The organism is Streptomyces sp. NPDC058240, assembly GCF_042882135.1.
GTDB lineage: Bacteria > Actinomycetota > Actinomycetes > Streptomycetales > Streptomycetaceae > Streptomyces.
The window spans coordinates 1-46,100 of the sequence record NZ_JBHVWT010000010.1 but is presented as its reverse complement, the minus strand read 5'-3'; the positions used below and the strand labels follow the sequence as shown (position 1 = coordinate 46,100).

Genomic DNA, 46,100 nt, shown 5'->3' with positions numbered 1-46,100 from the left:
GGCCTGTGGTGGGGAGATTCTCTTTTCGCCTTTTGTCACCCCCCAGGGGGAGAAAAAAAAGAAAGTTTTTTCCAGGAAGGAGGGGGGAGGGGGGGCCCCCCCCCCCCCCCGGCGGGGGGGTTTTTCCCCGCCTCAAGAGCGAAGCTCAGCAGGTCACTTCAGGCCGAAGGCCCGGATGATCTCCTGGTCGACTCCCAGCCCGTCGGCCGCCTCGGCGTGCGCCTTGAGCGAAACGAAGGAGCCGGCCTTCTTCGGAGTCTTGAACCGGGCGGTCCAGGAACCGGCCGCGTCCTTGCGGAGCTGCACCGCGTCCCAGGTCTTCCCGTCGTCGTAGCTGACCGACAGCGAGGCCCCGGTGGCCTTCACGGCACCCTTCAGCCACTCCTGCGTACCGGAGGCGAGACCGACCTCGGTCCACTTGCCCGCCTTCACGTCACCGGCCAGGCCGGTGCCGACCCGGTAGTCCAGCTGAAGCATCGGGATGTCGGCCTGGAACGGTCCGTTCTCGTCCATGGCACCCGAGACGAAGTTCCACTCGGTGTGGGTGCGGGTGGACGTCTTCCACACGTCGCCGTCCCGGGCGGAGTCGAGGACGAAGCGGTACGGCAGCTTCTCGGGCGAGACGTCCCAGGCGAAGCCCGCCCGGCCCGCGGCCTTCTTGATCAGGGTGTCGCCCTGGTAGAAGGCCGTGGTGGTGGTGTCGTACTCGTCCTCCGGCATGGCGCCCGAGTGGCCCGCGCCCGAGTCCGTCCATGGGGTGAAGTTGTACTGGATGTCGTTGTAGACGGACCGGAACGGACCCCAGTAGCCGGTACCCAGACGCGGGCGGGCGATCGGTGCGAACCATTCGGCCGGGTAGGTGCGGCCGGCCGTGTAGTCCAGCTCGCCGCTGCGCATCTCCTGGGCGGAGTCCGTCCCCGTGGCGTTGAGGACCGAGTGGTTCTCGTACCAGAAGGAGGCTCCGGGAAGCGGGGTGACCCATTCGTCGCGGGTGCCGGGGAACTTCTCGTACTCCTCGAAGCCGATCCCCGGACCGTAGTCGGGGATGTCGTAGCGGTAGCCGCCGCCGAGCATGTCCTTGTGGCCGTAGAAGGTGTTCTCCACCTTCGCCAGCTGACGGACCGACGGGGCGTACTCCAGCGAGCGGTCCGGGACGACACCGTCGTGGCGGTCGACCAGGTCGTAGACGTAGCGGGCGAACTTCCGCTGGGCGATCGTCACCTTCGAGCCGCGCCGGGCCACGTCGATCAGCTTCTCGCCCGCGAGGCGCTGGACCGAGGCGACCGGGACGGCGGTCTCGGTTCCATAGGGGGCGTACGACTCCATCGCGACGCCGTCGCCGTCGTTGACGACAAAAAGCGCCTTGGCGCCCACGGCCACCGCGTTGGCGGCCCGGTCCTCGGGAGCGACCGCGTCACTGCGGCGGATGACGACCGCCTTGCCCTTGACGTCCAGGCCCTTGTAGTCGGCCACGGCACCGTTGCCCGCGAAGACGGCGGCGAGCTTCTGCGTGCTGTTCTCCGCGACCGGCGAACCGCCCTGCGCGGTCACCGGGACATCACAGCCGCCGGCCGTCAGGTCGATCAGCTTCTCGCCCTGCCGCCAGCGGGTCAGGAAGGAGAAGCTGCCCTGGGTGACCTTCTTGGTGGGGCTCGCCCACAACTGGTCGTACATCAGCGGGATCTGGTAGGCGTCGCGCTGGACGGTGCCGTCCGGTGCGGTACGTGCCATGTCATATCGCAGCTGCCTGGTCTCGGTCTCCTTCGGCGTCCGCACGGAGACCTTGCGGGCCTTGGACGCGTCGAGGGTGACCGTGGTCGCCTTGTCGAGGATGACCTCGGGGGCCGCGAGGAAGGCCAGGGCCTTCGAGTCGGCGCGGTCACCGGCGATGTCCGCCGCCGCCCAGGCGGTGTAGTTGCCCGGCGGCAGCCGCAGCGTGGTCTCGCCCGGGACCGCGACGGGTTGCAACTGCGGGTCGCCCAGCGCGCCGAGGACGACGGTGCCGTCCATCGGCTTGCCGTCGCGGTCGCGGAGCTTGAGCGTCAGGTCGTACAGCTCCTGCTCCTTGTTCAGGGCGAAGCCGGTGTGGGCGACGGTGGTGCCCGCCGCGTCCTTGGCAATGACCTGTCCGGAGAACTGGGTGTTGTTCGCGACCTTCGACGGGTCCAGCGAGAGCACGGCCTCGGCGGTGGAGCCGGCCGGGACGGTCAGCTGCTTCGTCGAGAGGGTGTAGGCATCGGCGTCCGTGTCCGTGGCCAGGTCGAGCGTGACGTCCTTCGCACCCGTGTTGCGGTAGGTGATCGTCCGCTCGGCGACCGGGTCGGACGGGGAGTGCGGCCAGTCGTACGAGGCGACCGCGACGGAGCCGGTGGCCTCGATCGTGGTGTCGACCGCCGCCTTCACATCGAGCCGGCCGGTGCCCTGCTGGTACGGGGTGTAGTCCGGGAGCTCCTTGGACGAGCTCATCAGCGTGTCCTTGATCCGCTGACCGGACCAGTCGGGGTGACGCTGCTTCAGAATTGCTGCGGCGCCCGCGACATGCGGGGTCGCCATCGACGTACCGGACATCGACTGGTACATCCCGTCGATGCCCGGCACCGACTGCGAGGCGGCCGCGTTGATGTCCACGCCCGGTGCGGAGAGGTCGGGCTTCAGACCGTAGGACCTGACCAGCGGGCCCATGGACGAGAAGTCCGCGCGGTTGTCCTTCTTGTCGACGGCGGCGATGGTGAGCGCCTTCTCCGCCGACCCGGGCGAGCCGATGGTGCCCGCTCCGTAGGCGTTGCCCGCGGCGATCACGAACAGCGGACCGCCGTCGGCGGAAAGGGCGTCGACGGCCTGGGACATGGGGTCGGAGCCGTCGTCCGGGATGCTGGAGCCGAGGCTCATCGAGACGACGTCGGCGCCTTCGGCCTTCGCCCACTCCATGGCTTCGATGATGCCGGAGTCGGCACCGGAGCCCTCGTCGCTGAGCACCTTGCCGATGATCAGGTCCGCGCCCGGGGCGACGCCCTTGTTGACGCCTTCGGAGGCAGCGCCGGAGCCCGCGATCGTGGAGGCGACGTGCGTGCCGTGGCCGTTCCGGTCGACGACCTCCTCGCCCGGCACGAAGCTCTTGGTCTCGAGGATGCGGTCCTTGACGTCCGGGTGCGTGGCGTCGATGCCGGTGTCCAGGACGGCGACCTTGGAGCCCTTGCCGTCGTATCCCTCGGCCCACGCCTGCGGGGCGTTGACCTGCGGCACGGAGTCCTTGAGTGCCGCCTCCGCACGGCCGTCGAGCCAGAGCTTGGCGATGCCGCCGTCCAGCGAACGGGCCGCGGGGGCACCGGCTATGCCGTTCCAGAAGGTGCGGGCGGTGTCCTTGCCGGTCTTCAGCGCGGCGCCGTGGATGCTCTCCAGGGTGCGGACCTTCTTGGCGCCACGCGGGGCGGCGGGCAGCGAACGGCCCTTGCCGGCCGGGTAGGTGGCGATCAGCGGAATGCCGCCCGACCTCTTGTCGTCGTACCCCATCTTCGCGAGGGCGGAGACATTGAACAGCCTGCGGTCCAGTTTCCCGGCCGCGAGCAGCCCGGTGGCCTCGTCGGGCAGTACATAGATGTCGTCGCCGGCCTGCTGGACATGCACCCCGCCGGTCGCGCCGTCGGGGCGGTCCACGGTGACGGTGTCCTGCTTGCCGACGCCGTCCATGTAGTGCACGACATCGCCCGTGAGCAGGGTGATGTCGTACTCCTTGACAGGGGCGGCGGCCTGGCGGTCGGCGGGCGGACGGAGCCCGCCCGAGGCGGCGGAAGCGAGGCCGGCTGCGGGAACCAGCGCACCGCTCACGAGGGCGACCGCGGTCGCCAACAGCAGTGCTCTGCGTCCCGCACGGGCGGATCTCGCCCGGCCGGAAGCGGAGGAAGGAGTAGAAGTCATGCTGCTGATCTACCGGCAAATGCATGGCTACGGTTGAGTTCACACCTGGCGTGAAGCCGCCGTGGCGGCAACCCGCCCGCAGCGGTCGGGGTCCGGAGGCCGGTTCAGGCCACAGATGTGATCACTCCGGTCGGGGTCGTTCAGGCCACGGATGTGATCACTCCGGTCGGCGGCCGGCCGGCCTCGTGATGGATCGGGGTGTGCGCACCCTTGAGCGGAACGCCGCTGCCGCCGCGCCGGTCGGCGACGATCTCCGCGGCGATCGACAGTGCGGTCTCCTCGGGGGTACGTGCTCCGAGGTCGAGGCCGATCGGCGAGTGGAGCCTGGCCAGTTCCAGCTCCGTGACGCCGACCTCGCGCAGCCGGTCGTTGCGCTCCAGGTGGGTGCGGCGCGACCCCATCGCCCCGACGTACGCGACCGGCAGCTTCAACGCCAGTTCCAGCAGCGGGACATCGAACTTGGCGTCGTGGGTGAGGACGCACAGGACGGTGCGCGTGTCGACGTCGGTCGCCGCGAGGTAGCGGTGCGGCCAGTCGACGACCAGCTCGTCGGCCTCGGGGAAGCGGGCCTTCGTGGCGAAGACCGGGCGAGCGTCGCACAATGTCACGTGGTACCCGAGGAACTTGCCCGCCCGGACAAGTGCCGAGGCGAAGTCGATGGCCCCGAAGACGATCATCCGGGGCGGTGGGACGCTCGATTCGACGAGCAGGGTGAGCGGTTGTCCGCAGCGCGAGCCGTCGGCGCCGATGACGACACCACCGGTGCGGCCCGCGTCGAGCATGGCGCGGGCGTCGGCGGCCGCGGTGCGGTCCAGTTCCGGATGTCCGCCGAGCCCGCCCTCGTACGAGCCGTCGGGGTGGACGAGCAGGGGGCGCCCGAGGAGTTCCACCGGCCCGTGGGTGATCCTGGCGAGGGCCGCTGCCGTCCCCCGTGCGGCGGCGGCGAACGCGGCGGCGAACACCGCCCGTGCGGGGTCGTCCGCACGGACCGGTGTCACCAGGATGTCGATGACGCCGCCACAGGTCAGTCCGACCGCGAAGGCGTCCTCGTCGCTGTAGCCGAACCGTTCGAGTACCGCGGTGCCGTCGTCCAGCGCCTGCCCGCACAGCTCGTACACCGCGCCCTCCACACACCCGCCGGATACGGATCCGATCGCCGTGCCGTCACGGTCGACGGCGAGCGCGGCTCCGGGCTGCCGGGGCGCGCTGCCGCCGACCGCCACGACGGTGGCCACGGCGAAGTCGCGTCCCTGCTCGACCCACCGGTTGAGCTCTTCGGCGATGTCCAGCATGGCGTTTCTCCTTCTACGGATGTGCGGAGGGGCGGGAGGGGCGGGAGGGGCGGGAGGGGCGGCTGCGGGAGGGTCCGGTGCGGACCGGCTGCGGTGCGGACCGGTTCCGGTGCTACTTGGCGCCGATCCAGCTCTCGATCGGGCTGAGCGCGAAGTACACGACGAACACGCCGGTCAGCACCCACATGAAGACGCCCACTTCACGGAACTTGCCCTGCGCCGCCTTGATCGCGGCGAAGGAGATCACCCCGGCGCCGACACCGGCGGTGATCGAGTAGGTGAACGGCATCAGCGCCACGGTCAGGAAGACCGGCACGGCGACGGAGCGGTCGCTCCAGTCGACATGACGGGCGTTCTGCATCATCATCGCGCCGATGACGACCAGTGCGGCGGCCGCGATCGGCCCCGGCACGATCTGGGCGAGCGGGGTGAAGAACAGTCCGGCGGCGAAGAGCACACCGGTGACGGCGGAGGACAGGCCGGTGCGGGCGCCCTCGCCGACGCCGGTCGCCGACTCTATGAAGACAGTCTGCCCGGACGCCCCTGAGACGCCGCCGATCGCGCCGCCCGCACCGTCGATGAACAGTGCCTTGGAGAGACCCGGCATCCGGCCCTTGCTGTCGGCGAGACCGGCCTCGGTACCGACACCGATGATGGTCGCCATCGCGTCGAAGAAGCCGGCCAGCACCAGGGTGAAGACGATCATGCCGACGGTCATGACACCGATGTCGCCCCAGCCGCCGAACTCGACATGGCCGAAGAGCCCGAAGTCGGGCATCGAGACCGCGCTGCCCTGCAGTTCGGGCGCGCTGCCGCCCCATGCCTTGGGGCTGATGTCGCCGACCGCGTTGACGATGACGGCGAGGACCGTGCCGACGACGATGCCGATCAGGATCGCGCCGGGCACATTGCGGGCCTGGAGCATGAAGATGAGCAGCAGGGTGACGCAGAAGAGCAGTACGGGCCAGCCGGCGAGCTGCCCGCCGACGCCGAGCGTGACGGGGGCGCCCTTGCCGACGAAACCGGCGTTGACCAGGCCGATCAGCGCGATGAACAGGCCGATGCCGATGGTGATGCCGTGCTTCAGGGCCAGTGGTATGGCGTTCATGATGATCTCGCGCAGCCCGGTGACGACCAGCAGCACGATCACGGCGCCGTACATCACGCACATGCCCATGGCCTGCGGCCAGGTCATGTGGGGTGCCACCTGGGTGGCGAGCACGCCGGAGACGGAGAGTCCCGCGGCGAGGGCGAGGGGCACCTTGCCGATGAAGCCCATCAGCAGGGTGGACACGGCGGCGGCCAGGGCGGTCGCCGTGATCAGCCCGGCGTGGCTGAGCCGGTGGCCCGCCGCGTCCGGCCCGGACAGCAGGAGCGGGTTGAGCAGAAGGATGTAACACATCGCCATGAAGGTGGTGATACCGCCGCGCACTTCGCGTGCGACGGTGGAGCCACGGTCGGAGATGTGGAAGTACCGGTCGAGCCAGGATCTTCCGGCGGGGACGCGCGAGCCTTGACCCGCGTCCTCCGCACTGGTCCTGGGCTCCACTGACTGCTGGGTCATGATGCCTGACTCCCAAGGTTCACAGGGGCACCCGCGATGAAGAATCGATATGCGGGATTTGGGATGACTGCGCTGGCGGCACGACCCGGGGGACGGCCCGAGGCGAACTGTTCATGCAGAGTGGAATGTGACGTGTGACGTGGTACATGTGCGGCGTCACCCGCACTACTGGTGCTGCGGTACTGCGGATGACGCGGTACTGCGGGTGCTGCGGTACTGCGGGTGCTGCGGTACTGCGGGTGCTGCGGTTCTCCGGGCGGTGCGGGCAGCGGAAGTGTGACGTTCCTGGGAGGCACGCACCGCCCGGAGAGATCGTGTGGAGCCGAGGCTCAGGTGCCGGTGAGGTGCTCGGGGCGTACCGGCGTCCTGTTGAGCTCCAGGCCCGTCGCGTTCCGGATCGCCGCGAGGACGGCCGGGGTCGACGACAGGGTGGGGGCCTCCCCGATGCCACGGAGCCCGTACGGGGCGTGGTCGTCGGCGAGTTCGAGCACGTCGACCGGGATGGTCGGGGTGTCGAGGATGGTGGGGATCAGGTAGTCCGTGAAGGACGGGTTGCGCACCTTCGCGGTCTTCGGGTCGACGATGATCTCCTCCATGACGGCGACACCCAGCCCCTGGGTGGTGCCGCCCTGGATCTGGCCGACGACGGAGAGCGGGTTGAGCGCCTTGCCGACGTCCTGGGCACAGGCCAGTTCGATGACCTTGACCAGGCCGAGTTCGGTGTCGACCTCGACGACCGCGCGGTGGGCGGCGAAGGAGTACTGGACGTGGCCGTTGCCCTGTCCGGTGCGGAGGTCGAACGCCTCGGTGGGCCGGTGGCGCCACTCCAGCTCGAAGTCGACCGCCTCGTCCTCCAGTACGTCGACCAGGTCGGCCAGCACCTCGCCGTCGTCGGTGACGACCTTGCCGCCCTCCAGCAGCAGTTCGGCGGTGGCCCACGCGGGGTGGTACGTACCGAACTTGCGGCGGCCCATCTCCAGGACCTTCTCGCGGACGGCCTCGCAGGAGTGCTTCACGGCGCCGCCGGTGACGTAGGTCTGCCGGGACGCGGAGGTGGAGCCGGCCGAGCCGACCTGGGTGTCGGCCGGGTGGATGGTGACCTGGGCGACGCCGAGTTCGGTACGGGCGATCTGGGCGTGGACGGTGACGCCGCCCTGCCCGACCTCCGCCATGGCCGTGTGCACGGTCGCGACCGGCTCACCGGCGATGACCTCCATGCGCACCCGGGCGGTGGAGTAGTCGTCGAAGCCCTCGGAGAAGCCGACGTTCTTGAGGCCGACCGCGTAGCCGATGCCGCGTACGACGCCTTCGCCGTGGGTGGTGTTGGACAGTCCACCCGGCAGGGCCCGTACATCGGCCTGCCGGCCGGCCACCTCCCACTGGCGCTCGGGCGGCAGCGGCCTGGCCTTGACCCGGCGCAGCAGTTCGGCGACCGGGGCGGGCGAGTCGACGACCTGTCCGGTCGGCAGAAGGGTGCCCTGCTCCATGGCGTTGAGCTGCCTGAACTCGACCGGGTCCATGCCCAGTTCGGCGGCGACCTTGTCCATCTGGGCCTCGTAGGCGAAGCAGGCCTGCACCGCGCCGAAGCCGCGCATGGCGCCGCAGGGCGGGTTGTTGGTGTAGAGCGCGATGGCCTCGATGTCGACGTGGTCGATGACGTACGGGCCGACGGAGAGCGAGGAGGCGTTGCCGACCACGGCCGGGGAAGCGGACGCGTAGGCTCCGCCGTCCAGCACGATGCGGCATCTCATATGGGTCAGCTTGCCGTCGCGGGTGGCGCCGTGCTCGTACCAGAGCTTCGCCGGGTGCCGGTGGACGTGTCCGAAGAAGGACTCGAACCGGTTGTAGACGATCTTGACCGGCTTGCCGGTGCGCAGGGCGAGCAGGCAGGCGTGGATCTGCATGGACAGGTCCTCGCGGCCGCCGAAGGCCCCGCCGACGCCGGAGAGCGTCATGCGGACCTTGTCCTCGGGCAGGCCCAGGACCGGTGCGATCTGGCGGAGGTCGGAGTGGAGCCACTGGGTGGCGACGTACAGGTCGACGCCGCCGTCCTCGGCGGGCACGGCGAGGCCGGACTCGGGGCCGAGGAACGCCTGGTCCTGCATGCCGAAGACGTATTCACCGCTCACCACGACATCGGCGCGGGCCGCCGCCGCGTCCGCGTCGCCGCGGACGATGGGCTGGCGGTGGACGATGTTGGGGTGCGGTACGTGCCCTGCGTGGTGGTCGTCGCGTCCCTCGTGGACGAGGATCGCGTCGGGGGCGGTGGCGGAGGCCTCGTCGGTGATGACGGGCAGTTCGCGGTAGTCGATCCTGATCTTCGCGGCGGCGCGGCGAGCCGTCTCCGGGTGGTCGGCGGCGACGAGCGCCACCGGTTCGCCGTGGTGGCGGACCTTGCCGTGGGCGAGCACGGGAGTGTCCTGGATCTCCAGGCCGTAGTTCTTCACCGAGGTCGGCAGGTCGTCGTAGGTGAGTACGGCGTAGACACCGGACGTGGCGAGCGCCTCCGAGGTGTCGATGGAGACGATCTCGGCGTGCGCGACCGTGGAGCGCAGTGTGTGGCCCCAGAGCATGTCCTCGTGCCACATGTCGGAGGAGTACGCGAACTCGCCGGTGACCTTGAGGATGCCGTCGGGGCGGAGCGTGGACTCGCCGATGCCGCCCTTGGTGCGGGTGCCCTGGTTGATGCTGGTGGGGTTGCCGGTTACGCCCATCGTCAGACCGTTTCTTCCGCGCGGGCGGCCGCGAGGCGGACCGCGTCGAGGATCTTCTCGTAGCCGGTGCAGCGGCAGAGGTTGCCGGAGAGCGCCTCGCGGATGTCCGCGTCGGACGGTTCCGGGTTGCGTTCCAGCAGCTCGTCGGCGGCGACCAGCAGGCCGGGGGTGCAGAAGCCGCACTGGACGGCTCCGGCGTCGATGAACGCCTGCTGGATCGGGGAGAGTTCACCGCCTTCCCGGGTCTCCTCGCCGGCCGGCCTGGCCTGCCACTGCCGGGCCTCGTCGAGCGCCGTGCCGCACGCGCCGGAGGCGCAGCCGCTGCCCGGGTGCTGCTCGGAGCGGTGGGCGGCGAAGTCGGCGAGGCCCTCCACCGTGACGACCTCGCGCCCCTCCACCTGTCCCGCCGCGACCAGGCAGGAACAGACCGGCACACCGTCCAGGCGGACCGTGCAGGAGCCGCACTCGCCCTGCTCGCAGGCGTTCTTGGAGCCGGGCAGGCCCATCCGTTCGCGCAGCACGTAGAGGAGGGACTCGCCCTCCCAGACGTCGTCCGCCTCGTGCCTGCGGCCGTTGACCGTGAAATTGACGCGCATGATCAGGCAGCTCCTTCGGTGCTGCGGCCGTTGCCGCGGTACGACTCCCAGGTCCAGCCGAGGGTGCGGCGGGCCATGATCCCGACCGCGTGCCGGCGATAGCTCGCGGTGCCGCGCACATCGTCGATCGGGTTGCAGGCGCCGGCGGCGAGCATGGCGAACTGCTTGGCGATGGACGGGGTGATGATCGTTCGGCTGTCCCAGAACCCGCCCTCTTCGAGCGCGGCGTTCAGGAATTCCTCGGCCGCCTTCGCCCGTACGGGCGTGGGGGCGGCCGAGCCGATGCCGGTGCGCACCGTGCGGGTCTCGGGGTGCAGGGCCAGGCCGAAGGCGCAGACGGCGATGACCATCGCGTTGCGGGTGCCGACCTTGGAGTACTGCTGCGGCCCGTCGGCCTTCCTGATGCGCACGGCCCGGATCAGCTCGTCCGGTTCGAGGGCATTGCGCTTGACGCCGGTGTAGAAGGCGTCGATCGGGATCATCCTGGTCCCGCGTACGGATTCGGCCTCGACCTCGGCGCCCGCGGCGAGCAGCGCCGGGTGGGCGTCCCCGGCGGGCGAGGCGGTGCCCAGGTTGCCGCCGACGCCGCCGCGGTTGCGGATCTGGGGCGAGGCGACGGTGTGCGAGGCGAGCGCCAGTCCGGGCAGCTCGGCCCGCAGGTGCTCCATGATGTGGCTGTACGGGACGGAGGCGCCGAGCCGTACGTTCTCCTGGCCCACCTCCCACTCGGTCAGCTCTCCGATGCGGTTCAGGTCCAGGAGGTACTCGGGCCGCCGGTGGTCGAAGTTGATCTCGACCATCACATCGGTGCCACCCGCGATGGGCACAGCCGTCGGGTGCTCGGCCTTGGCGGCGAGCGCCTCCTCCCAGCTGGCGGGGCGAAGGAAGTCCATGAGTGGCTCTCTTCTTCTCAATCGGGTCGTTCACTGGGACCGACGACAGGCCCCGGATGCGGCCGGCCCTCGACTGGTCGTTCATGTGTTGTTAACGCGGTGTGGGGCCAAGTACACAAGCCGTGCTCCACCCGGTGCAGTCACCGAAACCATGAAGGAGTTGGCTGGTCGATCTCCTCGTCTTGTAGATTCGAACGAATGGCGGGGATCAGTAGCCTCACCGCAATACCCAGTTTTCACCCGCACCAACGAAAGAGATCGGCGGCGACGAGATGCGGCTGCGCGCACTGCTGGAGACCGACGCGCTGGGCCTGCGGCTGCTCGGCGGCGAGGACGAGCTGGACCGTTCGGTCCGCGGCGTGATGACCACCGACCTGCGGGATCCCAGCCGCTACCTGTCGGGCGGCGAGCTGGTCCTCACGGGCCTGGCCTGGCGCCGGGACGCGGCGGACTCGGAGCCGTTCGTACGGATCCTGGCGGGTGCCGGCGTGGCCGGGCTCGCGGCGGGCGAGGCGGAGCTCGGCGACATCCCCGGCGATCTGGTGGAGGCGTGCGCGCGGCACCGGCTGCCGCTCTTCGCCGTCCATGAGACCGTCGCGTTCGCAACGATCACCGAGCATGTGGTGCGCCAGGTGTCCGGTGAGCGGGCGGGCGATCTGGCGGCGGTCGTGGACCGGCACCGCAGGCTCATGACCTCGGGTCCGGCGGGCGGCGGGCCCGAGGTGGTCCTGGATCTGCTCGGATCCGACCTCGACCTGCATGCCTGGGTGCTCTCCCCCACCGGCCGGCAGATCGCGGGCGCCGGCGAAACGTCACTGCCCGGACCGGTCGGCGCCGCGCTGGCCGGCCACCATCTGGCCGCCACCCGCACCGGCCGCCGCGCCCCGCACCGGGCCACGGTCGACGGCACCGCGTATTCGCTCTTCCCGATCCGGAACACCGGCCGCGGCGCCGTCCCGGCCTCCCGCGACGTCCGTGAGTCGGTGCTCTCGGACTGGCTGCTCGCGGTCGAGACGGACGCGAGCGACTGGCCGCCGGCCCGGCTGGATCTGCTCCAGGGCGTCACCCAGCTGATCGCCGTCGAACGGGACCGGCGCGACGCGGCCCGTACGGTACGCCGCAGGCTCGCCCAGGAAGTCCTGGAGCTGGTCCAGACGGGTGCCCCGCCGGCCGAGATCGCCGCCAGGCTGCGGGTCGCGGCCCCGGTGCTGCTGCCGGGGCTCGGGTCCGCGCCGCACTGGCAGGTCGTGGTGGCGCGGGTCGAGTGGGGCGGCGCGGAGGGCCAGTCCGCCGCCGGCGCCCCGGCGGGGTCCGGTTCCGCCGTCGCGGGCGGCCCGGTCTCCCAGGCGCTGCTGGAGGAGATCCTGGTCGACCCCGCGGTCACCGGCCCCGAGTCGGCGGACCGGATCGCGGTCGCCCATACGGGCGAGGAGGCCGTCGCCCTTGTGCCGCTGCCCGCCGTCACCGCGCCCGCGCCGGACCGGGACGCCGCGCACACCGAGGCGGGCGTGGATCCCGCGCTCCATGCCGATGTGCTGCTCGCCGCCGTCCGCGAACCGCTCTCCGCGGGCCTCGCCGACGACGGCCGGCTGACCCTGGGTGTCAGCGCGGCCGTCCATTCGCCCGAGGGACTGCGCGGTGCCCTGGAGGAGGCCCGGCACGCCCGCCGGGTGGCGGCGGCCCGCCCCGGCCGGGTCTGCGCGGCCGGACACCACGAGCTGGCCTCGCACGTGCTGCTGCTGCCGTTCGTCCCCGACGACGTGCGCCGCGCGTTCACCGCACGCCTGCTCGACCCGCTGCGCGACTACGACCGGCGCCACCGCGCGGAGCTGATCCCGACGCTGGAGGCGTTCCTGGACTGCGACGGATCGTGGACCCGCTGCGCGGCCCGGCTCCACCTGCACGTCAACACGTTGCGCTACCGGGTGGGGCGAATCGAGCAGTTGACGGGACGTGACCTTTCGCGGCTGGAGGACAAGCTCGATTTCTTCCTCGCCCTGCGTATGAGCTGATTTCCCGGCCCTGTCACGGCTGTTGGCGGCTCCGTTCGTTTGTGAAATCTTTCACCTGAGATTGAACGACCCCTTGGCCCGGCGTGCCGATCCGTGCTGAGATGCGGCCAGACTCACAGCTCAATGGCGCGCTAGGGGAGGGCAATGTGGCGCATACCGCCATGTCTGGTTCCGGAACGACAGCAGATGACGATCCGCCGCTCCAGACAGCGGTATGGCGGCTGCGGTCACGCGCCTGCTGGACGGACGCCGCAGCGCTGCTCGAGCCCGGCGCCGGCACCGATCCGGCCGCCGCGCTCCAGCGGACCGCCCTGCTGACCGAACGGTGCCTGTACACCGGAAAGGGCTGGACCGACGCCGAGGACGCCTTGCGTACCGCGGAGGCGCTGGCCCACGACGACGACGAACGCGGCGCGGCCGCGTGCGAACGCGGCCATCTGGCGTACGCGTCGACACTCCTGGGGGTACGCGACCGGGCTGACGAGGCCAGTGTCGCGCTGAGCCGGGCCGCCGCGCTGCTCGCCCCGTCCGCGCCGGGCCGTCCGCTGCTGGACTTCCGGCGGGGTCTGATCGCGCAGAACATCGCCGACTCGCCGGAGGCCGCGCGCGCCGCGTACCGCAGGGCCCACGCCGGGGCCACCGCCCAGGGGGACGCGCTGCTGCTCTCCTCGACCTGGCGCCATCTCGCCCTGCTGGCCCTGCGCGAGGGCGAACTGGCGGAGGCCCGGCACGGCTTCGCGGAGTCCCTGCGGATAAGGGAGGAGCTGGGCTATCTGATCGGTACGGCTCCGGCCCTCATCGCCCTCGCGGACTCCGAGCCGGAGCCCGAGCTGGCGACCCGGCTGCGCGCCGAGGCGGGCCGGCTGTTCCGGCTGCTCGGGGGCGTGCCGACGTGGCTGGCGCCCCATCTGGACCCGCCTCCCGCGGAGACGGCCGAGGCGAACTGAGGCCGGGCGTCGGTCGGCAGCCAGGACGGGCCCCGGGTCCGGGGTGCCTCGCCCGGTCAGCCCTCGACGCCGGTGAAGTGCTCCCGTACCAGCGACTGCACGACGGCCAGGTCCTGGGCGATCAGTGCGTCGAGCAGAGCGGTGTGCTCGGCCGCGTCGGCGAGGAGGTCGGCGCGGCGGGTGATGGGGTTGCTCTCCAGCGGCCACTGGGAGCGGCGGTGCAGGTCGTCGGCGACCTGCACCAGCTGCTCGTTGCCGCAGAGCGCGAGGACCGCGCCGTGGAAGGCCCGGTCGGACTCGGCATAGCCGGCCCGGTCGCCCACGGCCGCGGCGGCCACCGTGGCCTCGGCCAGCGGGCGCAGGGCGCACCAGGCCCCGGGCGGGACGGTCCGGGCCAGCCGCAGCATCACGGGGACCTCGATCAGGGCGCGCACCTCGGCCAGTTCGGCGAGCTCGCGCGGGCCGCGCTCGGACACCCGGAACCCTCGGTTCGGTACGACCTCGACGGCGCCCTCGATGGCCAGCTGCTGCATCGCCTCGCGCACCGGTGTGGCGGAGACCCCGAACCGGGCACCGAGAGCCGGGGCCGAATAGACCTGCCCCGGAACCAGTCGGCCGTCGACCAGGGCGGCGCGCAGCGCCTCCAGGATCTGGCCGCGTACGGAGTGCCGCTGCACCACCGCGCGCGGGGCGGGCGGCTCGCTGTGGGTGTGTTCGCCACGCGCCTGCTCGCCACGCACCTGCTCGCCACGCGTCTGTTCGGGCACCCGGACGACCGCCGGGACGGTCGCGGGCGCGGCGGTCCCGTACGCCTCACGCGCTCTGCCCTGCTCCACTCGGAACCTCCTCGGCCGGACGCGGGCGCGGCTCGCGTGCGCCATGCCTCTTGTGCACGATAGGCGCAGGACGCCGCAGTTCAAACATCGATCCGGTCGGGTAAGGTAAGGCTAACCTGCAAACGGTCGCGATTCGGTGGTCCCTGCATGACACTCCCCGCCCTGCTCCCCGGCACCACGGCGTCCGCCGTGACGGACGCCTACGCGCGCCTGGCCGAGGTCTTTCCCGGGCTGCGCGCGCAGGTGCTGGCGGATGACGAGACCGCCCCTCGCGGCACCGGCTGGGTGGGTGCCGACGAGCTGGCGGCGGGGGGTGCCGCGCTCGACGCCTTCCTCGCCTGGGACCACGCCCAGGTGGTGCGGGACTACGGGCAGCAGCCCCGCCCCGACGTGGTCGCCAGCTTCGGGCTGCACCGCTACGCCTGGCCCGCCTGCCTGTTGGTGACGGTGCCCTGGTTCCTGCATCGGCGGGTGCCCCGGATTCCCGTCGGGGACGTGGCGTTCCAGCGGGCGCTGGGTCATCTGACCCTCCGGGTGAGGGAGTTCGCCTGCCTGCCGGACGATCCGGCCGCCGCGTTGCCGGGCGCCCGCGTGGTATCCGACGAGGCGGCGCTGCGGGCCGAGGTGCTCGCGGCGGTGGCCGACCACATCGGCCCGGTGCTCGACGGCTTCGGACCTCGGATGCGGCGTGGCAGGCGCGCGCTGTGGGGCATGGCGACGGACGAGATCGTCGAGGGGCTCTGGTACATCGCCCATCTGCTCGGCGAGGAACGACGGGCGATGGCCGAGCTGGAGGCACTCCTGCCGGGCACCACGAAGCCGTACGTCGGCTCCGCGGGCTTCCGTGATCTGACCGGGCCGGGCGGCGAATCGCTGCCCACCCGCGACCGGGCGAGCTGCTGCCTGTTCTACACGCTGCGCCCCGAGGACACCTGCGTCACCTGCCCGCGTACCTGTGACGCCGACCGGGTGCGGAAGCTGACGCCCGCTCACTGATCAACACCACTCGCGCGAGTAGTACAATTCGAACGCAACTCATCGGTCGCGTGCGGGCATTCGAGCCGACCCCGGTCTTCCGTACGCCGTGCCGACCCAATGGCGTTCTCTTGCCCCGAAACCCCCTGTGCATGATGGGGTTTCGGCAATCATGGCGCCCGAAATGCCCTACGCAATGCAAGGGACCGCGCATGAGACTGACCGACATATCGCTGAATTGGCTGCTTCCGGGCGCCGTGCTGCTCGTGGGAGTCCTGGCGGCGGTGGCGGTGGTCGCGCGCGGCAAGCGCGCCGCTGACACATCCGCGGCCGAGGACAGCTGGGAACGCAGCGAGGAGCGTCGCAGACGCAAGGAGGCCTTGTACGCCACCGCCTCGTACGTACTGCTGTTCTGCTGTGCGGCGGTCGCCGCCGCGCTCTCCTTCCACGGGCTCGTCGGCTTCGGCGAGCAGAACCTCGGCCTCTCCGGGGGCTGGGAGTACCTCGTACCCTTCGGCCTCGACGGCGCGGCCATGTTCTGTTCCGTACTCGCGGTGCGCGAGGCCAGCCACGGTGACGCGGCGCTCGGCTCGCGCCTGCTCGTGTGGACGTTCGCCGGCGCCGCCGCCTGGTTCAACTGGGTGCACGCGCCGCGCGGGATCGACCACGCGGGCGCCCCGCACTTCTTCGCGGGGATGTCGCTCTCGGCGGCCGTGCTCTTCGACCGGGCACTGAAGCAGACCCGCCGGGCCGCGCTGCGCGAGCAGGGCCTGGTGCCCCGTCCGCTGCCGCAGATCCGGATCGTCCGGTGGCTGCGCGCCCCCCGGGAGACCTTCGGCGCCTGGTCGCTGATGCTGCTGGAAGGCGTACGCACGCTGGACGAGGCGGTCGACGAGGTACGCGAGGACAGGCGGGAGAAGGAACAGAACCGCCTCCGCAGGAAGGACCAGGAGAAGCTGGACCGGGCCCACATCAAGGCGCTGAACCGGCAGAACCGGGCCTGGCGCCGGGTCGGCCGTGGCGGCACCCAGGTGGACGTCCAGGCCATCGCCCCCACGGCGGGCTCCGCGTCCGTCGTGGAGCCCGCCATATCCGAGCCGGGACAACTGCCGTTGCGCCCCCGGCCATCCCTGCAAGCCGTGACGGGTCCGAGCGCCACCGCTCCGGGCCGGAGCCCGAATGATCCGGTCACCGTCGACCTCACCGCCGAGGACGACACCCAGGCACTGCCCCGGCTCGATTCGCTGGAGCGGAAACTGAAGGATCTGGAGCAGCAGTTCGGCTGATCCGCAGTCACAGGCCCTGACGGCCCGGTTCCCTTCCGGTCCGTCAGGGCCTTTCGCCGTCCAGCTCGAACCAGACGACCTTGCCCAGCGCATGGGCGCTGACTCCCCAGGCGTCCGCGAGGCTCCGCACCAGGAAGAGCCCTCGGCCATGCGTACCGTCGTCGGCGTTCGGTACGTACGACAGGGGCAGCCCGGACACGAAGTCCCGTACCTCCACCCGTAATTTGGCGGGCGCCACGCTCACCGTGACGACCGCGCCGTGTCCCGTGTGGATCAGCGCATTGGTCACCAGCTCGCTGAGCAGGAGCTCCGCCACCTGGGCCGGTTCGGTACCCCACCGGTAGCGCAGGAACTCGCGTAACGCATGGCGCACTTCACCCACGGCCGCCAGATCGGTGTGGACCAGTCTGCGATGCAGTCGGACCGGCTGCCGCTCCTTCGCCCCCGGCTCGTGCGAGGCCTCACCCTCCATGGAATCGGCATCTCCCTGACGTTCCATCATTTCCCCCGCCCGCACAGTGAATCGCCCCCTTCTCGTGGTCCCGGTCTCCCGTGTCGGATGCTTCTCGTAGAACTCCTTCGCGGAACACGTTCACGGGATGCATGCCCCGCTGACGGGCCGCCACGCTTGTCGACTCATCAATAAGTGAACGGAGAACCGGAACCGGCCGGAGGGCTGCCGGAGGACTGCCGGACATCTGCGCGACACATTTCCCCCCTCGGGTTAACTTCCAAAAAATTCACATCGGTTGGCGTTGACGGGACCGTGTCTACGCGCGTCATCATGGTGCCTATGCGAATCCCCCCACGGATCACCACGCTCGGTGGCGCAGCCGCCCTCCTGTCCGTCATCCTCGTCGGCACCCCGGCCACCACGGCCACCGCCTCCACCGCCTCCTCCACCTCCGTCTCCATCACGTCGGTCGGCAGCATCTGTTACTCGGCGCTGCCCGCCCAGGCGCACGACACCCTCGACCTGATCGACGCGGGCGGCCCGTTCCCGTACTCGCAGGACGGCTCCGTCTTCCAGAACCGTGAAGGCGTCCTGCCCGGCCAGAGCACCGGCTACTACCACGAGTACACGGTCGTCACCCCCGGCTCCCCGACCCGCGGTGCGCGCCGGATCGTCACCGGCGAGAAGGCGCAGGAGGACTACTACACCGGCGACCACTACGCCACTTTCGACCTGATCGACCAGGGCTGCTGAAGCCCGGCCCCTCCGGACCGATCCGCGCCGTAGACCCCCACCTGCGGCGCGGATCACGTTCCGGGGCCGGCAAACGGACCCGTACGCTCCACGACTTGTACCCTCCCCCCATGACCGTGACCTATGTGATCGACGGCTCCCGGGTCACCGGCCTGGAGCAGTTCTGGGAAGTGATCGGCGAGGCCGTGAACGGCCCGGGTGGATATTTCGGCCGCAATTTCGACGCCCTCGCGGACTGCCTGCACGGCGGGATGGGCACCCCGGACGACGGCGACTTCGTATTCGAGTGGCGGGACCACGCGCTCTCCGCACGGGCCCTGGGCCACGAGGAGACGGCCCGGCAGCTGCGGCGGAGCCTGGACCGGGCCCACCCCAGCAACCGGGCGGCGCTCCGCCACCGGCTCGACGAGGCACTCGCGGGGCGCGGACCGACGCTCTTCGACCAGCTCGTGGAGATCCTGCGGAACGACGGGCCGGGCATCCTGCGGCTGTTGTGAGCTCCGGGCCGTGTTCGGCGGACGCGCCCCGGAGAGGAACAGCACCGGTCGGCCGAGCGGGATCACCACTCGGCCGACCGATACCGTGGGGGTCGTAGGGATCAGAACTCGGTGGTGACCTTGGCTCCGTCGAACGCCTCGGTGCCGTAGAGGCTGATGTAGTGGTAGCCCGGCGCCGGGTTGTTGACGGTCAGGGTGTGCTCGTTACCTGCGCCGACGGACTTGTCGGTGTAGGCCTTGGTGGTCGCCCACTCCTGCGAGCTGTAGTAGAGATCGGCGTCACCCGTGCCGCCGGAGGCGGTGATCTTCAGCTGGGTGGTGCCGGCCGGGATGACGACGGCCAGGTAGGCGTAGTCGCCCTTGACGGCCTTCAGCCCGCTGCGCATGCAGTTCTGGCCCAGCAGCCTGGTGTCGGCGTCCTTGCACTCGGTGATCTCACCGGGCGGGTTGGTGGACCCGCCGCCGCAGGCACCGGCCGCGCAGGCGGCCAGCCAGGTGTTCCAGTCGGCGTCGTAACGGCTGCCGATGGTCGACGTGAGCAGGGTGCGGGCGCCGTCCCAGTCGCCCTTGCGGTAGAGGCCGAGCAGGGTGTCGACGTCGGAGCGGTGGGATTCAAGCATGTAACGGACGGCCAAGTAGCCCCAGTTGTAGACGCGGGTCTGGTCGGCGTTGTCGTAGGTGGTGTCGAACAGGGTCCGCAGGGTGTAGGTGCGGTTGGCGGCCTGGGCGACGGCGTCGTCGTAGGTGACCTTGCGGTACGAGTACGAGACGAACTCCGCGAAGCCCTCCACCCACCAGACGGTCGGGGTGGTCATTCCGGCGGCGAAGTCGCCGTACATGTTGAAGCGGCCGTCGAGGTAGTGGGTGTACTCGTGGTTGAGGTTCCAGATCTGGAAGTCGGGGCGGGCCCACTCGGCCTCGTAGGCGATGAACCGGGGCTGGTTGCCCTCGGCCTTGGGGTCGCCCTCCAGGTACATGCCACCGTTGTTGGTGTCGATGCCGAAGATCACTCCGGCGTAGGTCTGGTAGTCAGTGCTGGAGTTGAAGGCCACGACCTCGATGGTCTTGTTGTTGTCGTCGGCGACCGCGCCGTTGTCCCGGGCCACCTCGTGGAAGTAGGCGTCCTGGTCGCGCAGGCTGGTGCAGCTGGCTTCGAGCTCCTCCGCGGTCATGTCCTGCGCCCGGATGGTGATGCTGTCGCTACAGGTGTGCTTCACCGGCAGGACGGCCTTCTCCAGACGCTCCGCGAGGTCACAGGCGCCGTAGGCCGCGCAGTTGTCCTTGTCGTAGGCGTCGACCATCTTGGCCAGATTGACCCAGAGCGGGGCGGTGGGGCCGTCGATGGAGCTCTTGCCCATCAGGTCGACCGCGAGCGGGCTCGCCTTGGCGCGCAGCGAGTCCTCCTTGAGGAAGCGGCCGAGCTCAAGTCCCGCGTTGGAGACAAGGAACGACTGCTTGGTGTCCAGCAGGTCGAGGTGGTTCGCGGCGAAGTCGTGCAGGGAGTTCAGCACGCTGGAATCGGCCTCGATGGCGCTGATGAACTCCGGCACCTGGTGGCCCCGGAACATGACCGTGTACACGCTGTTCACGGCGTTGACCATGTACCAGGAGCTGTTGTACGAGGAGTCGTAGTCGGCCAGCATCCGCTTGACGATGTTCAGGTAACGGGCGTTCTCCCCGGCGCTGTCGACCAGGATGATCGCCTCGGACAGGCTCTCGCCGTTGGCGTCGGTGACGTCGAAGGCGTGCGAGGAGCCGAAGAAGCCGTCGAGCGCGCCCTGGATGGCCGTGCGCAGGCGCGGCCCGTACTCTCCGACGGTGTCGGGGTCGTAGTACTGCACGTAGTAGCCGGCCCGGAGGAAGAGGACCAGCTGGGGCATGCCGGTGCTGCTGTCACCGGGGTAGGAGGCCGACGCGTCGCGCATGGCATCGGCGATGGTGACCATCTGGTCCTCGCGGAAGGCGTTGTAGCCGTCCTGGCCCTTGAGACGGAACAGCGTGTTGACGCAGTCGGTGGCCGCCGCCTTGACCTTCTCGACCAGGGCGCTTCCGGTGTTGTTGGTGAAATCGGTGGTGTTGCACTCGGCCGCGGCCTTGCCGAGCTTCTTGGCGCGGCGCTTCTCGGCCTTCATCGAAGGTGCCGGGTGGCTCGGAAGCGCGGTGGCCTGGTCGTCGTAGTCCCGCTTGAGCGCGTCCTTGGACGCGGACAGTGGCGGCCGGTCGGCGGCCTTGAGCGACTTGCGTTCGACGTGAGCGGCATCGTCGGCGGGTGCCGTCAGCGCCTCGGCGGTGGGGCCGCCGGGGTCCTCGGTCCGGGTTTCCGCCCGTCCCTGAGCGGCGCCCGAGGAGTGGGGCGCCGCGGCCGACGCGGCGGGGCGTTGCTCGACGGCCTGGCTCGGTGCCGTGAACAGGCCCACGCCCAGGCATGCTGCCAGGACCACAGTGGACAATCCGGTTATTCTCTGTCGAACCATAAGGTTCTTCACGTGCCGCCTCCCAGCGGAGTGGTGACCGCGCGACAGGGCGCGGTTGTGGGGGAATGCAAGAGGCCGGTGGCGGACCGGGTCTGAACTGCACTCACGTTGTGACATGAGCACGGCCCCTTTCCTCTTGCGCGCTGTACAATGGCACATGTCACATGTTCTTTGGAACCCCTCTCGCGCACATTCATCCGCGCGACAACTTCTCGTCGCAGCACGGGATATGACACGCGGCCCCGAACGCGTCGGCCGCCACCGCCGGTTTCCCGACCACCGCACCACCGTGTCGCCGGAGAGCCGGAATTCCGGCCCCGCCCCCGGTCCCACAGAGCCCCCGAGGAGCAATGCCCGTGTCCCGTTCCTTCTCCGCGCCCCGCACCGGCAGCCACGACCTGCCGGTGCCACCCGCCCTGGACGCCTTCATGGGCACCGGGTGGGCCAAGTCCCCGCTGCCGACGGACCTTCGCGTCCCCTCCATCGACGCCACCCCCGCCCGCCGGGCCCGGCTGGCCGCCCGCTTCCCGGGCGAGCGCCTGGTCATCCCGGCCGGCGCGCTCGCCGTTCGCTCCAACGACACCGACCATCGCTTCCGGCCGCACACCGGCTACGCCTGGCTCACCGCCCTCACCGGCGAGGACCAGGCCGGTCACGTCCTCGTCCTGGAACCGGACGGCGACGAGCGGCACGAAGCGGTGCTGTATCTGCGGCCCCGGTCACCACGCACCGGCCAGGAGTTCTACCGTGACCGCAGATACGGGGAGTTCTGGGTCGGGCGCAGGCCCGACCTGGCGGAGGCCGCCCGGCTGACCGGCATCCGCTGCGCGCATCTCGATGCCTGGGAGAAGCTGCTCACCGGGCCGCAGCCACCGGTGCGAGTGCTGGGCGGCGTGGACCCGTCCGTCGACGAACTGCTGCGTTCCTGCCGCGCGTTCCCGCACGGACGCTCGGCTCCGGCCGGGCTCGAAGCGGTGCTCAGTGAGCTCCGCCTCGTCAAGGACCCCTATGAGACCGGCCAGTTGCAGCAGGCCGTCGACGCGACGGTGGCGGGGTTCGAGGACGTGGTGCGAAGCCTGCCGCAGGCGCTGCGGCACCCGCGCGGCGAGCGCTGGATCGAGGGCGTCTTCGATCTGCGGGCCCGGCTGGAGGGGAATGGTCCGGGCTACTCCACGATCGCCGCCGCCGGGGCGCACGCCTGCGTCCTGCACTGGATCCGCAACGACGGACCGCTGGAACGCGACCAGTTGCTGCTCCTGGACGCCGGGGTGGAGACCGACTCGCTCTACACGGCCGACATCACCCGCACCCTGCCGCTGTCCGGCCGGTTCTCCCCCGTGCAGCGCACTGTCTACGAGCTGGTGCTCGCCGCCCAGGACGCGGGCATCGCGGCCCTGCGCCCGGGAGCGCGATTCCGTGACTTCCATCTGGCGGCCATGCGGGTCATTGCCGAAGGGCTGCACGCGTGGGGCGTGCTGCCGATGTCCGCGGACGAGGCGCTCGATCCGGACAACGGCTTCTACCGCCGGTACACGCTCTGCAGCAGCGGCCACATGCTCGGCATGGACGTGCACGACTGCGCGCAGGCGCGGGCCGACACCTATCTGGACGGGCGCCTGGAGGCCGGTCAGGTACTGACCGTGGAACCCGGGCTCTACCTCCAGCCCGACGACGAGACACTGCCGCGGTCACTGCGCGGGATCGGGGTGCGGATCGAGGACGACCTCGTGATCACCGCCGACGGCGCTCGCCTCATGTCGTCCGCGCTGCCGCGCACCGCCGACGCCATCGAGGAGTGGATGGCCTCGCTGCTGGAGACCCGGGCCTGAGACCTGCCCCCAACGGCCGCCCAGCGACGGCCGTTGGGGGCAGGGGTGTGTGGCCGTCGGAGGGCGGTGACAGGTGGAGGGCCGGGGGTGGATCAGGCCTCTGCGACCGGCAGTTTCACGCTTCTGATCCGCATGCCTCCCGCGCCCGTTTCATTGGGTTCCTCCTCGGCCCAGAGATTCCTGACATGTGACATATGAGCCAGCATGCACCTCTCGGCGCGCTCCGCGTTACCGGCGATCAAGAGGTCGAGCAGTTGGCCATGTTCCTCGGCCGACTGGACCAACAGCCCGGTTTCATCGAGCCGGTTCAGCCCGAAGAGGCGTGATCGCTTACGCAGATTGCCGACCTCCTCCACCAAGCGGCGGTTTCCCGCCAGCCCGAGCAGTTCGAGGTGGAAGCGGCGGTCCGCCTCCAGATAGCCGAGGATGTCGTGCTCGGCAGCGGCTGCGACGATTGCCTGGGCGAGTGGCCGCAGCGCCTCCAGCTCCCTGGTCCTGCCCATCCGGGCGATGCGTCCGACGGTGGGAACCTCGATCATGACCCGCAGCTCGGTGAAGTCGTCGAGATCCTGTTCGGTCAACTCCGTTATCCGGAAGCCCTTGTTGCGTACGGCTTCGACCAGGCCCTCGCGAGCCAGGTCGAGCATGGCCTCGCGGACCGGGGTGGCGGACACCCCGAAGTCCGCGGCGAGCGCGGGAGCGGAGTAGATCACCCCCGGACGGAGTTCCCCCGCGATGAGGGCCGCCCTGAGGGCGTTTGCCACCCGGTCACGCAAGTGCTCCTGCGCGGAGATGGCGTTGAGCGTCGTCAGGCGGGCCATATGTGTTCCTCCAGCACCGTGCGGGGCCTCAGAATACAATGTCACGTTTCCGCCAGGGCCCGTCGTTCCGGAGCTGTGGACAACTCGTTCAAGGCGCCGAATTCCGGTGCACCGCCGCGGCGACAGCGAGGTCCTCCCAGCCCATCCCGACGCTCTTGAAGAACCGGGGACCCTCGAAGTCGGCCGGCATTTCCTCAAGGTTGCGACCGGTCACCAGCTCGGCGAGGTTGGCGACGATGTCCTCGGCCCCGAAGGCGCCCTCCGCCAGCGGGATCAGCAGATCGCCCGCCTCCGACAACGCCGCCGACCGCGATTCGACGATGACGGCGGCGCGTGACACCAGCGCGGTGTCGACCTCCCGGGCATCGGGGGTGTGCGAGCCGACCGCGACGACCGTCGCCCCGTCCGGCACGAGGGAACCGTCGAACAGCGGGGTGGCGGAGGTGGTGCAGCAGAGCACCAGATCGGCCGTGGCGACCTCACCGGCTCCGTGCCCCTGCCCCGCGCGGGCGTCCACCCCGAGTCGGCGGGCGTGCTCGGCCAGTGCCTCGGCCCGGTGCGGATTGCGGCCGACCACGGTGACCCGTTCGACCCGGCGTTCCGCGAGCACCGCGGCGAGGTGCCCGTACGCCTGGGGGCCGGTTCCGAAGAGCACCAGATGGCGCACGACGGGCCCGGTGAGGTGGCGGATCGCCAGTGCGGACACGGCCGGTGTACGCAGGGTGGTGAGCGCGGCCCCGTCCAGCAGGGCGAGCGGCAGCAGCGTGGGGGCGTCGAGCAGCAGATAGCTTCCGGTGATCCGGGGCAGGCCGCGCGCCGGGTTGTCCGGCGCGACCCCGGCAATCTTCACTCCGGTCACCTGCCGGGTGGTCGCGGGCATGATCAGCAGCTCCCCGCCGGGCACTGTGACATGGTGCCGGGCCGGCGCCGTCTCCGGATCCAGTCCCCCGCTCAGCGCCGCCTCCAGTGCATCCACGGCTCCGGTCGGTCCCAGGGCCTCGATGTCGTCGGCGCCGAGCAGGGGAAGATTCACAGCAGGAATCCTTCGGGAAAGGGGTCGGACGGGTTCAGGAAGAATTGTGCGGTACCGGTGATCCAGGCGCGGCCGGTGACGGTGGGGACAACGGCCGGCAGCCCGCCCACCGTGGTCTCCTGGACAAGACGTCCGGTGAACGAGGTACCGATGAACGACTCGTTCACGAAGTCGGTGTCCAGGGGGAGTTCACCGCGTGCGTGCAGCTGGGCCATGCGGGCCGAGGTGCCGGTCCCGCAGGGTGATCGGTCGAACCAGCCGGGGTGGATGGCCATCGCGTGCCGGGAGTGGCGGGCGTCGGAACCGGGTGCGATGCACTGCACGTGCTTGAGGCCGTGAATGTGCGGGTCCTCGGGGTGGACGGGCCGGTCGGTGGCGTTGACCGCGTCCATCAGAGCGAGCCCGGCGGCCAGGATGTCGTCCTTGCGCGCCCGGTCGAAGGGCAGCCCGAGGTCGGACAGCTGAAGCATCGCGTAGAAGTTCCCGCCGTAGGCGAGGTCGTAGCGCAACGTTCCGTAGCCGGGTACGTCCACCGTCCGGTCGAGCGCGACGCTGAAGGCCGGAACGTTGGTGAAGGTCGCCGCGGTGGCCGCGCCGTCCTTCACCTGCACGTCGACGCTGACGAGCCCGGCCGGGGTGTCCAGTCGCACGGTGGTGACGGGTTCGGTGACCTCCACCATGCCGGTCTCCACCAGTACGGTCGCCACCCCGATGGTGCCGTGCCCGCACATCGGCAGGAGGCCGGAGACCTCTATGTAGAGGACACCGAAGTCCGCGTCCGGCCGGGTGGGCGGCTGGAGGATCGCGCCACTCATGGCCGCGTGACCGCGCGGTTCGTACATGAGCAGGGTGCGCACGGCATCCCGGTGCTCCTGGAAGTGGTTGCGCCGTTCGGCCATCGTGGCACCGGGGATGGTGCCGATGCCGCCGGTGATGACGCGGGTGGGCATGCCCTCGGTGTGTGAGTCGACGGCATGGAAAATGTGACGTGTCTGCAAGGCTCCCCCTGATGGGTCACGGCGTAGACGATGAACGCGGGAACGGGACGGAACCGGCCGGTCCGGGCAGGGCCTGGCGCGGCTCCGCCCGGACGTACGGGCCGGGCGCCGTTCTCAGTGGAGACCCCCGGCGAGCGCCTTCTCCGTCGCGGCGCGTACGGCGGCGGCGTCGTCGGCGGGGAGGGGGAACCGCGGCGGACGGGTGCGGCCGCCGTGGCGTCCGGCGACGTCCATGGATGCCTTGATGGCCTGGACGAACTCCGGCTTCGAGTCCCACCTCAGCAGCTCGTGCAGCTCCCGGTACAGCGGCAGAGCGGTTGCCATGTCACCGGTGACAGCGGCCCGGTACAGATCGACGCAGCAGGACGGCAACATGTTCGGGCAACCCGCGATCCACCCGACGGCGCCGGCGAGCGCCAGCTCCAGCAGTACGTCGTCGGCGCCCACGAGCACATCGAGACCGGGCGCCTGCTCGGCGATCTCGTACGCTCTGCGGACGTCGCCGCTGAACTCCTTGACGGCCACGATGCTGCCGTCCTGGTGGAGGCGGGCGAGCAGGTCCGGTGTCAGATCCACCTTGGTGTCGTACGGGTTGTTGTACGCGACGACCGGCACCCCGGCCTCGGCCACCTCGGCGTAGTGGGCGCGCACCGCCTCGTCCTCGCAGCGGTATCCGTTGGGCGGCAGGAGCAGTACGGAACCGGCGCCCGCCTCGGCGGCCTGTTCCGCCCAGCGCCGTGATTCCGCGCTGCCGTAGGCGGAGACGCCCGGCATGACGCGGCTGCCGTCGCCCGCGGCCTCGACGGCGACCCGGACCACCTGCTCGCGTTCGCTGTCGGTCAGGGTCTGGTACTCCCCCAGTGAGCCGTTGGGCACCACTCCGTCGCAGCCCGCCTCGATGAGCTGCCGCACATGGGTGGCGTAGGCGTCGTAGTCGATGGTGCAGTCGTCGCGCAGGGTGACCGGGGTGGCGACCATGACGCCGTGCCAGGGGCGGGTGCGCGGGTGGGTGTTCGTCTGCATCGTGGCTCCTTGAGAGGTGTGACATGTCACGGTGTGGCGATACGCGGACGACGGTTGGCGAACGCGGCGTTCCGGTGTGCGGGAACCCGAACGGGCGGGCCGTCGGGCTCCGGGGGCAGGACTGGCTGTGAGGGGGCGGGGGAGGCCCGGCCTTGGGGGCTGGTGGCCGGGCTACCCGGGCCCGGCCAGGTCGGCGAGCGTGGAGAGCTTCACGGGGCAGGCCAACGGGCGCCGGTCGGGTCCGCCCGGCTGCGGCCCGGCGCCGTGCGCGGCGGCGAGTTCACGGACGGCGAATCCGCACGTCCGGCCCTGGCACCACCCCATTCCGGCCCGGGTGAGCAGTTTGACGGTCCTGGCGTCACCGGCTCCCAACTCCTCGCACGCCGTGTGGATCCGGCCCGCGGTGACCTCTTCGCAACGGCAGACCTCCGTATCGCCGGTCAGCCACTCGCTCCACCCGGACCCCGGCCGGTGCACGGTCCCCATCAGCGCGGCGAAGGCCCGCAGTCGGCGCCGGGAGCGCCGCAGTGCGCCCGCTCTGCGCGCTTCCTTCCTCAGCGCCCCGCCCCGCACCTCGCGAATGACGGAGAGTGCCGCCAACTCACCTTCGCAGAGGGCGAGTTCGACGCCGCCGACGCCACCGGACTCGCCGGCCGCCCAGACCCCGGGGACGGTGGTCCTGAGCTGCTCGTCGAGGGTGACCGCGTGTGTGCCGTCGAGGCCCGGACGCGTGGCGCAGCCGGCTGCCACGGCGAGTTCCAGCTGTGGCACGAGCCCGTGTCCCACGGCGAGCGCGTCGCAGTCGATCCGCCGGCCGGTCCCTGCGACGGGGCGCCATCGGCGGTCCAACCTGCTGACGGTCACCGCCTCCACCCGCTCGTCGCCGTGCACCTCGGTGACCGCCCGGTGGGCCAGTACCCGGACCCGGGCGCGCGCCAGCGCCGCCCCGAACCTGGCACCTTCCGCCGCCTTGCCGGGGTTGGCGGCCAGTACCCGGGGAGCACGGACGTACGCTCCGTAGCCGGCGGCTTCGACCAGCGCCGGGACGCGCGCCCCCGCACGCGTCAGCGACAGGGCGACGGCCTGCAGGAGCGGCCCGCTGCCCGCGACGACGATCCGGCGCCCCGGCAGCACCAGCCCCGACTTCAGCATGGCCTGGGCGCCCGCCGCGCTCACCACTCCCGGAAGTGTCCAGCCGGGGAAGGGCAGTTGACGCTCGTGGGCCCCCGTGGCCAGGAGCACTCGGCGGGCCCGGACGGCGGTGCGCGTCTCCTCGTCGCCCCCGGTGACCGCGTGCAGGATCCAGTCCCCGTCGCCGGTTCGTTCGACCGTCCACACCTGGTGGTCGGTGAGATGGCGGATCCCGCCGGTGTCGCGGTGCGCGGCGAGTCGCGTGGAGAGTTCCGCGAAGGCGCGCCAGTTGTGGTGAAGGGCCTCGGGCCGGGTGGCGCCGAGTCCGTCGGCCGGGCTGCGGTAGTACTGCCCGCCGGGCGCGGCGGCCGCGTCCAGCAGCACCACGTCGAGGCCGTGGTCGGCGGCGGTGACGGCTGCGGCCAGGCCTGCCGGTCCCGCCCCCACCACGGCGATGGCGGCGCGATCGGTCTCCCGCACCCGGCGGTCATCCGTCGAGTGCGGCATGCCCGTCGCCCTCCTGCGTAGTGATGGTGTCGCCCGGCCCGGCGGGCAGCAGGCAGGCACGCTGGTTGGGCCGCCCGTTGACGGTGGCCAGGCAGTCGTAGCAGGCGCCGATGCCGCAGAAGGCGCCCCGCGGCCGGCCGTGGACCCGGGTGGTGCGCCAGGTCAGGATGCCCGCCGACCAGAGTGCGGCAGCGATGGTCTGGCCCGGTAGTGCGCGGATCGGGCGACCGTCGAAGGACAGCCGGAACTCCGGTTCGGGCTCGGCCCCGACGAGCTCGGCGGGGGTACGTGCACGGGTGCGTCTCACTGGGTCCTCTCCTGGGGCACGGGCGCCCCGCTCTCCGCCGTCATGTGACATGGCAGGTGGCATCGAACCGGTCGGGGGCGAACGGTCCGAGATCGAGTACGGGCCGCTTCCCCCGGATCGCGTCGGCGATCAGCAGTCCGGTGGCGGGCGCCAGCCCGATCCCGGCACCCTCATGACCGCAGGCGTGGAAGAGCCCCGGCACCCAGGAGTCCGGACCGATCGCGGGCAGATGGTCGGGCAGGTAGGGACGGAACCCGTGGTAGGCGCGCAGCACCCGCACATCGGCGAGCACGGGGAAGAGGGCGGCGGCCTGGGCCGCCAGCCGGGAGACCACCGGAACGGACAACGTCCGGTCGAAGCCGACCCGTTCACGGCTCGCCCCGATGAGTACCGGACCCGAGGGCGTCCCCTCCACCACGGGCGAGGTCTGCAACGCCGCCGACCCGCTCGACACGTCGGCCACGTACTCCGCCGCGTAGACCTTGTGCCGGATCAGTCGAGGCAGTGGTTCGGTGACGAGTACGAACCCCCTGCGCGGCAGGACCGGGAGGTTCGCCCCGGCCAGTGCGGCGAGGTCGCCGCCCCAGGCGCCCGCCGCGTTGACGACGGCGGGGGCCCGCAGTTCGCCCCGTGTCGTGCGTACCCCGCGTACGGCGCCCTTCCGGTCCCTGAGTATTCCGACCACCTCCTCCCCCGGGCACATGAGCGCGCCGGCGCGAGTGGCCGAACGCAGCAACTCGGCTGCTGCCAGTGCCGGTTGGACCTGCGCATCCTGCGGATAGTGGCAGCCGCCGGTCAGGTGCGGTGCGAGCTGGGGTTCGAGGTCGCGGAGCCGGTCGGATGTGACGTGGTACGCCTCGACGCCCGCCTCCCGCTGACCGGCGGCCGTCGAGGACAGGGCGGTCAGGGAGTCCTCGGTCGCCGCGACGACCACACCGCCCTTGAGCTCGTACTCGATGTCCGGGGGCAGTTCCTCGGACAGTTGCTGCCACAACGTGGCGGAGAACAGGGCCAGTTCCAGCTCCGGTCCCGGCACTTTGTCGGAGACCAGGAGGTTGCCCTCGCCGGCTCCGGTGGTGCCGCCGGCCACCGGCCCGCGGTCGACGACGGCTACGGACAGTCCGGACCGGGAGATGTAGTAGGCGCAGGCGGCACCGACCACTCCGGCCCCGACGATGACGACATCCAAGGGGTGTCTCGTGAGCACGCCAGTAATATGTCACATTGCTCAAGGGTCGCCAAGGGTGCGTGCAGGGCCAGTTGATCAACCGTCATCCCGTCGCGCGGCTCACAGGGGTGCCGGGTCGGCCGCCGGGGAAGTGGAGCCATGGACACCCGCAGGCACCGACCCCGAGGAGCCGTGATGCACGACGACCGCACCCTGGTGGAGGACCGTCTCGGACGTGCCCTTCACCAGTTCATCCGCCCCGCCCAGTACCCGGACCGGACCCCGCTCTGGCACCGGGCGGCGGGATCACGGACTCGGTACGGGAGGGGCTCGCGCTCAATCTGCCGTTGCGTGCGGCCGCGGCACCCGTGCTGCCGTCGCTGGTCGACACGGGGCATCCGGCGGTCACGGTGGAGTCGGTGAAACTCGCCGAGGACCGGAGCGGCGATGTGATCGTGCGGCTGTACGAGTCGGCGGGCGGCCGCGCCGGCACCACGCTGCGGGTCGGTTTCCCCGTCGTACGGGCCCAGGTCACCGATCTGCTGGAACGGCCGCTGCACCAGGCGGACACCGACGAGCACGGTCTCGTACTGTCACTGCGGCCGTTCCAGATCCTGACACTGCGACTGACCCCGGCGTGACGGCCCGGCGCGTGGCCCGGTGTCACATATCACCGTGCACCGCCCCGCCCCAGGCCCTGCCCGGGGCACCCCTCAGGGGCGGGGCACGTTCCGCAGATTGGAGCGGGCCATCTGGACCATCCGGCCCACTCCCCCGTCCAGCACGATCTTGCTCGCGGAGAGCGCGAAGCCGGTCACCATGTCGGCGCTGATCTTCGGTGGGATGGAGAGAGCATTGGGGTCGGTGACGACATCGACGAGCGCCGGGCCCTTGTGCTTAAAGGCGTCCTTGAGCGCGCTTTCGAGCTGCTTGGGCTTCTCCACCCGCACGCCGTACGCCCCGCAGGCGCGGGCGACCGCGGCGAAGTCCGGGTTCTTGTTGGACGTACCGAATGACGGCAGACCCGCGACCAGCATCTCCAACTCGACCATGCTCAGCGAGGAGTTGTTGAACAGCACGACCTTCACCGGCAGGTCGTACTGTACCAGCGTCAGGAAGTCGCCCATCAGCATGGTGAATCCGCCGTCGCCGGACATCGAGACCACTTGCCGGTTCCGGTCGGTGAACTGGGCTCCGATGGCCTGCGGGAGCGCGTTGGCCATCGAGCCGTGGCTGAACGATCCGATGACGCGGCGCTTGCCGTTGGGGGAGAGATAGCGCGCGGCCCACACGTTGCACATACCGGTGTCGACGGTGAACACGGCGTCGTCGTCGGCCAGTTCGTCCAGCACCGAGGCGACGTACTCCGGATGGATCGGAACGTGCTTCTCGACCTTGCGGGTGTACGCCTTGACCACGCCCTCCAGCGCTTCGGCGTGCTTCTTCAGCATCCGGTCGAGGAACTTGCGGTCGTTCTTGGCCTTCACCCGCGGGGTCAGACAGCGCAGGGTCTCGCGGACATCGCCCCAGACCGCCAGGTCCAGCTTGGAACGACGGCCCAGGTGCTCGGGACGCACATCGACCTGGACGATCTTCACATCGGTCGGGAGGAAGGCGTTGTACGGGAAGTCGGTGCCGAGCAGGATGAGGAGATCGCACTCGTTGGTCGCCTCGTACGCGGCGCCGTAGCCGAGCAGGCCGCTCATCCCGACGTCGTACGGGTTGTCGTACTGGATCCATTCCTTGCCGCGCAGCGCGTGCCCCACCGGGGCCTTCACCCGTTCGGCGAACTCCATCACCTCTGCGTGGGCGCCCGCCGTGCCGCTGCCGCAGAACAATGTCACACGTTTCGCCTCGTCGGCCATCCGGCAGAGTTTGTCGATCTCCTCGTCACCTGGCCGGACCGTCGGCCGCGAGGTGACCAGCGCGTGCTCGATGGACTTCTCCGGGGCGGGCTGCGAGGCGATGTCGCCCGGCATCGTGACGACGCTGACCCCGCCCCGGCCGATCGCGTGCTGAATGGCCGTCTGGAGCAGCCGCGGCATCTGCTGCGGATTGGAGATCATCTCGTTGTAGTGGCTGCACTCCTGGAAGAGCAGCTCCGGGTGGGTCTCCTGGAAGTAGCCGAGACCGATCTCGCTCGACGGGATGTGCGAGGCGAGGGCGAGCACGGGGGCCATGGAACGGTGGGCGTCGTAGAGACCGTTGATGAGGTGCAGATTGCCGGGGCCGCACGATCCGGCGCAGGCCGCCAGTGAGCCCGTGATCTGGGCCTCCGCGCCCGCGGCGAAAGCGGCGGTCTCCTCGTGCCGGACCTGGATCCAGTCGATGTCCCGGTTGCGGCGGATGGCGTCGACGACCGGGTTGAGGCTGTCGCCGACGACACCGTACATACGCTTGACGCCCGCCCGGACGAGGATGTCGACGAACTGCTCCGACACGTTCTGCTTGGCCATGGGTGCGTACCCTTTCCGCGCTTCGGCTTCCGGACTCCGCATCCATCAACCCATGGCGCGCGCGGTTACGCCTCCCAGACGCCCACGCCCGTCCGGTCGTCGGCGTACCCCTTCACCCGCAGTTGGGTGTCCGCGAGGAAGGCGACAAGACCGGGCGCCGTGTCGGGGGCCCAGCGTCCGGCGAGCTCCCGGGCCAGGGCGGGCTCGCCGCGCAGCGGTTCGGCCAGTCCGGGGCTGCACAGCAGCAGGGTGTCCCCCGGCCGGGCCACCGAGCCCCGGAACCGGAACGGTTCTGCTGGTGGGTCGAGCGGGGTCTCGGCGTACGACGACACGGGTGTGGTGACGGCCGGATCCATGGTGAGGCGGTCACTGTCGGGGCCGTTCCCGGGGGACGCGGGGCCGGATCCGGCCCCGGGGTCCGCGCCGGTGTCACCGGCTGCCGGAACCTCCGGTTCGAGGTCCTGCCAGATGCCGTCGCGCAGCCGGAGGAGTCCACCGGCGCCGATGCCGAAGAAGATCCTCGTACGGCATTCGGGGTCCGCCGGCAGCAGGAGGCAGCGCAGGCCCGCGGTGTACTGCCGCGGTTCCCTCCCCAGCTCGGCGGCGCGGGCACGCAGCTTGCCGTACGTGCGGTCGGTGAGGCGGTTCAGGCCGGACTTGAGGTCTCCGCGGCGGCCCGCCCTTATGTCCTCGGAGAGCCGGGCATGGCTGCGGCCGACCGCTGCGCCGATCCAGCGGCAGGCATCGGCCGCCGCCAGATGCGCCGACTCGGTGGCGCGGGCCCCGGTCGCGACGGCGACCAGGACCAGTGCGTGCTCGTCGGTACCGAAGCGCGCGGTGAGCAGCGCGTCACGGCGGGGCTCGCCGCGAAACCGTGCGGAGTCCCCGCGCACGGAGGCGGCGCGCAGGGTGTACGTGCCGTAGCGGGCGCCGTCGAGCACGGTGTCGGAGACGAGACCGTCCAGCTCCTGCGGGAGGGTGGCGGGCAGCGCGGTGGGCTCGGCGTCGTAGGTGGGCGGTCGGTCACCCACATGGCCGATCACGGAACGGGGGACGGACGCGGTCTCGCGCTCGGCCTCCGGTGCGGGTGCGGCGGGTGCGGCGGGTACGGCGGCCTTGGTGTCAGGGGCGGACGGGGCGACAAGCAGGGCCGGGGCGGCGGGCCCCTCGGCGACCGGCCGTCTGGGCAGTGGCGGCACGGACGGGACCGGCGGCAACGGCGGCACGGACACCGCGTCGCTGGTCGACGGCTCGATCGGCGGCTCGATCGGCGGCTCCGGGGCCGACGGCCGGTCGGGGGCGGGCGGGGGATCGGCAGGAACCGGGGGTGCGGCGAAGGTACGCGGCTGCGACGGGCCGGCCGGGGACGCCCCCGACGCCCGTACGGTCGCGGCGGGCGGCTCCCACGGCGCACGCTCCCCCGCCGGTCTGGGCACGGCCACCGCACTCCCGCCCTCCCCCCTCGGAGGCGCGGCCTCCCCCGCAGGCGTCGTCCCCGTCTCCCCGCCGGATCCCCCGCGCCCGCCCGGACCGACCGCGTCCGACGCCGAGTCGAAGCGGTCGTCGAGACTGTCGGCCGCGCTGCTCGTCCCGGTGTCCCGGGCGTTCTCGTCGTACAGCCTGCGCCACCAGTCGTCCTCGTGGGCGGCGGACCTCTCCCCCTGCTGACTCATGACCTTATTGTCGACCGCGGGGGCCGTACGAAAACGGGTCATCCGGAAAAAGTGGCCGCGAACACGGGTCCGCCGGGCGGCCCCACCCCCCACGGGAAGGACGCCCGGCGGACCGGTCGGGTCGTGTTCAGCGCACGGCGTACGCGTCGTTCACGGTCTGGATGACGGAGTTGCCGTTGGCGTCCGTCAGTTCGGTCTTCAGGGTGACCGGCTTGCTGGCCGCGCCCGCGTGGTTCACGGTCGCGGTCCAACGGCCGCCCTGCTGTGCGGTGGTCGCGTTCGTCCAGGTCTCCCCGCCGTCGTAGGAGTACGAGACCTTGGCCGCGGTCAGCTTGCCGGGCGTGTAGCCGGCGTGACCGGTGACGCTGAGGCCGATCGTCTGACCGTCCTTCGCCGCGAGGGTCTTGAGCCCGTCGGCTGACAGGTCGTAGCCCGGGAAGAGCAGCGGAAGGCCCTGGGAGTAGGCGTTCTCGTCGCGCTTCGAACGGAACTTCCACGTGGTCTCGGTGCTGGTCGACCGCTTCCAAACGGCGGTGGGCTGACCGAACCTGGTGGTCTGCATGGTGAGTTCGTACGCGGCGTCCTCCGCCGGGACGGTGAACACCCCGGACGGCCAGCCGGACTCGCCGATCACCTTGCCACCGCTGCTCAGGCGCATGTTGCCCATGTCACCGAAGGAGCCCTGGAGACCGGCGTGCTCGCTGTCGCTCCAGAAGCCCGGGGCGACGCCGATCAGGTTGTCCTGGCGCTCGCCGGCGAGCTGGAGCCTGCCAGCGGCGTCGCGCGGGGCGGCGGGGGCGGGGATGCCCCGGTACCAGTTCTCCGTACGCTTCGAGCCCGCCGTGTAGGTGCGCGGCTGGTCGACCATCATCTCGCCCCAGGGGAAGCTGGAGGAGAGGTACCGCACCCACGCGGTGTCGCCCGCCGAGTAGTACTCGGTGCGCTTGCCGGGGACCGCGACGGAGTCGGTGACTGCGGAGAACGTCCCGCCGTACGGCCGGTTGATGATCATCGTGTCGACGTAGTCCGCCGCAACGCCCATCGCCTCGTAGTTGGCGGTGACCTTGCCGAGCTTGGTGTCGCGGACCTTGTAGGTGCGGTCCGAGGTGACCGGTCCGGTCTCGGGGAACGCGAGGTTGTAGACGAACGGGCTGACCGCGGTGGCCTTCCAGCGCAGCTTGACCGGGCCGTCGGCCAGGGCGGCCTTCAGCGCGTCGGCCTCGCTCGCCTCGACGCCGAGCGCGGGCAGCGCCGACGGGGCGTAGCCGACGGACGGCTGCCAGGGCCCCGCCGAGGGGCGGTGGGCGATGACGGCCTTGGCGCCGGCGGCCTTGGCGTCGCGCGCCTGGGCGTACATGGAACCCTCGTCACCGACCTCGACCAGGGCGATCTTCCCGGCGACACCCGCGGCCTTCAGCTCGTCGGGGGTACCCGTACCGGCGTCGACGAGTGCGGCCTCGCCCGTGCCGTCGAGGTTGGCGGAACCGGTGCTCGCCGTCTTCGGGTGCAGCTCGACACCGCCGACGACCGACAGCTTCTCGATCTGCGGGGCGTACGCGCGCCAGAAGCTGGCGAACTCGAAGTCGCCGTCACTCGCCCTGCCCTGCACATCGGCCAGGTAGTTCCTGACCGCGGAGCCGCCGGTGATGGAGCCCGAGTGCAGCCAGGCATCGTCCCAGCTGCGGCCGAACGCGAGCGTCGTGGAGCGGTTCTCGGAGGCGCGGTCCTCGGTCTTCACCTGGATCCGGTGGGCCTTGCGGGCGTCCAGGACGAGGGTGGTGTCCTTGGTGACGTTCAGCTGGGGCCGCGCGAGGTAGGCGACGGACTCGTCCAGGTTGCCGGTGGCATCCTTCGGGTCGGGCGTGGTGACGAAGCCGGACACGAAGTACGCGCCGGGGCGCACCTGGTAGACCTGGTCGGTGGCGCCCTCGTTGAAGCGGCGCTCACCGCTGGAGGTGTCGGTGCCGATCACGTCGAGCGAGGAGAAGCCCGCGGCGGCCTTGCCGGCACCGTCCACGAGCTTGACCCGCAGCGTGACGGTCTCGGCCCCGACGTACAGCGAGAACGGGGTGGAGACCTTGACGCCGCCGGGGCCGGTGGCCAGCACGCGTCCGGTGACGTCGCCGTACTGGGCGGCCTTCAGCTTCGCCGTCGGGTCGATCTTCAGCGGGACCTTGACGGTGGCTCCGGCCGGGACGGTGACGGTGCTCGCGTCGAGCTTCGCGACGGAGGAACGGACGGCCGAGCCGTCGTTTCCGGTGACGCCCTGGACGCTCAGCGACAGCTTCACCGGCTTGGTGCCGGAGTTGGTGTACGGGACGTCGACCGTGGTGCGATCGGTCCGGTCCTGCGGCCAGTTGAAGGTGCCGCCCTGGACGGCGGGGGCGCCGACGAGGGTGGTGTCGATGGCGGCCTTGACGTCGAGGCGGCCGCCGCCGGTCTCGCGTACGTCGCCGGGGATGTCGCTCTTCGCGGACGAGACGAGCGCCGCCTTGATCTGCTGGGCGGTCCAGTCGGGGTGACGCTGCTTCACGATGGCTGCGGCGCCCGCGACATGCGGGGTGGCCATCGATGTACCCGACATCGTCTGGTACGCGTAGATGCCGCGGCCACCGGCCGCCGCGGCCGAGATGGCGACGCCGGGGGCGGCGATCTCGGGCTTGAGGGTGTGCGATCCGATCACGGGTCCGCGGCTGGAGAACTGGGCCGTGGTGTCGTCGCGGTCGACGGCGCCGACGGTCAGCACGCTCGGGGCGCAGCCGGGCGAGGAGACGGTGTTCAGCGTCGGGCCCGAGTTGCCGGCCGCGATCACGAACAGGGTGCCCTTGTTCTGCGCGAGTTCCTCGGCGGCGACGCTCATCGGGTCGGTGCAGTCGGTCGGCTCCGGGCTGCCGAGGCTCATGGAGACGACGTCGGCCTTCTGGTCGACGGCCCACTGCATGCCGGCGATGATCCAGGACTCGGCGCCGGAGCCGCTGTCGTTGAGGACCTTGCCCGCGAGCAGGTCGGCGCCGGGGGCGACGCCCTTCTTCTTGCCGCCGCTGGCCGCGCCGGAGCCGCCGACGGTGGAGATGGTGTGTGTGCCGTGGCCCTGCCGGTCGTCGGTGCTGTCGGAGTCGGTGAAGTTCTCCGAGGCGGTGACCCGGCCCTTGAGGTCGGGGTGTTCGGCGTCGACACCGGTGTCGAGGACGGCGACCTTGGTGCCCTTGCCGTCATATCCGGCGGCCCAGGCGAGGTCGGCGCCGATCTGCTTGGTGGACCGGTCGAGGGTGGCCTGAACCTTGCGGTCGAGCCAGAGCTTCTTCAGGCCGGAGGCCGAGCGGGAACGGGTGTTGGTGACGTCCGACCAGAAGTCGGCGGCCTTCGTCTTCTCGGCCTTGAGTGCGACACCGTCGATGGCGTCGAGCGCGAGTCCACGCTTGGCGCCGCGCGGGGTGGCGGGCGCGGAGCGGGCCTGCTCCTTGCCGTAGACCGCGATCAGCGGCAGCGACTTGGCGTGCGCATCGTCGTAGCCCTGCCGGATGAGGCCGGTGACGTTGAAGAGTTCCTCGTCGACCTTGCCCGCGGCCAGCGCGGCGGCGGCGGTGTCGGGGTAGACGTACAGGTCCTTGCCGGACTGCCTGGTCTGTACGAGGGGTACGGTCCCGTCCTCACGGGGCAGCGCGGTGACCGACGCGGCTCCCGAACTGCCCGTGCTCACCAGGACCTTGTCGCCGGTGACCAGCGTCACGGTGACCGGCTTGCCCTTCTTCGCCTCGGCGGCGACGCTGCCGGTCAGTGGTCTCTTCCCTGTCGCGTCGTCCTGCGGCGCTGCCGCTGACGGTGCGATCGCGGTGACGGCCAGGACGGCGGCGGTGGCCGTTCCCAGTGCCGTGCGCGATATCGGACGCATCGCTCTCCCCAAGTGAATCCGGAATCAACTGCGCAAACCGCAGCTTTCCGGCGGTTGTTGGTACTGCGGTGGCGCCACATTGGCAGAGCGAAGAGCGATAAAGGGATGATGTACACGGCGGGTTTACGCCGTGGCCGCTTTCCGCCATGGCTGGACACCCGGCGACAGCGACAGCGTGCGGAATCAGTGCGTCCAGGAAAGGGCCGGGGATGCTGGGAGCCATAGGTCTCGACGAGATACAGGAGTCGGCGTACCGCGCGCTCGTGGCGGTGGGAGCCGCGGAGGTCGCCGATCTCGCGCACCGGCTGGGCCTTCCCGAGGCGGACACCGAGCGGGCCTTGCGCAGGCTGGAGCAGCACGGCCTGGCCGCGCAGGCGTCGGCCCGCACCGGACGCTGGGTGGCGGCGCCGCCGGGTGTGGCGCTCGGGGCGCTGCTGACCCAGCAGCGCCATGAGCTGGAGCAGGCGGAGCTGGCGGCGGCGCTGCTCGCCGAGGAGTACCGGGCGGAGGCCGCCGAACCGGCCGTGCACGATCTGGTCGAGGTGGTCACGGGGGCGAGCGCGGTGTCGCACCGCTTCCATCAGCTGCAGCTCGGTGCGACGAGCGAGGTGTGCGCCCTGGTCACCGGGAAGCCGATCGCGGTCAGCGGGATGGAGAACGAGGCCGAGGAGCGGGCCGCGACGCGCGGGGTGTCGTACCGGGTGGTGGTCGAGCGGGAGCTGCTGTCGCTGCCGTTCGGGATTCTGGAGCTGTCGGCGGCGCTGAGCCGGGACGAGCAGTGCCGGGTCATCGACCGGGTGCCGACCAAGCTGGTCGTCGCCGACCGCGCCCTGGCGATGGTGCCGCTGACCGGACGCGGCGCCGAGCCGGCCGCCCTGGTGGTCCATGCCTCCGGGCTGCTGGAGTCGCTGATGGGGCTCTTCGAGGCGGTGTGGCGCGAGGCGATGCCGCTCAGGCTGGGCGAGAGCGGCCGGCCGCAGGAGGAGGACATGGGGCCCGATCCGACGGACCTGGAGATTCTGTCGCTGCTGCTGGCCGGGCTGACGGACGCGAGCGTGGCGAAACAGCTGGAGCTGGGGTTGCGGACCGTGCAGCGAAGGGTGAAGGGCCTGATGGAGCTGACGGGCGTCTCGACCCGGCTGCAATTGGGCTGGCACGCGTACGAACGGGGCTGGGTGTCCCGCACACCACGGGCCTGAGCGGGACCCGCCGGATGCCCCGGGCCGGTGCGAGGGCGGCGCCGATGGCGTGCCGGTACGGCTCCGGTACGGCTCTGAGCTGCGCCGACGGCCGCCGCCTCCGGGAGCGCTGACGGGCGGGACCGGCCGGACTCCGGCAGGCTGGACAGATGAGTGTGTGGCAACTCGTCGCCGTCGGCCTCGTCATGCTCCTCGGCCTGCTGGGCGTGCTGGTGCCGGGGGCACCGGGGCAGGCGATCGTCTGGGCCGCCGTGCTGTGGTGGGCGCTCACCGACATGACTCCGGTCGCCTGGGGCGTACTCATGGGCGCGACGGCGCTGCTGCTGCTGAACCAGGCGCTGAAGCCGTTGCTGCCGCCGCGCCGCCCGCGCGAGACGGGGGCGCCGCGCAAGACCCTGATGCTCGGCGGGATCGGCGCGATCGTGGGCTTCTTCGTGGTGCCGGTGATCGGCGGAGTGGCCGGGTACGTGGGGGCCATCTACGGGGCGGAGCGGCTGCGGCTCGGCAGCCGCGGGGCGGGCTGGACATCGGTGCGCTCGGTGATGCGGTCGACCGGCTATTCGGTACTCGTCGAGCTCTTCGCGTGCCTCCTGGTGGCGGGGGCCTGGCTCGGCGCGGTGATCTGGGGCTGATCACGCCCCACCCTCCCGTACATCTGGCTGGACTCCATCCAGATACGCGGCAACACATCGGATCTCTCCCGCTCCATTGACGCCGCAATGCCTCGCGCCTACCTTCCCTCAAGGAATAGCTCGGATGAATTGAGCGCCTGCGTACGAGCCGCCAGGAGAAGCCTTGCCCACAGCACCGGACCCCTCCCGCACGCCCCGGGCCGAAGCCTCACCGTCCCTTTCCCGGCCGTCCCCTTCCCGGAGAACGGTTCTCGCCACCGGCACCGCGATCGGCGGCACCCTCGTGGTCGGCGGTGCGGCCGTCCCGGCCCGAGCAGCCACCCCTGCCGCGCCGGGGCCCGCCGCCCCGGCGCCCACCACCGTGCACTCCCCCGGCGACAGCTGGCGCACCGTCCTCGACGACGCCGACCTGCTCTGGCAGAAGCTGCCGAAGACCTGGTACGAGGGCCCGTATCTGGGCAACGGCCGCCTCGGCTCCGGCATCTACGCGGAGCCCGGCGCCACCACCCGGGCCATCCGCTTCAACGTCCAGCACTCCGAGGTCCAGGACCACCGCCCCGAGTTCGGTTCGCTCTTCGGCCTCGCCCGCCTCCCCATCGGCCACTTCACCCTGGAGCCGGTCGGCACCATCACGGGCGTCGAGTGGTGGATGCGGCTGCGCACCGCCCAGCTCGAAGCCACCATCACCACGACCGCCGGCACCCTGGAGCTCCGCGCCTTCGTCCACTCCACCAGCGATCTGCTCACCGTGGAGGTCACCCCGAGCGCGGGCGAACAGGACTTCCGCTGGGTCTTCCACCCGGCCGAGGCGATCAGCCCGCGAGCCGCCTTCAAGCCCCTGCCGGACGGCTACACCGGCAACCCTCCCGCGGTGACCGAGCAGCACGGCGGGACCACGGCGGCCGTCCAGCCGCTGCTCGCGGGCGGTCAGCACGTCACCGCCTGGCGCGAACGCACCAGGGGCACCAGCCGCACCCTGTACGTCACGGTCGCGCACTCCCACCCCGCGGCAACGGCCCGGGACCGTGCGCTGCGTACCGTGAAGACCGCTTCCGCGCTCCCGTACGGTCCGCTCGCCGCACCCCATCGCACCTGGTGGGACCGGTTCTACCGGAAGAGCTTCCTGTCCCTGCCCGATGCCCGGCTCCAGCGCTTCTACTGGATCCAGCTCTACAAGACCGCGTCGGCGGCCCGCAAGGACGCCCCGGTGATGGCCACCTCCGGCCCCTGGCTGGAGCCCACTCCCTGGCCCAACACCTGGTGGAACCTCAACGTCCAGCTGGAGTACTGGCTGATCCACGGCTCCAACCACCTGGAGCTGGACGCGGTCACGCGTGCCCTGAGCGAATTCCGCGACCAGCTCTCGCGCGAGGTCGCCGCCCCCTACCGGGCCGACTCGGCCGGCATCCCCCGCACCACCGACCCCCAACTGGTCAATGGCGCCTCGGTCGCCGACGGCGGCTACGGGGTCGGCATCCCCGGCCAGGACCCGCCCACCCCCGAGGTCGGCAATCTGACCTGGGCGCTGCACAACGTATGGCTCTCCTACCGCCACACCATGGACGAGTCGATCCTGCGCGACACGCTCTTCCCGCTGCTGCGCAAGGCGGTCAACTACTACCTGCACTTCCTGACGCCCGGCGCGGACGGCAAGCTGCACCTCCCGGCGACGTTCTCCCCCGAGTACGGTGTCAACGCCCCCGACTGCAACTACGACCTCATGCTGCTGCATTGGGGCTGCCGCACCCTGCTGGAGGCGGCCGAACAGCTCGGCGTCCACGACCCGCTGACGGCGCGCTGGCAGGAGGTCCTGGCCAGGCTCGCGCCGTACCCGGTCGACGCCAACGGGTTCATGATCGGCGCCGGGGTCCCGTTCGCGCAGTCGCATCGCCACTACTCGCACATGCTCGCGGTGTATCCGCTGTACGAGCTGACGGGCGCGACGGCCGGCGAACGCGCCCTGATCGAGAAGTCCCTCGCCCACTGGGTGGGCTTCGAAGGCGCCCTGCAGGGCTACACCTTCACCGGCGCCGCGTCGATGTCCGCGCTGCTCGGCAAGGGCGAGGACGCGCTGAAGTACCTCGGTCAGCTGATGAGCCGCTTCATCCAGGCGAACACCATGTACAAGGAGTCGGGCCCGGTCATCGAGACCCCGCTCTCGGCGGCCCAGTCCCTGCACGACATGGTCTGCCAGTCGTGGGGCGGCACGATCAGGGTCTTCCCGGCACTGCCCGCCGCCTGGCGGGAGCTGACCGTGCACGACTTCCGGACCCAGGGCGCGTTCCTGCTCAGTGCGGTACGCGAGGAGGGCCGGACCCGCTGGGTGCGGCTGACCAGCGAGGCCGGCGCACCCTGCGTCGTACGCCACGGCATCGACGGCCCGGTGGAGATCCGCGACCGGCACGGACGGCCGCTGGCTCACGAGGAGTCGGCCGACGGCACGGTACGCATCCTCCTCCGCAAGGGCGACTCGGCGCTGATCACGGCGAGGGGCGACCGCCCGGACCTGGCCATCCGCCCGGTGACGGCGAACGAACCCGCGCCGCGCTGGGGCCTGCCGGCGTAGGCCCCAGGCCCCCGGGCCCAATCACAACAGGCCCAGGAGCCCCAGGTGGCGCACCCCGTACGAACGCCAGGGCCGCCACAGGTCCGCCTCGGGCCGCCCTTCCGGATCCACATCCGGATCACCGAGCGCACGCATCCTGATCAGCGCCGCGGGTGCCGGGCCGATCCCCGGCAGCCGCAGCAGTGCCTGCTCGGCCTCGTCGCGGTCGGCCCCGGCGTCGAGCCGTACGTCCCCGTCGGCGAGCACGGTCGCCAGCGCCCGCAGCTCCGGGCCGTCCGCCGCCCCGGCCAGCACACCCGGCTCGGGGAACACATGCGTGAGCCCGCCACAGGGCACGTCCAGGAGCTTCCCGTACGTCTCCACGAGCCGCTCCGCCTCGTCCCTGCCCACCAGCGTCCGTACGGCGAACTCCTCCGGGTCCGCGGCACCCGGCGAACGCAGCCCGGGGCGGGCGGCGATGCCAGGTGCGAGTCGCGGGTCGGCGCCGAGCCGCTCGTCGACGGCGTACGGATCGGCGTCCAGGTCGAAGAGCCGCCGCAGCCGCTGAACGGCCGTCGTCAGGTCTCTCAGGTCCGTGAGGTGGATCCGGGCCTCCAGCCAGGACCCGGCGGACCGCTCGTCGACGGCCACGATGCCCGTGCCGTACGGAAGCCGCAGGGTGCGCCGGTAGGTACGGGCACCGGCCGCACCGCTGACCTCCTCGATCCGGGCGGCCGTCTCACCGGCCAGGAGATCGAAGACCTCGCGGGCCGCGTACGGCCCCCGATGGGCGAGCCGTAGTGGGATCCCGGTGGTCCGCGCCTCCCGGACCGCCGCTCCCAGCCCCGTCCCGGCCTCGGCCCGCAGCGCACTCGGCGTGCGGGCGTAGATCTGCCGGATCGTGTCGTTGAACTGGCGCACACTGGCGAAGCCCGCGGCGAAGGCGATCTCCGTCACGGGCAGCCCGGTCGTCTGGAGCAGCACGCGCGCGGTGTGGGCCCGCTGGGCGCGGGCGAGCGCGACCGGGCCCGCGCCCAGCTCGGCGTTGAGCTGCCGCTGCACCTGGCGCGAGCTGTAGCCGAGCCGGTGGGCGAGACCGGGCACGCCCTCCCGGTCGACCACACCGTCGCCGATCATCCGCATGGCCCGGCCCACGACATCGGCCCGGACGTTCCAGTCCGCCGAGCCGGGCACGGCGTCCGGGCGGCAGCGCCGGCAGGCCCGGAAACCATGGCCCTGCGCGGCGGCCGCGGTCGGGTAGAAGCGGACGTTCTTCCGCTTGGGCGTGACGGCGGGGCAGCTCGGCCGGCAGTAGATGCCGGTCGTTTCGACGGCGAAGAAGAACTCCCCGTCGAATCGGGCGTCGCGGCTGCTCACCGCCTCGTACCTGGTCCGTTCGTCCATCACACCGTCCAGTGTGCGGCACCCGCCGGTACCGCACTCGCGGTTTTCGGACGTGGACCACCGACCGACGACCGTGGCCGGTCGCGGAGCGGGGAACCGCCTCTACCGCACCCGGCCCCGCTTCGCGTTCATGGCGGCCCGGCCCTCGGCGCCCTTGCGCTTCCAGTCGCGCAGGATCTCCGACCGCACCCGGGCGTCGGTCTTGGCGACGATGCGCTGGTTCTCGCGCAGCAGCTTACGGAAGCTGTCGAGGCGCCGTTCGTGCAGCGAACCGTCCTCGATCGCGGCGAGCACCGCGCAGCCGGGCTCCGTCTCATGGGCGCAGTCGTGGAACCGGCACTGCTCGGCCAGCTCCTCGATCTCGGAGAAGACCTGGCCGACACCGGCCTCCGCGTCCCAGAGCCCGACCCCGCGCAGCCCGGGGGTGTCGATCAGCACGCCCCCGGAGGGCAGGACCAGCAGATTGCGGGTGGTGGTGGTGTGCCGGCCCTTGCCATCGACGTCACGGGCGGCCTGCACCTCCATCACGTCGTCGCCGAGAAGGGTGTTGGCGAGGGTCGACTTGCCCGCACCGGAGGCCCCGAGCAGCACGCTCGTGCCGCCCGAGACGATGGCGGAGAAGACATCGATCCCCTCCCCCGTGGCGGAGCTGACGGTCAACACCTGCACACCGGGCGCGACGCCCTCGATGTCCTGGACGAGGTACGACAGCGTGGCGGCGTCCGGTACGAGGTCGGCCTTGGTCAGCACCACGATCGGTTCGGCGGCGCCGCCCCCGGCCGGCCCGCCGTCCCGCAGCAGCGCGTCACCGCTGGAGCTGGACATGGCGAGCGCGAGAAAGCGCTCCACCCGCCCCAGGTCGAACTCGACCGCGAGCGAGAGGCAGATGACGATGTGGTCCACGTTGGTGGCGAGCACCTGTCCTTCGGAGCGCTGCGACGACGTCGAGCGGACGAAGGCGGTACGCCGCGGCAGCAGCGTCCGTACGAACTGCGGATCACCGTCCGGGTCGACGGCGACCCAGTCGCCGGTGCAGACGATCCGCATCGGATCGCGCGGGACGACGAAGGCGGTGTCGGCCCGGAGCGTGCCGTGCGGGGTCACGACGTCGCACTGGCCGCGGTCCACCCGTACCACGCGTCCGGGCAGCAGACCCTGCTCGGCGTACGGTGCGAATTCGGCCGCCCACGCGTCGTCCCAGCCGTACGGGGACAGCGGATGCGACGCGGACGAGCCCTGAAGAGAAGAAGCGGACGGAAAAGACGGGAAAGACAAGGGAAACCCTTCAAAGGGGTGGCCCCGGCAACGCGCAAACGGCGCGGAGAGTTACGGAGTAGGTCAGCCGGCGACCACGGGGGTGGGAACGATGCTCTTCGGGTTATGGGCAGCGCCCATCGCAGCGACAGTCATCACGATCCTCACCTCCTAGTTCAAGCACGGGACCGACAGCGGTGGTTGATCTCCGCCGTCCGGAACAGTGGCCACCATAGTCCGTCCACGTCGGGCGGCTCAACACATTTAATCGAAGCCGGGGGTAGCCGTCGGGTGGAGACGATTCGAGCCGCATCAACCAGAGATATCCGGATATCTCCCTCGATCAGGTGATACTCAGGCACAACGACCGGTCCGGGGCCGTTATGGTGCCGAGCATGACCTCACCCCTGACCTCCACCGGCACGTTCACACAAGCCCAGTTGGGCACGATCACACTGATCGGGTGGAGCGGCGAACACCCCGCCGACGGCAACGACGTCGCCTTCCTTCTCGTCTACTCGCTGGGCGACGGTACGGACGGCCCCGCCGCCGGCGAGGCCGCCATGCGCGTGGCCCTGGAACGCACCGGACTGCAGGTCGGCAGCGCTCCCGTGTACGCCGCCGAGAACCCGGGTCTCCAGGTGAAGCTGCTCGTCCAGGCCGGCCAGGCGGTCCTGACGCTGCCTCACTTCACGGCCCAGTACCCCGCACCGCCCGAGTGGCTGGCCGCAGCCGGTCAGCGGGGCGAGGTGCATGCGATGTTCGCCACCCGTCCGTGGCACCAGGGCACACCGGGCCGGCCGGTGAGCGAAGAACTGCTGCGGTCCTTCGCGGCCGACCCGGAGGTCATCACGACCGCCGCCCACTGCGTCCTTCCGGTACGCAGCCTGGGCTGACCCGCCCGGGTACGCCGGGTGCCCACCGCCCCCGTTATGTTTTTCGCGGTCCTGCAAGAGGGCCGCTGGCCTCCGGGCCCGGCATGACTGTGTCCCCCTGTCGAACGGATGACCTGGGGGGTGG

Annotated in this window: 32 protein-coding genes and 1 pseudogene; 12 read left to right on the top strand and 21 right to left on the bottom strand. The window is 71.0% G+C overall.

Translation table 11 applies throughout. The features are described from left to right. Positions 1–153: 153 nt before the first annotated feature. The 6 genes from ACFVX4_RS18765 to ACFVX4_RS18740 all read right to left on the bottom strand — a co-directional run bounded on the left by ACFVX4_RS18765 (position 154) and on the right by ACFVX4_RS18740 (position 10,974). Entirely contained in the window at positions 154–3,915 is a 3,762-nt protein-coding gene (locus tag ACFVX4_RS18765) for a S8 family serine peptidase (protein WP_389978250.1), read from the bottom strand. A gap of 140 nt (positions 3,916–4,055) precedes the next feature. Continuing rightward, positions 4,056–5,207 (bottom strand): XdhC family protein, encoded by a 1,152-nt coding sequence (locus ACFVX4_RS18760; protein WP_389978247.1) that lies wholly within the window; start codon positions 5,205–5,207, stop codon positions 4,056–4,058. A gap of 112 nt (positions 5,208–5,319) precedes the next feature. Next, on the bottom strand, positions 5,320–6,771 hold the full coding sequence (locus tag ACFVX4_RS18755) for an NCS2 family permease (protein ID WP_389978244.1): 1,452 nt from the start codon (positions 6,769–6,771) through the stop codon (positions 5,320–5,322). Positions 6,772–7,100: 329 nt separating this feature from the next. Then, entirely contained in the window at positions 7,101–9,485 is a 2,385-nt protein-coding gene (pucD, locus tag ACFVX4_RS18750; protein ID WP_389978241.1) for a xanthine dehydrogenase subunit D, read from the bottom strand. A 2-nt stretch (positions 9,486–9,487) separates the two neighbouring features. After that, positions 9,488–10,081 carry a (2Fe-2S)-binding protein gene (locus tag ACFVX4_RS18745; RefSeq protein WP_389978238.1) on the bottom strand — a complete coding sequence of 198 codons (594 nt, stop codon included), beginning with the start codon at positions 10,079–10,081 and terminating at the stop codon, positions 9,488–9,490. A gap of 2 nt (positions 10,082–10,083) precedes the next feature. After that, complete coding sequence (locus ACFVX4_RS18740) at positions 10,084–10,974, bottom strand: FAD binding domain-containing protein (protein WP_389978235.1); 891 nt, start codon at positions 10,972–10,974, stop codon at positions 10,084–10,086. Between the two features lie 272 nt (positions 10,975–11,246). Between ACFVX4_RS18740 and ACFVX4_RS18735 the strand changes: the two genes are divergently transcribed. Together ACFVX4_RS18735 and ACFVX4_RS18730 are read left to right on the top strand one after the other, a co-directional pair. Beyond that, the gene (locus ACFVX4_RS18735) at positions 11,247–12,986 is read left to right on the top strand and encodes a PucR family transcriptional regulator (RefSeq protein WP_389978232.1); all 1,740 of its coding nucleotides are present in this window, start codon (positions 11,247–11,249) and stop codon (positions 12,984–12,986) included. Between the two features lie 161 nt (positions 12,987–13,147). Next, positions 13,148–13,933 (top strand): hypothetical protein, encoded by a 786-nt coding sequence (locus ACFVX4_RS18730; protein WP_389978230.1) that lies wholly within the window; start codon positions 13,148–13,150, stop codon positions 13,931–13,933. A 56-nt stretch (positions 13,934–13,989) separates the two neighbouring features. Here ACFVX4_RS18730 and ACFVX4_RS18725 read toward each other — a convergent pair whose 3' ends face one another. Then, a complete protein-coding gene (locus ACFVX4_RS18725; protein ID WP_389978227.1) occupies positions 13,990–14,769 on the bottom strand; it encodes a GntR family transcriptional regulator in 780 nt (259 codons plus the stop codon). 147 nt (positions 14,770–14,916) lie between these two features. Between ACFVX4_RS18725 and ACFVX4_RS18720 the strand changes: the two genes are divergently transcribed. Beyond that, positions 14,917–15,765, top strand: a complete 849-nt coding sequence (locus tag ACFVX4_RS18720) for a (2Fe-2S)-binding protein (RefSeq protein ID WP_389978224.1) — start codon at positions 14,917–14,919, stop codon at positions 15,763–15,765. A 191-nt stretch (positions 15,766–15,956) separates the two neighbouring features. Further along, the gene (locus ACFVX4_RS18715) at positions 15,957–17,030 is read left to right on the top strand and encodes a DUF2637 domain-containing protein (RefSeq protein ID WP_389978222.1); all 1,074 of its coding nucleotides are present in this window, start codon (positions 15,957–15,959) and stop codon (positions 17,028–17,030) included. A gap of 43 nt (positions 17,031–17,073) precedes the next feature. On the opposite strand, the gene ACFVX4_RS18710 is transcribed toward ACFVX4_RS18715, so the two are convergent. Beyond that, complete coding sequence (locus tag ACFVX4_RS18710) at positions 17,074–17,436, bottom strand: ATP-binding protein (protein ID WP_389978653.1); 363 nt, start codon at positions 17,434–17,436, stop codon at positions 17,074–17,076. Positions 17,437–17,823: 387 nt separating this feature from the next. Between ACFVX4_RS18710 and ACFVX4_RS18705 the strand changes: the two genes are divergently transcribed. Together ACFVX4_RS18705 and ACFVX4_RS18700 are read left to right on the top strand one after the other, a co-directional pair. Beyond that, positions 17,824–18,237 carry a ribonuclease domain-containing protein gene (locus ACFVX4_RS18705; RefSeq protein WP_389978219.1) on the top strand — a complete coding sequence of 138 codons (414 nt, stop codon included), beginning with the start codon at positions 17,824–17,826 and terminating at the stop codon, positions 18,235–18,237. 110 nt (positions 18,238–18,347) lie between these two features. Beyond that, on the top strand, positions 18,348–18,734 hold the full coding sequence (locus ACFVX4_RS18700; RefSeq protein ID WP_389978216.1) for a barstar family protein: 387 nt from the start codon (positions 18,348–18,350) through the stop codon (positions 18,732–18,734). 101 nt (positions 18,735–18,835) lie between these two features. On the opposite strand, the gene ACFVX4_RS18695 is transcribed toward ACFVX4_RS18700, so the two are convergent. Next, a complete protein-coding gene (locus ACFVX4_RS18695; RefSeq protein ID WP_389978213.1) occupies positions 18,836–21,208 on the bottom strand; it encodes a M9 family metallopeptidase in 2,373 nt (790 codons plus the stop codon). A gap of 350 nt (positions 21,209–21,558) precedes the next feature. Between ACFVX4_RS18695 and ACFVX4_RS18690 the strand changes: the two genes are divergently transcribed. Continuing rightward, complete coding sequence (locus ACFVX4_RS18690) at positions 21,559–23,037, top strand: aminopeptidase P family protein (RefSeq protein ID WP_389978210.1); 1,479 nt, start codon at positions 21,559–21,561, stop codon at positions 23,035–23,037. A gap of 92 nt (positions 23,038–23,129) precedes the next feature. Here ACFVX4_RS18690 and ACFVX4_RS18685 read toward each other — a convergent pair whose 3' ends face one another. The 7 genes from ACFVX4_RS18685 to ACFVX4_RS18655 form a co-directional block, all read right to left on the bottom strand. Further along, a complete protein-coding gene (locus ACFVX4_RS18685) occupies positions 23,130–23,858 on the bottom strand; it encodes a GntR family transcriptional regulator (RefSeq protein ID WP_389978207.1) in 729 nt (242 codons plus the stop codon). A gap of 88 nt (positions 23,859–23,946) precedes the next feature. After that, positions 23,947–24,891, bottom strand: coding sequence for an ornithine cyclodeaminase family protein (locus tag ACFVX4_RS18680; RefSeq protein ID WP_389978204.1), 945 nt, complete (start codon positions 24,889–24,891; stop codon positions 23,947–23,949). Next, positions 24,888–25,889, bottom strand: coding sequence for a proline racemase family protein (locus ACFVX4_RS18675; protein WP_389978201.1), 1,002 nt, complete (start codon positions 25,887–25,889; stop codon positions 24,888–24,890). The genes ACFVX4_RS18680 and ACFVX4_RS18675 overlap by 4 nt, the downstream gene beginning before the upstream one ends. Positions 25,890–26,003: 114 nt before the next feature. Beyond that, positions 26,004–26,912 carry a dihydrodipicolinate synthase family protein gene (locus ACFVX4_RS18670; RefSeq protein ID WP_389978198.1) on the bottom strand — a complete coding sequence of 303 codons (909 nt, stop codon included), beginning with the start codon at positions 26,910–26,912 and terminating at the stop codon, positions 26,004–26,006. Positions 26,913–27,083: 171 nt separating this feature from the next. Then, positions 27,084–28,550: an NAD(P)/FAD-dependent oxidoreductase gene (locus ACFVX4_RS18665; protein WP_389978195.1), complete on the bottom strand. Its 1,467-nt coding sequence runs from the start codon at positions 28,548–28,550 to the stop codon at positions 27,084–27,086. Then, positions 28,531–28,857, bottom strand: coding sequence for a (2Fe-2S)-binding protein (locus ACFVX4_RS18660; RefSeq protein ID WP_389978193.1), 327 nt, complete (start codon positions 28,855–28,857; stop codon positions 28,531–28,533). The genes ACFVX4_RS18665 and ACFVX4_RS18660 overlap by 20 nt, the downstream gene beginning before the upstream one ends. 40 nt (positions 28,858–28,897) lie before the next feature. Then, entirely contained in the window at positions 28,898–30,064 is a 1,167-nt protein-coding gene (locus tag ACFVX4_RS18655) for an NAD(P)/FAD-dependent oxidoreductase (RefSeq protein WP_389978190.1), read from the bottom strand. A gap of 245 nt (positions 30,065–30,309) precedes the next feature. On the opposite strand from ACFVX4_RS18655, the pseudogene ACFVX4_RS18650 reads away from it, so the two are divergent. Further along, a pseudogene (locus ACFVX4_RS18650) lies at positions 30,310–30,666 on the top strand (glycosyl hydrolase-related protein); the annotation flags it as partial. Positions 30,667–30,738: 72 nt separating this feature from the next. Here the strand turns inward: ACFVX4_RS18650 and ACFVX4_RS18645 are convergent. The 3 genes from ACFVX4_RS18645 to ACFVX4_RS18635 all read right to left on the bottom strand — a co-directional run bounded on the left by ACFVX4_RS18645 (position 30,739) and on the right by ACFVX4_RS18635 (position 38,046). Then, a complete protein-coding gene (locus tag ACFVX4_RS18645) occupies positions 30,739–32,481 on the bottom strand; it encodes a pyruvate dehydrogenase (RefSeq protein WP_389978188.1) in 1,743 nt (580 codons plus the stop codon). A 65-nt stretch (positions 32,482–32,546) separates the two neighbouring features. After that, positions 32,547–34,154, bottom strand: coding sequence for a protein phosphatase 2C domain-containing protein (locus ACFVX4_RS18640; RefSeq protein ID WP_389978185.1), 1,608 nt, complete (start codon positions 34,152–34,154; stop codon positions 32,547–32,549). A gap of 127 nt (positions 34,155–34,281) precedes the next feature. After that, positions 34,282–38,046, bottom strand: a complete 3,765-nt coding sequence (locus ACFVX4_RS18635; RefSeq protein WP_389978182.1) for a S8 family serine peptidase — start codon at positions 38,044–38,046, stop codon at positions 34,282–34,284. A 209-nt stretch (positions 38,047–38,255) separates the two neighbouring features. Here ACFVX4_RS18635 and ACFVX4_RS18630 point away from each other — a divergent pair, with 209 nt between their 5' ends. From ACFVX4_RS18630 to ACFVX4_RS18620, 3 genes are all read left to right on the top strand, one after another. Next, a complete protein-coding gene (locus tag ACFVX4_RS18630; protein ID WP_389978179.1) occupies positions 38,256–39,245 on the top strand; it encodes a helix-turn-helix domain-containing protein in 990 nt (329 codons plus the stop codon). Between the two features lie 149 nt (positions 39,246–39,394). After that, entirely contained in the window at positions 39,395–39,877 is a 483-nt protein-coding gene (locus ACFVX4_RS18625) for a DUF456 domain-containing protein (RefSeq protein ID WP_389978176.1), read from the top strand. Positions 39,878–40,145: 268 nt separating this feature from the next. Next, positions 40,146–42,443, top strand: a complete 2,298-nt coding sequence (locus ACFVX4_RS18620) for a glycoside hydrolase family 95-like protein (protein WP_389978650.1) — start codon at positions 40,146–40,148, stop codon at positions 42,441–42,443. Positions 42,444–42,464: 21 nt separating this feature from the next. On the opposite strand, the gene ACFVX4_RS18615 is transcribed toward ACFVX4_RS18620, so the two are convergent. Both ACFVX4_RS18615 and rsgA read right to left on the bottom strand, forming a co-directional pair. Next, the gene (locus ACFVX4_RS18615; RefSeq protein WP_389978647.1) at positions 42,465–43,826 is read right to left on the bottom strand and encodes a DNA-3-methyladenine glycosylase 2 family protein; all 1,362 of its coding nucleotides are present in this window, start codon (positions 43,824–43,826) and stop codon (positions 42,465–42,467) included. Positions 43,827–43,928: 102 nt separating this feature from the next. After that, positions 43,929–45,101: a ribosome small subunit-dependent GTPase A gene (gene rsgA, locus ACFVX4_RS18610; protein WP_389978173.1), complete on the bottom strand. Its 1,173-nt coding sequence runs from the start codon at positions 45,099–45,101 to the stop codon at positions 43,929–43,931. 374 nt (positions 45,102–45,475) lie between these two features. On the opposite strand from rsgA, the gene ACFVX4_RS18605 reads away from it, so the two are divergent. Further along, positions 45,476–45,976, top strand: coding sequence for a DUF5949 family protein (locus ACFVX4_RS18605; RefSeq protein ID WP_389978169.1), 501 nt, complete (start codon positions 45,476–45,478; stop codon positions 45,974–45,976). Positions 45,977–46,100: the final 124 nt, after the last annotated feature.

Coding starts and splice junctions, on each gene's coding strand:
- ACFVX4_RS18740 (WP_389978235.1), bottom strand. CDS start 10,974: ATGGACTTCCTTCGCCCCGCCAGCTGGGAGGAGGCGCTCGCCGCCAAG.
- ACFVX4_RS18705 (WP_389978219.1), top strand. CDS start 17,824: ATGCGAATCCCCCCACGGATCACCACGCTCGGTGGCGCAGCCGCCCTC.
- ACFVX4_RS18735 (WP_389978232.1), top strand. CDS start 11,247: ATGCGGCTGCGCGCACTGCTGGAGACCGACGCGCTGGGCCTGCGGCTG.
- ACFVX4_RS18685 (WP_389978207.1), bottom strand. CDS start 23,858: ATGGCCCGCCTGACGACGCTCAACGCCATCTCCGCGCAGGAGCACTTG.
- ACFVX4_RS18645 (WP_389978188.1), bottom strand. CDS start 32,481: ATGGCCAAGCAGAACGTGTCGGAGCAGTTCGTCGACATCCTCGTCCGG.
- ACFVX4_RS18635 (WP_389978182.1), bottom strand. CDS start 38,046: ATGCGTCCGATATCGCGCACGGCACTGGGAACGGCCACCGCCGCCGTC.
- pucD (WP_389978241.1), bottom strand. CDS start 9,485: ATGGGCGTAACCGGCAACCCCACCAGCATCAACCAGGGCACCCGCACC.
- ACFVX4_RS18745 (WP_389978238.1), bottom strand. CDS start 10,081: ATGCGCGTCAATTTCACGGTCAACGGCCGCAGGCACGAGGCGGACGAC.
- ACFVX4_RS18630 (WP_389978179.1), top strand. CDS start 38,256: ATGCTGGGAGCCATAGGTCTCGACGAGATACAGGAGTCGGCGTACCGC.
- ACFVX4_RS18760 (WP_389978247.1), bottom strand. CDS start 5,207: ATGCTGGACATCGCCGAAGAGCTCAACCGGTGGGTCGAGCAGGGACGC.
- ACFVX4_RS18715 (WP_389978222.1), top strand. CDS start 15,957: ATGAGACTGACCGACATATCGCTGAATTGGCTGCTTCCGGGCGCCGTG.
- ACFVX4_RS18615 (WP_389978647.1), bottom strand. CDS start 43,826: ATGGACGAACGGACCAGGTACGAGGCGGTGAGCAGCCGCGACGCCCGA.
- ACFVX4_RS18695 (WP_389978213.1), bottom strand. CDS start 21,208: ATGGTTCGACAGAGAATAACCGGATTGTCCACTGTGGTCCTGGCAGCA.
- ACFVX4_RS18755 (WP_389978244.1), bottom strand. CDS start 6,771: ATGACCCAGCAGTCAGTGGAGCCCAGGACCAGTGCGGAGGACGCGGGT.
- ACFVX4_RS18625 (WP_389978176.1), top strand. CDS start 39,395: ATGAGTGTGTGGCAACTCGTCGCCGTCGGCCTCGTCATGCTCCTCGGC.
- ACFVX4_RS18765 (WP_389978250.1), bottom strand. CDS start 3,915: ATGACTTCTACTCCTTCCTCCGCTTCCGGCCGGGCGAGATCCGCCCGT.
- ACFVX4_RS18605 (WP_389978169.1), top strand. CDS start 45,476: ATGACCTCACCCCTGACCTCCACCGGCACGTTCACACAAGCCCAGTTG.
- ACFVX4_RS18665 (WP_389978195.1), bottom strand. CDS start 28,550: ATGCCGCACTCGACGGATGACCGCCGGGTGCGGGAGACCGATCGCGCC.
- ACFVX4_RS18670 (WP_389978198.1), bottom strand. CDS start 26,912: ATGCAGACGAACACCCACCCGCGCACCCGCCCCTGGCACGGCGTCATG.
- ACFVX4_RS18730 (WP_389978230.1), top strand. CDS start 13,148: ATGTCTGGTTCCGGAACGACAGCAGATGACGATCCGCCGCTCCAGACA.
- ACFVX4_RS18700 (WP_389978216.1), top strand. CDS start 18,348: ATGACCGTGACCTATGTGATCGACGGCTCCCGGGTCACCGGCCTGGAG.
- ACFVX4_RS18690 (WP_389978210.1), top strand. CDS start 21,559: ATGCCCGTGTCCCGTTCCTTCTCCGCGCCCCGCACCGGCAGCCACGAC.
- ACFVX4_RS18720 (WP_389978224.1), top strand. CDS start 14,917: ATGACACTCCCCGCCCTGCTCCCCGGCACCACGGCGTCCGCCGTGACG.
- ACFVX4_RS18640 (WP_389978185.1), bottom strand. CDS start 34,154: ATGAGTCAGCAGGGGGAGAGGTCCGCCGCCCACGAGGACGACTGGTGG.